The organism is Streptomyces sp. NPDC005752, assembly GCF_040630715.1.
Classification (GTDB): domain Bacteria; phylum Actinomycetota; class Actinomycetes; order Streptomycetales; family Streptomycetaceae; genus Streptomyces.
On record NZ_JBEXYB010000046.1, the window covers coordinates 1 to 54,658 of the forward strand.

General features: G+C 68.3%; 50 protein-coding genes, 3 tRNA genes and 1 pseudogene. 30 read left to right on the forward strand and 24 right to left on the reverse strand.

Translation table 11 applies throughout. From position 1 onward, the window contains the following. Positions 1-112: 112 nt before the first annotated feature. The 8 genes from ABZ441_RS29560 to rpmH all read right to left on the reverse strand — a co-directional run bounded on the left by ABZ441_RS29560 (position 113) and on the right by rpmH (position 6,091). A complete protein-coding gene (locus tag ABZ441_RS29560; protein WP_358979735.1) occupies positions 113-1,213 on the reverse strand; it encodes a ParB/RepB/Spo0J family partition protein in 1,101 nt (366 codons plus the stop codon). Next, a complete protein-coding gene (locus ABZ441_RS29565; protein ID WP_358979818.1) occupies positions 1,210-2,304 on the reverse strand; it encodes a ParA family protein in 1,095 nt (364 codons plus the stop codon). The genes ABZ441_RS29560 and ABZ441_RS29565 overlap by 4 nt, the downstream gene beginning before the upstream one ends. 303 nt (positions 2,305-2,607) lie before the next feature. Then, positions 2,608-3,324 carry a 16S rRNA (guanine(527)-N(7))-methyltransferase RsmG gene (gene rsmG / locus ABZ441_RS29570; protein WP_358979737.1) on the reverse strand — a complete coding sequence of 239 codons (717 nt, stop codon included), beginning with the start codon at positions 3,322-3,324 and terminating at the stop codon, positions 2,608-2,610. A gap of 99 nt (positions 3,325-3,423) precedes the next feature. Beyond that, positions 3,424-3,933, reverse strand: coding sequence for a R3H domain-containing nucleic acid-binding protein (locus ABZ441_RS29575; protein WP_205019125.1), 510 nt, complete (start codon positions 3,931-3,933; stop codon positions 3,424-3,426). Between the two features lie 14 nt (positions 3,934-3,947). Next, positions 3,948-5,204, reverse strand: coding sequence for a membrane protein insertase YidC (gene yidC, locus ABZ441_RS29580; RefSeq protein WP_358979740.1), 1,257 nt, complete (start codon positions 5,202-5,204; stop codon positions 3,948-3,950). Between the two features lie 3 nt (positions 5,205-5,207). Continuing rightward, positions 5,208-5,567, reverse strand: coding sequence for a membrane protein insertion efficiency factor YidD (yidD, locus tag ABZ441_RS29585; protein WP_099173275.1), 360 nt, complete (start codon positions 5,565-5,567; stop codon positions 5,208-5,210). Further along, complete coding sequence (rnpA, locus tag ABZ441_RS29590; protein ID WP_205019123.1) at positions 5,564-5,935, reverse strand: ribonuclease P protein component; 372 nt, start codon at positions 5,933-5,935, stop codon at positions 5,564-5,566. The genes yidD and rnpA overlap by 4 nt, the downstream gene beginning before the upstream one ends. 18 nt (positions 5,936-5,953) lie before the next feature. Beyond that, positions 5,954-6,091, reverse strand: coding sequence for a 50S ribosomal protein L34 (gene rpmH / locus ABZ441_RS29595; protein WP_014047156.1), 138 nt, complete (start codon positions 6,089-6,091; stop codon positions 5,954-5,956). A gap of 381 nt (positions 6,092-6,472) precedes the next feature. On the opposite strand from rpmH, the gene dnaA reads away from it, so the two are divergent. The 10 genes from dnaA to ABZ441_RS29645 all read left to right on the forward strand — a co-directional run bounded on the left by dnaA (position 6,473) and on the right by ABZ441_RS29645 (position 19,429). Continuing rightward, positions 6,473-8,245 carry a chromosomal replication initiator protein DnaA gene (dnaA, locus tag ABZ441_RS29600; RefSeq protein WP_358979743.1) on the forward strand — a complete coding sequence of 591 codons (1,773 nt, stop codon included), beginning with the start codon at positions 6,473-6,475 and terminating at the stop codon, positions 8,243-8,245. Between the two features lie 1,002 nt (positions 8,246-9,247). Further along, positions 9,248-10,378: a DNA polymerase III subunit beta gene (dnaN, locus tag ABZ441_RS29605; RefSeq protein WP_358979745.1), complete on the forward strand. Its 1,131-nt coding sequence runs from the start codon at positions 9,248-9,250 to the stop codon at positions 10,376-10,378. Positions 10,379-10,523: 145 nt separating this feature from the next. Next, positions 10,524-11,402, forward strand: coding sequence for a phosphogluconate dehydrogenase (NAD(+)-dependent, decarboxylating) (gene gnd, locus ABZ441_RS29610; protein WP_124277886.1), 879 nt, complete (start codon positions 10,524-10,526; stop codon positions 11,400-11,402). A 56-nt stretch (positions 11,403-11,458) separates the two neighbouring features. After that, positions 11,459-12,589 (forward strand): DNA replication/repair protein RecF, encoded by a 1,131-nt coding sequence (recF, locus tag ABZ441_RS29615; protein ID WP_205019121.1) that lies wholly within the window; start codon positions 11,459-11,461, stop codon positions 12,587-12,589. Further along, on the forward strand, positions 12,586-13,146 hold the full coding sequence (locus tag ABZ441_RS29620) for a DciA family protein (RefSeq protein WP_358979748.1): 561 nt from the start codon (positions 12,586-12,588) through the stop codon (positions 13,144-13,146). Before recF ends, ABZ441_RS29620 begins: the two co-directional genes overlap by 4 nt. 401 nt (positions 13,147-13,547) lie before the next feature. Continuing rightward, a complete protein-coding gene (gene gyrB, locus ABZ441_RS29625) occupies positions 13,548-15,617 on the forward strand; it encodes a DNA topoisomerase (ATP-hydrolyzing) subunit B (RefSeq protein ID WP_358979750.1) in 2,070 nt (689 codons plus the stop codon). A 79-nt stretch (positions 15,618-15,696) separates the two neighbouring features. Next, entirely contained in the window at positions 15,697-18,324 is a 2,628-nt protein-coding gene (gyrA, locus tag ABZ441_RS29630; RefSeq protein ID WP_358979752.1) for a DNA gyrase subunit A, read from the forward strand. Positions 18,325-18,417: 93 nt separating this feature from the next. Then, entirely contained in the window at positions 18,418-19,014 is a 597-nt protein-coding gene (locus tag ABZ441_RS29635) for a DUF3566 domain-containing protein (RefSeq protein WP_358979754.1), read from the forward strand. 71 nt (positions 19,015-19,085) lie between these two features. Beyond that, a tRNA-Ile gene (locus ABZ441_RS29640) sits at positions 19,086-19,162 on the forward strand. A gap of 129 nt (positions 19,163-19,291) precedes the next feature. After that, a complete protein-coding gene (locus tag ABZ441_RS29645) occupies positions 19,292-19,429 on the forward strand; it encodes a hypothetical protein (protein ID WP_358979756.1) in 138 nt (45 codons plus the stop codon). A gap of 333 nt (positions 19,430-19,762) precedes the next feature. Here ABZ441_RS29645 and ABZ441_RS29650 read toward each other — a convergent pair whose 3' ends face one another. Continuing rightward, a complete protein-coding gene (locus tag ABZ441_RS29650; protein ID WP_358979758.1) occupies positions 19,763-20,122 on the reverse strand; it encodes a DUF6344 domain-containing protein in 360 nt (119 codons plus the stop codon). A gap of 282 nt (positions 20,123-20,404) precedes the next feature. On the opposite strand from ABZ441_RS29650, the gene ABZ441_RS29655 reads away from it, so the two are divergent. From ABZ441_RS29655 to ABZ441_RS29665, 3 genes are all read left to right on the forward strand, one after another. After that, complete coding sequence (locus ABZ441_RS29655; protein WP_003958712.1) at positions 20,405-20,539, forward strand: DLW-39 family protein; 135 nt, start codon at positions 20,405-20,407, stop codon at positions 20,537-20,539. A gap of 166 nt (positions 20,540-20,705) precedes the next feature. Then, positions 20,706-22,652 (forward strand): VWA domain-containing protein, encoded by a 1,947-nt coding sequence (locus ABZ441_RS29660; protein ID WP_358979760.1) that lies wholly within the window; start codon positions 20,706-20,708, stop codon positions 22,650-22,652. Continuing rightward, entirely contained in the window at positions 22,649-23,980 is a 1,332-nt protein-coding gene (locus tag ABZ441_RS29665; protein WP_358979762.1) for a hypothetical protein, read from the forward strand. Before ABZ441_RS29660 ends, ABZ441_RS29665 begins: the two co-directional genes overlap by 4 nt. A 5-nt stretch (positions 23,981-23,985) precedes the next feature. Here the strand turns inward: ABZ441_RS29665 and ABZ441_RS29670 are convergent, their stop codons facing one another. Both ABZ441_RS29670 and ABZ441_RS29675 read right to left on the reverse strand, forming a co-directional pair. Next, a complete protein-coding gene (locus ABZ441_RS29670) occupies positions 23,986-25,362 on the reverse strand; it encodes a protein kinase (RefSeq protein WP_358979764.1) in 1,377 nt (458 codons plus the stop codon). Between the two features lie 104 nt (positions 25,363-25,466). Beyond that, on the reverse strand, positions 25,467-26,015 hold the full coding sequence (locus tag ABZ441_RS29675) for a DNA-binding protein (protein ID WP_358979766.1): 549 nt from the start codon (positions 26,013-26,015) through the stop codon (positions 25,467-25,469). A 170-nt stretch (positions 26,016-26,185) separates the two neighbouring features. On the opposite strand from ABZ441_RS29675, the gene ABZ441_RS29680 reads away from it, so the two are divergent. Continuing rightward, positions 26,186-26,258, forward strand: a tRNA-Ala gene (locus tag ABZ441_RS29680). Between the two features lie 114 nt (positions 26,259-26,372). Here the strand turns inward: ABZ441_RS29680 and ABZ441_RS29685 are convergent. Together ABZ441_RS29685 and ABZ441_RS29690 are read right to left on the reverse strand one after the other, a co-directional pair. Then, entirely contained in the window at positions 26,373-27,287 is a 915-nt protein-coding gene (locus tag ABZ441_RS29685; protein ID WP_358979768.1) for a serine hydrolase, read from the reverse strand. Then, entirely contained in the window at positions 27,284-28,156 is an 873-nt protein-coding gene (locus ABZ441_RS29690) for a LysR family transcriptional regulator (RefSeq protein WP_358979770.1), read from the reverse strand. The genes ABZ441_RS29685 and ABZ441_RS29690 overlap by 4 nt, the downstream gene beginning before the upstream one ends. Positions 28,157-28,376: 220 nt before the next feature. On the opposite strand from ABZ441_RS29690, the gene ABZ441_RS29695 reads away from it, so the two are divergent. Together ABZ441_RS29695 and bla are read left to right on the forward strand one after the other, a co-directional pair. Beyond that, complete coding sequence (locus ABZ441_RS29695; RefSeq protein WP_358979772.1) at positions 28,377-30,032, forward strand: penicillin-binding transpeptidase domain-containing protein; 1,656 nt, start codon at positions 28,377-28,379, stop codon at positions 30,030-30,032. A gap of 53 nt (positions 30,033-30,085) precedes the next feature. Then, positions 30,086-31,030 carry a class A beta-lactamase gene (bla, locus tag ABZ441_RS29700; protein ID WP_358979774.1) on the forward strand — a complete coding sequence of 315 codons (945 nt, stop codon included), beginning with the start codon at positions 30,086-30,088 and terminating at the stop codon, positions 31,028-31,030. A 145-nt stretch (positions 31,031-31,175) separates the two neighbouring features. On the opposite strand, the gene ABZ441_RS29705 is transcribed toward bla, so the two are convergent. Beyond that, on the reverse strand, positions 31,176-31,898 hold the full coding sequence (locus ABZ441_RS29705; RefSeq protein WP_358979776.1) for a DUF5324 family protein: 723 nt from the start codon (positions 31,896-31,898) through the stop codon (positions 31,176-31,178). A 348-nt stretch (positions 31,899-32,246) separates the two neighbouring features. Between ABZ441_RS29705 and ABZ441_RS29710 the strand changes: the two genes are divergently transcribed. Together ABZ441_RS29710 and ABZ441_RS29715 are read left to right on the forward strand one after the other, a co-directional pair. Continuing rightward, positions 32,247-32,774, forward strand: coding sequence for a peptidylprolyl isomerase (locus tag ABZ441_RS29710; RefSeq protein WP_358979778.1), 528 nt, complete (start codon positions 32,247-32,249; stop codon positions 32,772-32,774). Between the two features lie 234 nt (positions 32,775-33,008). Continuing rightward, on the forward strand, positions 33,009-33,923 hold the full coding sequence (locus tag ABZ441_RS29715; protein ID WP_358979780.1) for a rhomboid family intramembrane serine protease: 915 nt from the start codon (positions 33,009-33,011) through the stop codon (positions 33,921-33,923). A 243-nt stretch (positions 33,924-34,166) separates the two neighbouring features. Here the strand turns inward: ABZ441_RS29715 and crgA are convergent, their stop codons facing one another. Next, positions 34,167-34,421 (reverse strand): cell division protein CrgA, encoded by a 255-nt coding sequence (gene crgA / locus ABZ441_RS29720; RefSeq protein ID WP_031090433.1) that lies wholly within the window; start codon positions 34,419-34,421, stop codon positions 34,167-34,169. A 178-nt stretch (positions 34,422-34,599) separates the two neighbouring features. Between crgA and ABZ441_RS29725 the strand changes: the two genes are divergently transcribed. The 6 genes and pseudogenes from ABZ441_RS29725 to ABZ441_RS29750 form a co-directional block, all read left to right on the forward strand. Next, on the forward strand, positions 34,600-35,325 hold the full coding sequence (locus ABZ441_RS29725; RefSeq protein ID WP_358979783.1) for a DUF881 domain-containing protein: 726 nt from the start codon (positions 34,600-34,602) through the stop codon (positions 35,323-35,325). A 141-nt stretch (positions 35,326-35,466) separates the two neighbouring features. Continuing rightward, positions 35,467-35,655 (forward strand): hypothetical protein, encoded by a 189-nt coding sequence (locus ABZ441_RS29730; RefSeq protein ID WP_205019106.1) that lies wholly within the window; start codon positions 35,467-35,469, stop codon positions 35,653-35,655. Then, positions 35,652-36,290, forward strand: coding sequence for an aminodeoxychorismate/anthranilate synthase component II (locus ABZ441_RS29735; protein WP_358979785.1), 639 nt, complete (start codon positions 35,652-35,654; stop codon positions 36,288-36,290). Before ABZ441_RS29730 ends, ABZ441_RS29735 begins: the two co-directional genes overlap by 4 nt. Then, the gene (locus ABZ441_RS29740; protein WP_358979787.1) at positions 36,287-37,642 is read left to right on the forward strand and encodes a class E sortase; all 1,356 of its coding nucleotides are present in this window, start codon (positions 36,287-36,289) and stop codon (positions 37,640-37,642) included. Before ABZ441_RS29735 ends, ABZ441_RS29740 begins: the two co-directional genes overlap by 4 nt. Before the next feature lie 27 nt (positions 37,643-37,669). Continuing rightward, positions 37,670-38,398: a class E sortase gene (locus tag ABZ441_RS29745; protein ID WP_358979789.1), complete on the forward strand. Its 729-nt coding sequence runs from the start codon at positions 37,670-37,672 to the stop codon at positions 38,396-38,398. Between the two features lie 219 nt (positions 38,399-38,617). Beyond that, positions 38,618-38,725: pseudogene (locus tag ABZ441_RS29750) on the forward strand (transposase); the annotation flags it as partial. Positions 38,726-38,761: 36 nt separating this feature from the next. Here the strand turns inward: ABZ441_RS29750 and ABZ441_RS29755 are convergent. From ABZ441_RS29755 to ABZ441_RS29785, 7 genes are all read right to left on the reverse strand, one after another. Further along, entirely contained in the window at positions 38,762-39,274 is a 513-nt protein-coding gene (locus tag ABZ441_RS29755) for a DinB family protein (RefSeq protein WP_358979791.1), read from the reverse strand. A 163-nt stretch (positions 39,275-39,437) separates the two neighbouring features. Then, positions 39,438-41,420, reverse strand: coding sequence for a Stk1 family PASTA domain-containing Ser/Thr kinase (gene pknB, locus ABZ441_RS29760; RefSeq protein WP_358979793.1), 1,983 nt, complete (start codon positions 41,418-41,420; stop codon positions 39,438-39,440). Positions 41,421-41,591: 171 nt separating this feature from the next. Next, positions 41,592-43,046 carry a penicillin-binding transpeptidase domain-containing protein gene (locus ABZ441_RS29765; protein ID WP_358979795.1) on the reverse strand — a complete coding sequence of 485 codons (1,455 nt, stop codon included), beginning with the start codon at positions 43,044-43,046 and terminating at the stop codon, positions 41,592-41,594. Next, positions 43,043-44,443 (reverse strand): FtsW/RodA/SpoVE family cell cycle protein, encoded by a 1,401-nt coding sequence (locus tag ABZ441_RS29770; RefSeq protein ID WP_358979797.1) that lies wholly within the window; start codon positions 44,441-44,443, stop codon positions 43,043-43,045. The genes ABZ441_RS29765 and ABZ441_RS29770 overlap by 4 nt, the downstream gene beginning before the upstream one ends. A 21-nt stretch (positions 44,444-44,464) precedes the next feature. Next, a complete protein-coding gene (locus ABZ441_RS29775; protein ID WP_358979799.1) occupies positions 44,465-45,964 on the reverse strand; it encodes a Stp1/IreP family PP2C-type Ser/Thr phosphatase in 1,500 nt (499 codons plus the stop codon). A gap of 129 nt (positions 45,965-46,093) precedes the next feature. Then, positions 46,094-46,609, reverse strand: coding sequence for an FHA domain-containing protein (locus tag ABZ441_RS29780; RefSeq protein WP_099173299.1), 516 nt, complete (start codon positions 46,607-46,609; stop codon positions 46,094-46,096). A gap of 10 nt (positions 46,610-46,619) precedes the next feature. Then, on the reverse strand, positions 46,620-47,474 hold the full coding sequence (locus ABZ441_RS29785; protein WP_358979802.1) for a DUF3662 and FHA domain-containing protein: 855 nt from the start codon (positions 47,472-47,474) through the stop codon (positions 46,620-46,622). A gap of 315 nt (positions 47,475-47,789) precedes the next feature. Between ABZ441_RS29785 and ABZ441_RS29790 the strand changes: the two genes are divergently transcribed. Beyond that, positions 47,790-47,872 (forward strand) — tRNA-Leu (locus tag ABZ441_RS29790). Between the two features lie 334 nt (positions 47,873-48,206). Here the strand turns inward: ABZ441_RS29790 and ABZ441_RS29795 are convergent. After that, positions 48,207-48,818, reverse strand: a complete 612-nt coding sequence (locus tag ABZ441_RS29795; RefSeq protein WP_358979804.1) for an NAD(P)H-dependent oxidoreductase — start codon at positions 48,816-48,818, stop codon at positions 48,207-48,209. A gap of 157 nt (positions 48,819-48,975) precedes the next feature. Here ABZ441_RS29795 and ABZ441_RS29800 point away from each other — a divergent pair, with 157 nt between their 5' ends. Then, entirely contained in the window at positions 48,976-49,320 is a 345-nt protein-coding gene (locus tag ABZ441_RS29800) for a helix-turn-helix domain-containing protein (protein WP_358979806.1), read from the forward strand. A gap of 81 nt (positions 49,321-49,401) precedes the next feature. Here the strand turns inward: ABZ441_RS29800 and ABZ441_RS29805 are convergent, their stop codons facing one another. Then, complete coding sequence (locus ABZ441_RS29805; protein WP_358979808.1) at positions 49,402-49,854, reverse strand: MarR family winged helix-turn-helix transcriptional regulator; 453 nt, start codon at positions 49,852-49,854, stop codon at positions 49,402-49,404. A gap of 81 nt (positions 49,855-49,935) precedes the next feature. On the opposite strand from ABZ441_RS29805, the gene ABZ441_RS29810 reads away from it, so the two are divergent. The 4 genes from ABZ441_RS29810 to ABZ441_RS29825 all read left to right on the forward strand — a co-directional run bounded on the left by ABZ441_RS29810 (position 49,936) and on the right by ABZ441_RS29825 (position 54,289). Then, positions 49,936-51,009, forward strand: a complete 1,074-nt coding sequence (locus ABZ441_RS29810; protein ID WP_358979810.1) for a hypothetical protein — start codon at positions 49,936-49,938, stop codon at positions 51,007-51,009. Positions 51,010-51,365: 356 nt separating this feature from the next. Next, complete coding sequence (locus ABZ441_RS29815; RefSeq protein WP_358979812.1) at positions 51,366-52,832, forward strand: DUF2252 domain-containing protein; 1,467 nt, start codon at positions 51,366-51,368, stop codon at positions 52,830-52,832. Positions 52,833-52,891: 59 nt separating this feature from the next. After that, the gene (locus ABZ441_RS29820) at positions 52,892-53,899 is read left to right on the forward strand and encodes a J domain-containing protein (RefSeq protein ID WP_358979814.1); all 1,008 of its coding nucleotides are present in this window, start codon (positions 52,892-52,894) and stop codon (positions 53,897-53,899) included. 45 nt (positions 53,900-53,944) lie between these two features. After that, the gene (locus tag ABZ441_RS29825; protein ID WP_358979816.1) at positions 53,945-54,289 is read left to right on the forward strand and encodes a rhodanese-like domain-containing protein; all 345 of its coding nucleotides are present in this window, start codon (positions 53,945-53,947) and stop codon (positions 54,287-54,289) included. The last annotated feature ends 369 nt before the right edge of the window (positions 54,290-54,658 follow it).

Sequence of the window (54,658 nt, forward strand, 5' to 3'; positions counted from 1 at the left end):
ACGTGCGTAACGCAGACTTCGTTCCCCCCACACCGCGCCCGGACACGCGCCGGAGGCCCATGTCCGTGGTCGCGGCTCCGGAACTCGTCCCGCCCTTTGCCGTCTCGCTGGCTCAGGCTTCGTCGCTGTCAGCCTGGTCCTCTTCGCTGTGCCGTTCCAGGACGCGTCCCTCACCTGGAGCAAGGCTTCCGAGAATGCGGTCCAGATCCTCCATCGAGGCGAACTCGACGACGATCTTTCCCTTCTTCTGCCCGAGATCGACCTTCACCCGCGTCTCGAATCGATCGGAAAGGCGCGAAGCGAGATCGGTCAGAGCCGGTGCGACGCGGCCACCGGCCCTAGGGCCCCTGGGCTTGGCGGAACTCGTGGGCTCGGATCCAAGCAGATTCACAATCTCCTCGACCGCACGTACCGACAGCCCTTCGGCCACGATGCGGTGAGCCAGCCGGTCCTGTTCATCGGAGTCGTCCACCGACAGCAAGGCCCTCGCATGCCCGGCCGACAGGACTCCTGCCGCGACCCGTCGCTGTACCGGCGGAGAGAGCCGCAGCAGACGGAGCGTGTTCGACACCTGCGGGCGGGACCGGCCGATCCGGTCCGCGAGCTGATCGTGGGTGCACTTGAAGTCCTTCAGCAACTGGTCGTACGCCGCCGCCTCCTCCAGGGGATTCAGCTGCGCCCTGTGAAGGTTCTCCAGGAGCGCGTCGAGAAGGAGCTTCTCGTCGTCCGTCGCACGGACGATGGCCGGGATGCGATCCAGACCGGCCTCGCCGCATGCCCTCCAGCGGCGCTCACCCATGATGAGCTCGTAACGGTCCTCGGCGACCTTGCGCACGACGACGGGCTGGAGGAGACCTACCTCCTTGATGGAGGTGACCAGCTCTGCCAGAGCATCTTCGTCGAAGACCTCACGGGGCTGCCGGGGGTTGGGCGTGATCGACGCGAGGGGAATCTCAGCGAAGTAGGCCCCTACAGAGTCGGTCTCCTCGGCAATGTGCTCCCGCTCTCCCAATGGAGAACTCGGCTCCGGCACCGAAGCGCCGGAGGGGAGCGCTGCCAACTTCGCCGCGGCCACCCCACGCTCGGCGGTCATTACGGGTGATACGCCCACCGCACTCGTCCCGGACGCTGGACTCGGGACCTGCTTCTCCTGCGGAGCTGCAGGGATCAGTGCACCGAGTCCACGCCCCAGCCCTCTACGACGCTCGCTCACTGCATGCCCTCCGAATGACTCTGCTGACTGTTCTGAACGCCCGGACGGGCAACCTCGCTCGAGGGGGCGTGCTGGCCCTCGTAGTGCACTCCGACGCCTCTCAGCGCGATCTCACGCGCCGCCTCGAGGTAGGAGAGGGAACCACTGGAGCCCGGATCGTACGTCAGGACGGTCTGCCCGTAGCTCGGCGCCTCCGAGATGCGCACAGACCGCGGAATGCTGGTCCGCAACACCTCCTTACCGAAGTGAGTGCGCACCTCCTCGGCGACCTGTGAGGCGAGCCTGGTCCTGCCGTCGTACATGGTGAGCAGGATCGTCGACACGTGAAGATCCGGATTCAGATGCCCCCGGACCAGGTCGACGTTCCGAAGCAGCTGACCGAGGCCTTCCAGTGCGTAGTACTCACACTGAATCGGGATGAGCACCTCTGCACCGGCCACAAGCGCGTTGACCGTCAGCAGGCCGAGCGAAGGCGGGCAGTCGATAAGGATGTAGTCCAGCGGCTGGTCATATGCCTGGATGGCCCGCTGCAACCGGCTCTCCCGCGCGACCAGCGACACCAGCTCGATCTCCGCACCGGCAAGATCGATGGTCGCCGGCGCGCAGAAAAGACCTTCGACGTCCGGGACGGGCTGAACCACTTCGGAGAGCGGCATGCTCTCCACCAGAACGTCGTAGATCGAGGGGACCTCTGCGTGATGGTCGATCCCCAGAGCCGTGGAGGCGTTCCCCTGCGGATCGAGGTCCACCACCAGCACGCGTGCACCATGCAGTGCGAGCGACGCGGCGAGATTCACCGTCGACGTCGTCTTGCCCACGCCGCCCTTCTGGTTGGCCACGACCATGACGCGTGTCCGGTCTGGTCGCGGCAACCCCTCGCCGGCACGGCCAAGGGCCTCAACCGCCAGCTGAGCGGCACGACCGATAGGTGTGTCGTCCATCGGTGGTGGTGTTTCACGTGAAACACCATCCCCCATGGACTCAGTACGGGGACCGGGGACCGGATCGGTCATCGGTCCCGCGATGTTGGCGTCGGACCGCAAGGATTCACTCTCCTCGACTTCAGGCTCGCAATGAACAGAGCCTGCCATGCTTTCGGGGTCGCGAACCAGCGAGGCCGACTGTTCTGTGGATGAATCCGGTTCTGTGGGCAACTTCGTAGCCCGCACGGGCTTGCGGTCGCGCGGCGTGGCAGCCACACGACCGCGGCCGATGATTCCCTGCAGCAGAGAGCGACGTTTCACGTGAAACACGATGCCTTCGCAGCCCAGCAGGGTGCTCCCGACACTCCGCAGGCGGCGCATATGGCTGCATGTGAGGAGCATCGGCTTAGACGCCCACAACTGCACCTCTGTGCGACAAAAGGGCAGCCGAGGCCCTCACATCGCCGACGACTATCGCCGCCTGCGCGCCCGGCCCACCCTGGCGGCCTTCGCCCGCTTTGCGGCGAACCTCACACCGCCCGGGCTCTCTCCGACCACCACACGCACCACAGTGGACGCAGGATCGACCAGCCCCTCACCGACGTGCAGCACCTCAGTTTCGACCACTCCGAGCTTGCTCAGGGCGGCACGAGCTCCCTGAATCTCTTCCTCAGCGGTGCCACCCTTGAGAGCGAGCATCTCGCCGTACGGGCGGAGCAGAGGCACCCCCCATCCGGCGAGCCGGTCGAGCGGGGCAACTGCTCGGGCTGTCACCACATGAACGGGCTGAAGTGTCCCGAGCACCTCTTCGGCCCGTCCGCGGACGACGGTCACATGGTCCAGTCCCAGCAGTTCGACGACTTCCTGGAGAAAGTTCGTGCGCCGCAGCAGCGGCTCGAGCAACGTGATCTTCAAGTCGGGCCGTACCAACGCCAGGGGAATACCGGGAAGCCCCGCCCCCGACCCCACATCGCACACGGTCACGCCTTCGGGAACCACCTCGGAGAGCACCGCGCAGTTCAGCAGGTGTCGTTCCCACAGGCGGGGCACCTCGCGAGGACCGATCAGTCCACGCTTGACGCCCGCGTCCGCGAGCAGCTCCGCATACCTGACAGCCTCCGGAAAGAACTCACCGAATACCGCCTGCGCCTCCTGGGGCGCCTGAGGGAGCTCTGCTTCCTCCGTCACGGGGACCGTCCTTCCGTACCGCATTAGCACGCTGACTATCAGGCTGACAAAGATCGGCCCCGCCTGCGAACAGACGGGGCCGACAGTACAAGGATCAGGTCAGGCCGGGAGTACGACGACGAAGCGCTGCGGCTCCTCGCCCTCGGACTCACTGCGCAGACCCGCTGCCGCGATCGCGTCGTGCACGACCTTGCGCTCGAAGGGCGTCATCGGCTCCAGCTTCACCGGCTCGCCGGAGCTCTTGACCTCGTCGGCGGCCTTGGCCCCAAGAGCCGCGAGAACCTCACGCTTCTTGGCACGGAACCCGCCGATGTCCAGCATCAGACGGCTACGGTCACCGGTCTCACGGTTGACTGCCAGACGCGTCAGTTCCTGGAGCGCCTCCAGCACCTCACCGTCGCGTCCCACGAGCTTCTGCAGGTCACGCGCCGACTCGCTGATGATCGAGACCGCGGCCCGGTCCGCCTCCACGTCCATGTCGATGTCGCCGTCGAGGTCGGCGATGTCGAGCAGGCCTTCGAGGTAGTCAGCCGCGATCTCCCCCTCCTGCTCGAGGCGGGTCAGAGTGTCGCTGCCCTCAGCGGCCGTGGTGGTGGTGCCTTCCGTCACGGATGGACTCCTTCTTACTTCTTGGACGGGTGCTTGGGCCGCTGCGGGCCCTTGCGCTGTCCGGACTTGGCTTGGCGTGAGGAGCCGGATGCGGCGGGCTTGTCCGCCGGCTTCGGCGTATCGTCCTGCTTTTCCAGCGAGGTCTTGGATTCCGAGCCGGTGGAGTCGGAACCCTTCGACGTCCCGGGATGCGTAGCAGCGGTGTGGCGCTTCGACTTGGTCTGGCGCTTGGGCTGCTGCCGCTTGGCCGCAGCACCGCCCTCGGCCTCCAGGACGGCGGCTTCGCTCTTCGCGACGGTCCCGTCCTCCTGAGCCGCGAGACCCAGCTTGCTCAGACCGGTGATGAACTTGCGCTCGATGTCGTTGCGGTCGGTTCCCTTGGCAACGATTCGCTTGACGGTGTTACGCCGCGTCCTGCCACGAACCTCGCCGTGCGAGGTGACGCTCTTGAGGACACGGCCCAGGTACTGGTCCTGCGCCTTGCTGCCGGGCGTCGGGTTCTGGTTGATCACATACATCTGCTGACCCATGGTCCAGACGTTCGTGGTCAGCCAGTACACGAGGACACCGACGGGGAAGTTGATACCCATGACGGCGAAGATGACCGGGAAGATGTACATCAGCATCTTCTGCTGCTGCATGTACGGGGTCTTGACCGTCAGGTCGACGTTCTTCGTCATCAGCTGGCGCTGCGTGAAGAACTGGGACGCGGACATCATCACGATCATGATCGCGGTCACGACACGGACGTCGGTCAGCGAGGCGCCGAGCGCCTGGACCTTCTCTTCGCTGTCCATGAACTTCGCGGCCAGCGGGGCACCGAAGATGTGTGCCTGACGAGCGCTGTCCAGCAGAGGCTGGTCGATGACACCGATCGTCTTGCCCGAGGCGATGGCCGAGAGCACGTGGTACAGGGCGAAGAAGAACGGGGACTGCGCCAGGATGGGGAGGCACGAGGAGAGCGGGTTGGTGCCCGTCTCCTTGTACAGCTTCATCATCTCTTCGGACTGACGCTGTTTGTCGTTCTTGTAGCGCTCCTGGATCGCCTTCATCTTCGGCTGGAGCACCTGCATGTTCCGGGTGGACTTGATCTGCTTCACGAAAAGCGGGATCAGGCAGATCCGGATCAGGACCACCAGGGACACGATGGACAGGCCCCAGGCCCACCCCGTGTCATCGCCGAAGAGCGCTCCGTACAGCTTGTGGAACTGAACGATGACCCACGAAACGGGCGTGGTGATAAAGCTGAACAGACTGGCAATCGTGTCCACTAATCAGGCTCCTTGAGCTTTGGGCGAGGTCTCTGTGGCCGGGCTCAGGGGTTCGGAGACCGACCCCCCGGAAGGCACATCGGCGGCGGAGTCCCCGCCCTTGCCGCCACGCACACAGTTGCGCAGCATTTCGTGCCAACGCGGACGTTTGCGTGGCGGTACGTAATCCACGCCGCCGGGTGACCACGGATTGCAACGCAGGATGCGCCATGCGGTCAGCGCTGTTCCCTTGATCGCACCGTGCCGGTCGATCGCCGTATATCCATAGTGGGAACACGACGGGTAGTAACGGCAGACAGGCCCGAGGAGCGGGCTGATCGTCCACTGATACAGCTTGATCAGAGCCAGCAGCGGGTACTTCATCGCGCGCCCCCTCCCAGCAGCCGCTGTAGAGCGGCGTCCAGGTCTCGGGCCAGCTGTGCATGGTCGGCGTCACCCGATCCGGGCAGCGCTCGTACGACAACAAGGCTACCGGGGGGCAGCTGAGCAAGCCGATCGCGGACCAGATGGCGAAGCTTCCGCTTCACCGAGGTGCGAACGACCGCTCCACCCACTGCTTTGCTGACAACGAAACCCGCACGTGGCGGGGGAGTACTCTCCCCTGTCACGTGCGGGTCCGTAACACCGCTGCGTAGATGAACGACGAGTAGCGGGCGTCCGGCCCGGCGTCCCCGGCGTACAGCGGCCGCGAAGTCCTCGCGCCGCCTCAGCCGATTCTCGGTAGGCAGCACGTCATGACCTGACCGCGATCAGGCGGACAGGTTGGCGCGACCCTTGCCACGGCGGTTCGCGAGAATCGCGCGGCCGGCACGGGTACGCATACGCAGTCGGAAGCCATGGGTCTTGGCGCGACGACGATTGTTCGGCTGGAAGGTGCGCTTGCTCACTCGGGGGCTCCAGAAATGATTCGTGTGTTGGCGGGACATCGCCTGGCTGTCACCGTGCGCCCACGAGGAACTCGCGTAAACGCCTTAGTGCACCGCTTCACAATCACTGATCGTGATCTTTGCCCATCGGAGGCAGGCGGCAGCAGCCATCGACAACTCGACCTGGTCACGGTACGCGCGGCTGCGCCATCCGGTCAAACCAGCTTCGCACGACCCGCTTCTGTACACAGCCTGTGGACAACGACTTGAACCGTGTGGGTCCGCCTGACTACCGTGGCTGAACTCCGGTTCCTTTCCTTCCCACCTGCCGGGCCTCACCCGACCCGACCCATCCCGTCCCGAGAAGCACACATTCGTGGGACATGCGAGAGAGCGTGCCTTGTGGCTGACGTACCTGCCGATCTTGCCGCAGTGTGGCCACGAGTGCTGGAACAACTCCTCGGGGAGGGCCAGCAGGGCATCGAGCCGAAGGACAAGCAGTGGATCGAGCGCTGCCAGCCCCTCGCGCTCGTCGCTGACACAGCGCTGCTGGCCGTACCCAACGAGTGGGGCAAGCGGGTCCTCGAGGGTCGGCTCGCACCGCTGATCAGCGAGACGCTCACCCGCGTGTGCGGTCGTCCGATCCGGATCGCGATCACCGTCGACGACTCCGCGGGGGAGCCACCCGCTCCTCCCGCACCCCCGATGCACCAGCCCCACCAAGGGCAGCAGTCCCATCGCTACCAGGGTCCGCAGCACGACGAACCCTCGCGCGGCGACGGGTACGACGACTACGGCTCCAGGCCCTCCGACGACGGCATGCCCACCGCTCGACCGGCGTACCCGGGCTACCAGCAGCACCGCCCCGAGCCCGGCGCCTGGCCGCGCACCCAGGAGGACCTCTCCTGGCAGCCCCGCCACGGCGGGTACCAGGACCGTGATCCGTACGCGAGCCCCCGCCCCCAGCAGCCGCAGCACGACTACCGCGCGCAGCCGCCGGAGCACCAGGGTTACGAACAGCAACGGGACCGCCACGATCTGCAGGACCAGCCTCCCCAGCACCGCCAAGGCGGCCACGGGACCGGCCGGGCCGGCGGCCCCATGGGCACGCAGTCCGCGCCTCCGCCGGGAACCGGTGAGCCGCACGCCCGGCTGAACCCGAAGTACCTCTTCGACACGTTCGTGATCGGGGCGTCCAACCGCTTCGCACACGCGGCGGCGGTCGCCGTCGCCGAGGCCCCCGCGAAGGCGTACAACCCCCTCTTCATCTATGGGGAGTCGGGGCTCGGCAAGACCCATTTGCTGCACGCCATCGGGCATTACGCGCGAAGCCTCTATCCGGGCACCCGGGTGCGTTACGTGAGCTCCGAGGAGTTCACCAACGAGTTCATCAACTCGATCCGCGACGGCAAGGGCGACACCTTCCGCAAGCGCTACCGGGACGTGGACATCCTGCTGGTCGACGACATCCAGTTCCTGGCGAGCAAGGAGTCGACGCAGGAGGAGTTCTTCCACACCTTCAACACGCTCCACAACGCCAACAAGCAGATCGTGCTGTCCTCGGACCGCCCTCCCAAGCAGCTGGTGACCCTCGAGGACCGGCTGCGGAACCGGTTCGAGTGGGGGCTCACCACAGACGTGCAGCCCCCGGAGCTGGAGACGCGTATCGCTATCCTGCGCAAGAAGGCCGTGCAGGAGCAGCTCAACGCCCCGCCGGAGGTGCTGGAGTTCATCGCGTCCCGCATCTCGCGCAACATCCGCGAGCTGGAGGGCGCTCTCATCCGCGTGACCGCCTTCGCGAGCCTGAACCGCCAGCCGGTGGATCTGGGTCTGACCGAGATCGTGCTCAAGGACCTGATCCCCGGCGGCGAGGACTCGGCCCCGGAGATCACCGCGCCGGCCATCATGGCGGCGACCGCGGACTACTTCGGTCTCACCGTGGAGGATCTCTGCGGGTCCTCCCGCAGCCGAGTCCTCGTGACCGCTCGCCAGATCGCGATGTATCTGTGCCGCGAACTGACGGATCTGTCCCTGCCCAAGATCGGCGCCCAGTTCGGCGGGCGCGACCACACCACGGTGATGCACGCCGACCGGAAGATCCGTGCCCTCATGGCGGAGCGGCGCTCGATCTACAACCAGGTCACCGAGCTCACCAACCGCATCAAGAACGGCTGACAGGCCGGAACACCCGGCCACACCGCGCACCCAGGGGCGCCCCGCGAGGACCGCACGACGTCCTCCCGGGGCGCCTTTGGCGTGCCAGGGGACCTCGCGGCTGTCGTCAGAAGACATCCGTGGGGCTCCGAGAGTGCTTCTGCCGCCACCACGGGTGGTCCGGGAAGGCCGCCAAGGCCGCTTCGAGGACCCGTTCATGCCCGGGCCCGCGGCCTGAGCGACGGCTGCGCACCTATGAAGTGTTCGAATACGGTCCGCAGGGGGCTCTTCTCCACAGAAGAGCGGGAAATCCGGCGTCCACAGCCTGGGGACTGGGAAGTTGTCCAGATTGCGTCCACAGGGCCTGCAGCCGATACTCCATCAGGCCAGGTCAGGAGCCTGGGGATTTGTGGTCAACCGTGATCCACAGCCTGTGGACAGAAATTTCGTCCACAGGACCTCGATGATGTTGTCCACCGACGGCCCACAGGCGAGCCCTCGTTGTCCCCAGCTTCTCCACACCCCTGTCCACTGTTCGGCAACCCAACACCCGCTTTCACTGCCGAGAGTGAAAGGCGTCACACGAGGAAGCCCGGTTGGGCTGTGGGGAACGTGGGTAAAGCTGGGGACAGCCCTGGGGAGAAGTCACCCCGCCCTGTGCATCGGGTGTGCAGAACTTTCGTGTGTCCACAGAAACGCCTGGTTTTCCACCGGTGTCACCCACAGGGTCGGTGGACAAAAAACAGCCTCTGAGCTGCGAAAATGGCGTTATCCACGGTTTCCACAGGGCCTACTACTACTACCACTCAGAGTTAGCCAGGAATCCGCTTCGAAGTGGGGCCTGTGCACAACTCGAGCGGCGACCTCGGCGAACCTCTCGGCGCGACTTGACCCCGAGCAGCAACGAGTGTCGGTGCCGTACGTCAGACTGGACCCCGGTGGTTCCCCAGCCCCTCGGCAGGGAGCCCCGGTCAACCGACGAAGGCCAGTAGGGCGAGCGAGCAAAAGCAGGAGGCGGTTCCGGTGAAGATCCGGGTGGAGCGCGATGTACTCGCGGAGGCGGTGGCCTGGGTGGCCCGCAGCCTCCCGGCCCGTCCGCCGGCGCCCGTTCTTGCGGGCCTTCTGCTGAAGGCTGAGGACGGCGCCCTCAGCTTCTCGAGCTTCGACTACGAGGTCTCGGCCAAGGTCTCGGTGGACGCGGAGATCGAGGAGGACGGCACGGTGCTCGTCTCCGGCCGACTGCTCGCAGACATCTGCCGTGCCCTGCCGAACCGTCCGGTGGAGATCTCCACAGACGGTGTGCGGGCCACGGTGGTCTGCGGCTCCTCGCGGTTCACACTCCACACCCTGCCTGTGGAGGAGTACCCGGCACTTCCGCAGATGCCGACGGCCACGGGCACCGTCCCCGGTGAGATCTTCGCCTCCGCGGCGGCCCAGGTCGCCATCGCGGCCGGCCGCGACGACACCCTGCCCGTCCTGACCGGCGTCCGGATCGAGATCGAGGGCGACACCGTCACCCTCGCCTCGACCGACCGCTACCGCTTCGCGGTCCGTGAGTTCCTCTGGAAGCCGGAGAACCCCGATGCGTCGGCCGTGGCCCTGGTGCCCGCCAAGACGCTCCTGGACACCGCCAAGGCACTGACCAGCGGCGACACCGTGACGCTGGCGCTGTCCGGGTCGGGGGCCGGCGAAGGACTGATCGGATTCGAGGGCGCGGGCCGGCGTACGACCACGCGGCTGCTCGAGGGCGATCTGCCGAAGTACCGGACGCTCTTCCCCACCGAGTTCAACTCGGTGGCGGTCATCGAGACCGCCCCGTTCGTCGAGGCCGTCAAGCGTGTGGCCCTCGTCGCCGAGCGCAACACCCCGGTGCGGCTCAGCTTCGAGCAGGGCGTGCTGATCCTGGAGGCCGGTTCCAGCGACGACGCACAGGCTGTGGAGCGTGTCGACGCCGTGCTGGAGGGCGACGACATCTCGATCGCCTTCAACCCGACCTTCCTGCTGGACGGGCTCAGCGCGATCGACTCCCCGGTCGCCCAGCTCTCCTTCACGACGTCGACCAAGCCGGCGCTGCTCAGCGGCCGCCCGGCTGTCGACGCCGAGGCGAACGACGCGTACAAGTACCTGATCATGCCGGTCCGCCTCTCCGGCTGATCCGGCGGTCGTTCCTGTCATGGCAGTCTCCGGCGGGCAGGCTCAGCGCAGAGCGGGCCCACCGTGCTGCACCCCGCCGTGCTGTCCCGGCCGGGCGTAGGCTCGGTCCTGGGTACGAATCGGCACAACGCTTAAGGAATCTCTGATGGAGCTCGGTCTCGTCGGCCTCGGCAAGATGGGCGGCAACATGCGCGAGCGCATCCGCCGCGCAGGGCACACGGTCATCGGTTACGACCGCAACCCGGACGTCGCCGATGTCCACAGCCTCGAAGAGCTTGTGGGCAAGCTCAAGGGCCCGCGCGTCGTGTGGGTGATGGTCCCGGCCGGTGCCGCGACCCAGTCGACCATCGACGAGCTGGCCGACCTGCTCTCTCCGGGCGACGTCGTCGTGGACGGCGGCAACTCGCGCTGGACCGACGACGAGAAGCACGCCGTCGAGCTGGGGATCAAGGACATCGGCTTCGTCGACTGCGGCGTCTCCGGTGGTGTCTGGGGCCTGGAGAACGGCTACGCCCTGATGTACGGCGGTACGGAGGAGAACGTCGCCAAGGTCCAGCCGGTCTTCGACGCACTGAAGCCCGAGGGCGACTTCGGTTCCGTCCACGCGGGCAAGGTCGGTGCCGGCCACTTCGCCAAGATGGTCCACAACGGCATCGAGTACGCCATGATGCAGGCCTACGCCGAGGGCTGGGAGCTCCTGGAGAAGGTCGACTCGGTCACGGACGTGCGCGAGGTCTTCCGCTCCTGGCAGGAGGGCACGGTCATCCGTTCCTGGCTGCTCGACCTGGCGGTCAACGCGCTGGACGACGACGAGCACCTGGACCAGCTCCGTGGCTTCGCCGCGGACTCCGGCGAGGGCCGGTGGACGGTCGAGGCCGCCATCGACAACGCGGTGCCGCTGCCCGCGATCACCGCGTCCCTGTTCGCGCGCTTCGCCTCGCGTCAGGACGACTCGCCGCAGATGAAGATGATCGCCGCGCTGCGCAACCAGTTCGGCGGCCACGCGGTGGAGAACAAGAAGTAGCCGTCGGCAGCAGGCGGCAGCAGCACACAGCAGAGCAGTCGGAAAGGTCCGCGACCATGCACGTCACGCATCTCTCGCTGGCCGACTTCCGTTCGTACGCCCGGGTCGAGGTGCCTCTCGATCCGGGCGTCACCGCGTTCGTGGGGCCCAACGGCCAGGGCAAGACCAACCTGGTGGAGGCTGTCGGTTATCTCGCCACGCTCGGCAGCCACCGGGTGTCCTCCGACGCGCCCCTGGTCCGGATGGGTGCGGAGCGCGCCGTCGTGCGTGCCGCGGTCACCCAGGGCGAGCGCTCCCAGCTGATCGAGCTCGAACTCAATCCGGGCCGTGCCAATCGAGCACGGATCAACAGGTCCTCGCAGGTCAGACCGCGTGACGTCCTGGGGATAGTTCGGACGGTGCTTTTCGCTCCCGAGGACCTGGCCCTGGTGAAGGGCGATCCCGGCGAGCGGCGGCGCTTTCTGGACGAGCTGATCACGGCCCGCTCCCCCCGGATGGCCGGAGTCCGCTCCGACTACGAACGGGTGCTGAAGCAGCGCAACACCCTGCTGAAGTCCGCGGCCATGGCCCGCAGGCACGGAGGCAGGTCGATGGACCTGTCCACGCTCGACGTCTGGGACCAGCACCTGGGCCGGGTGGGGGCGGAACTGCTGGCCCAGCGGCTGGACCTGATCGCGACCCTGCAGCCGCTGGCGGACAAGGCGTACGGTGACGTAGCCCCTGGCGGTGGACCCGTGACGCTGGAGTACCGCAGCTCGGTCGGCGCCGACGTGGAGCCCGCGCGAACCCGCGAGGAGCTGTACGAGCAGGTGATGGCGGCCCTGGCCGAGGCGCGCAAGCAGGAGATCGAGCGTGGTGTGACCCTGGTCGGCCCGCACCGTGACGACCTGGTGCTGGGACTGCGCGGAATGCCGGCGAAGGGGTACGCGAGCCACGGCGAGTCCTGGTCGTACGCCCTGGCGCTGCGGCTGGCCTCGTACGATCTGCTCCGCACCGAGGGCAACGAGCCGGTGCTGGTGCTCGACGACGTGTTCGCCGAGCTGGACGCGCGCCGTCGTGAGCGTCTGGCGGAGCTCGTGGCACCCGGGGAACAGGTACTGGTGACTGCCGCTGTGGACGACGACGTACCGGGAGTGCTGGCCGGGGCGCGGTACGCGGTGTCCGCGGGGGCGGTGGAGCGGCTGTGAGCGGTCCGGACGAGCAGGGCGAACCCACGCAGGGCACGGCGAAGCAGCCCGAGGTGTCGGGCGTCGATCTGGCGCGCGTGGCCCTTCGCGCGGCGAAGGAGCAGGCCCGTGCCCGGGGCGCGGCGGCGCAGCAGAAGAATCAGGCGAGGCGGGGCGGCGGCCTGCGGTCCGGCGCCCGGTCCGACGGCCGTGATCCGCTGGCTCTGGGATCGGCGATCAACCGGCTCATCACGGAGCGGGGCTGGGAGACTCCGGCGGCAGTCGGCGGCGTGATGGGGCGCTGGCCGCAGATCGTCGGGGGCGATCTCGCCAATCACTGCGTGCCGGTGCGCTACGACGAGGATCCGGCCGAGCGGGTTCTGACCGTGCAGTGCGATTCGACGGCGTGGGCGACGCAGCTCCGGCTGCTGGCGCCGCAGCTGGTGGCCCGGCTGAACACGGACCTGGGCCAGGGCACCGTGCGGATGATCAGAGTGCTCGGTCCGGGGGGTCCGCAGCGCAGATTCGGCCCACTCCGTGCTCCGGGGAGCAAGGGGCCCGGCGACACCTACGGCTGAGCTGGGATCTCGGTTTCCGGAGCCTTTGGTTCCCGGCCCGCGACGAGACGGCCCGAGGGGTGGATGATCCGCTTCTGTGCCGGTTCATCCGCAGCCCGGTGTTTCCGGTATGTGCTGCTGTGTGCTGATTCAGGTCGCCCGAAGAGCGTGGGGCGTCCCTCACCGTAGCGGGAGGTTGACAGCCCGAAGCGCGCAATGCCCTCGTGAGCCTCCCGGGGCCCCTTCCTGAATATGGGGAGTCGTCAGCCGCTCATTCAGGGCGGCACATGCGTACTCAGGCACCGGCAAACCCCCATTCATGTCAGCGCTACCGGTAGACTGATGGACAATCCCGCTTCCTCGCGGGAGTCGTCGATACAAGCCGAACGACGCAGCCGCTCCCGCCTGCCGGAGAACGGCCTGTGCTGTGCCAGAAAGGGCGCTTCGTGGCCGATTCCGGCAACCCCAACGAGAACATCCCGTCCACAGCCGGTGAGCCCGGCGAGGTCACCGCGTCGTACGACGCCAGCGCGATCACCGTGCTGGAAGGCCTGGACGCGGTCCGCAAGCGACCCGGTATGTACATCGGGTCGACCGGTGAGCGCGGTCTCCACCACCTCGTGCAAGAGGTTGTCGACAACTCGGTCGACGAGGCCATGGCCGGGCACGCGGACACCATCGACGTCACGATCCTCGCGGACGGCGGGGTGCGCGTCGTGGACAACGGCCGCGGCATCCCGGTCGGCATCGTGCCGTCCGAGGGCAAGCCGGCCGTCGAGGTCGTCCTCACCGTGCTGCACGCCGGCGGCAAGTTCGGCGGCGGCGGCTACGCCGTATCCGGTGGTCTGCACGGCGTCGGCGTGTCCGTCGTCAATGCCCTGTCCACGCGGGTCGCCGTGGAGGTCAAGACGGACGGCTACCGCTGGACCCAGGACTACAAACTCGGTGTCCCGACCGCTCCACTGGCCCGTCACGAGGCCACGGAGGAGTCAGGGACGACCGTCACCTTCTGGGCCGACGGAGACGTCTTCGAGACCACCGAGTACTCCTTCGAGACCCTCTCGCGCCGCTTCCAGGAGATGGCGTTCCTCAACAAGGGACTCACCCTCAAGCTGACCGACGAGCGCGAGGCGGCGAAGGCCACGGCCGGCGCGGACAGCGCCGAGGCCGTCGACGTCCCCGAGGAAGAGGCGACCCGGACGGTCACGTACCACTACGAGGACGGCATCGTCGACTTCGTCAAGTACCTCAACTCCCGCAAGGGCGACCTCATTCACCAGTCGGTGATCGACATCGAGGCCGAGGACAAGGATCGACTCCTCTCGGCCGAGATCGCCATGCAGTGGAACACGCAGTACACCGAGGGTGTCTACTCCTTCGCCAACGCGATCCACACGCACGAGGGCGGTACGCACGAGGAGGGTTTCCGCGCGGCGCTGACCTCGCTGGTCAACCGCTATGCGCGCGACAAGAAGCTGCTGCGCGAGAAGGACGACAACCTCACGGGTGAGGACGTCCGCGAGGGCCTCACGGCGATCATCTCGGTCAAGCTGGGCGAGCCGCAGTTCGAGGGTCAGACGAAGACCAAGCTGGGCAACACCGAGGCGAAGACCTTCGTCCAGAAGGTCGTCCACGAGCAGTTGACGGACTGGTTCGACCGGAACCCCAACGAGGCCGCCGACATCATCCGCAAGGGCATCGCGGCCTCCACGGCCCGGGTCGCGGCGCGCAAGGCCCGTGACCTGACCCGGCGCAAGGGGCTCCTGGAGAGCGCCTCGCTGCCCGGCAAGCTCAGCGACTGCCAGTCGAACGACCCGACGAAGTGCGAGATCTTCATCGTCGAGGGTGACTCCGCCGGTGGTTCGGCGAAGTCCGGCCGTAACCCGATGTACCAGGCCATCCTGCCGATCCGAGGCAAGATCCTGAACGTCGAGAAGGCCCGCATCGACAAGATCCTGCAGAACACCGAGGTCCAGGCGCTGATCTCGGCCTTCGGTACCGGGGTCCACGAGGACTTCGACATCGAGAAGCTCCGCTATCACAAGATCATTCTGATGGCGGACGCCGACGTCGACGGCCAGCACATCAACACCCTGCTGCTCACCTTCCTGTTCCGCTTCATGCGTCCGCTGGTCGAGTCCGGGCACGTCTACCTCTCGCGCCCGCCGCTCTACAAGATCAAGTGGGGCCGGGACGACTTCGAGTACGCGTACTCGGATCGTGAGCGCGACGCACTGGTGGCGCTCGGCAAGCAGAACGGCAAGCGGATCAAGGAAGACTCGATCCAGCGATTCAAGGGTCTCGGTGAGATGAACGCCGAGGAGCTGCGCGTCACCACGATGGACATCGACCACCGTGTGCTGGGCCAGGTCACGCTGGACGACGCGGCTCAGGCCGACGACCTGTTCTCCGTGCTGATGGGCGAGGACGTCGAGGCGCGGCGCTCGTTCATCCAGCGCAACGCCAAGGACGTCCGCTTCCTCGACATCTGAGTCGGCCGTACAAGAAGGAGGGTCCGGCGATTGGGAGACGGACCCTCCAAGCCGCAGCTCGAAAGGACTTTGACCAGCAATGGCCGACGAGAACACCCCTGTGATGCCCGAAGAGGAGCCCGCCGTCCCGGGCGTGGGCATGCGTGTCGAGCCCGTCGGGCTCGAGACGGAGATGCAGCGCTCCTACCTCGACTACGCGATGTCCGTCATCGTGTCGCGTGCGCTGCCCGACGTTCGGGACGGTCTGAAGCCCGTCCACCGCCGCGTGCTGTACGCGATGTACGACGGTGGCTACCGGCCCGAGAAGGGCTTCTACAAGTGCGCCCGCGTCGTCGGTGACGTCATGGGTACGTACCACCCGCACGGCGACTCCTCGATCTACGACGCGCTCGTGCGACTGGCGCAGCACTGGTCGATGCGCATGCCGCTCGTGGACTCCAACGGCAACTTCGGTTCCCCGGGCAACGACCCGGCCGCCGCCATGCGGTACACCGAGTGCAAGATGATGCCGCTGTCCATGGAGATGGTCCGGGACATCGACGAGGAGACCGTCGACTTCAAGGACAACTACGACGGCCGCAACCAGGAGCCGGTCGTCCTGCCGGCCCGCTTCCCGAACCTGCTGATCAACGGCTCGGCGGGCATCGCGGTGGGCATGGCCACCAACATTCCGCCGCACAACCTGCGCGAGGTCGCCGCAGGTGCGCAGTGGTACCTGGAGAACCCGCAGGCCTCGCCCGAGGAGCTCCTGGACGCCCTGCTGGAGCGGATCAAGGGCCCGGACTTCCCGACGGGCGCGCTCGTCGTCGGCCGTAAGGGCATCGAGGAGGCGTACCGCACCGGACGTGGCTCCATCACGATGCGCGCGGTGGTGGCGGTCGAGGAGATCCAGGGCCGTCAGTGCCTGGTCGTCACGGAACTTCCGTACCAGACGAACCCTGACAACCTCGCGCAGAAGATCGCCGACCTGGTGAAGGACGGCAAGGTCGGCGGCATCGCGGACGTTCGGGACGAGACGTCCTCGCGCACGGGCCAGCGACTGGTCGTCGTGCTGAAGCGTGACGCGGTTGCCAAGGTCGTGCTGAACAACCTCTACAAGCACACCGATCTGCAGTCGAACTTCGGCGCGAACATGCTGGCGCTCGTCGACGGGGTGCCGCGCACGCTGTCGATCGACGCGTTTATCCGCCACTGGGTGACGCACCAGATCGAGGTCATCGTCCGGCGCACGAAGTTCCGGCTGCGCAAGGCCGAGGAGCGGGCGCACATCCTGCGCGGCCTGCTCAAGGCGCTGAACGCGATCGAAGAGGTCATCGCGCTCATCCGCCGCAGCAACACGGTCGAGATCGCGCGCGAGGGCCTGATGGGCCTGCTGGAGATCGACGAGATCCAGGCGAACGCGATCCTGGAGATGCAGCTGCGCCGCCTGGCCGCGCTTGAGCACCAGAAGATCACCGCAGAGCACGACGAGCTCCAGGCGAAGATCAACGAGTACAACGAGATCCTGGCCTCCCCCGCGAAGCAGCGGGAGATCGTCAGCGAGGAACTGGCCGCGATCGTCGACAAGTTCGGCGACGACCGGCGCTCCAAGCTGGTGCCCTTCGACGGTGACATGTCCATCGAGGACCTCATCGCCGAGGAGGACATCGTCGTCACCATCTCCCGTGGCGGCTACGTCAAGCGCACCAAGACGGACGACTACCGTTCGCAGAAGCGCGGCGGCAAGGGCGTGCGTGGCACGAAGCTCAGGGAAGACGACATCGTCGACCACTTCTTCGTGTCGACGACGCACCACTGGCTGCTGTTCTTCACCAACAAGGGCCGGGTCTACCGGGCCAAGGCGTACGAGCTGCCGGACGCCGGCCGGGACGCGCGTGGCCAGCATGTCGCGAACCTCCTGGCGTTCCAGCCGGACGAGCAGATCGCGCGGATCCTGGCGATCCGCGACTACGAGGCCGCGCCCTACCTGGTCCTGGCGACCAAGGGCGGTCTGGTGAAGAAGACCTCGCTCAAGGACTACGACTCGCCTCGCTCCGGAGGCGTCATCGCGATCAACCTCCGGGAGACGGAGAGCGGCGCGGACGACGAGCTGATCGGTGCGGAGCTGGTGTCGGCCGAGGACGATCTGCTGCTCATCAGCAGGAAGGCCCAGTCGATCAGGTTCACCGCGACGGACGACGCGCTGCGCCCCATGGGCCGTGCCACCTCCGGTGTGAAGGGCATGAGTTTCCGGGCGGGAGACGAACTGCTCTCGATGAATGTTGTCCGGCCCGGTACGTTCGTGTTCACTGCCACCGACGGCGGGTACGCGAAGCGGACCGCTGTCGACGAGTACCGCGTCCAGGGCCGCGGCGGTCTGGGCATCAAGGCGGCAAAGATCGTCGAGGACCGCGGGTCCCTCGTCGGCGCGCTGGTGGTGGAGGAGGCGGACGAGATCCTCGCCATCACGCTCGGCGGCGGCGTGATCCGAACGCGAGTCAATGAAGTCAGGGAGACGGGCCGTGACACCATGGGCGTCCAACTGATCAATCTGGGCAAGCGCGATGCCGTCGTCGGTATCGCACGCAACGCCGAGGCCGGTCGCGAGGCCGAAGAGGTCGACGGGACCGATGAGGCCGAAGGCGCCACGATCGAGGCCCATGCCGAGACCGTGGTCGAGGGCACAGCCGAGGGCACGGCGCCCTCGGCCGGGGAGCACGAGGAGTAGAACGTGAGTGGAGCCACGGGCGCCGGTTCGGCCGCTTCCGGAGCAGGCGCGAACGGCGTCCGTGGCTCTGCCACGGACTCCCAAGGGGGCACTGTGACGGACACTCGGGGACCTCAGCCGCAGTACGAGGGGTACGCGACCGGGCCGTTGCCCGGCGAGCGGGAGCCCGCATCGGGTCAGGCGGGGCCCTACCACCCGCCCCAGGCGTACCAGTCGCCTGCGGGCGGTACGCAGGGCGGAGGCACACAGGGCGGTGTACAGGGCGTCGGCGGCACGCAGGCGACCCGGCTGCCCCGTACAGGGGCGCGGACCACTCCGCGTACCCGCAAGGCGCGTCTGCGGGTGGCGAAGGCCGACCCGTGGTCGGTGATGAAGGTCAGCTTCCTGCTCTCCATCGCCCTCGGCATCTGCACGGTGGTCGCGGCCGCTGTCCTGTGGATGGTGATGGACGCGATGGGGGTCTTCTCCACCGTGGGCGGCACGATCAGTGAGGCCACCGGTTCCAACGAGAGCAACGGCTTCGATCTGCAGTCGTTCCTTTCGCTGCCCCGTGTACTCATCTTCACCTCGGTCATCGCGGTGATCGATGTGGTGCTGGCCACTGCGCTGGCCACGCTGGGCGCGTTCATCTACAACCTGTCGGCCGGCTTCGTGGGTGGCGTGGAGCTCACGCTCGCCGAGGACGAGTAGGACGCCGGGTATCGATTTTGGGACTGGCCCCGACGTGCGCTAATCTTCAGAAGTCAGCGCAGCAGCGCGGCGGGGCTATAGCTCAGTTGGTTAGAGCGCATCCCTGATAAGGATGAGGCCACAGGTTCAAATCCTGTTAGCCCCACCAGCACGAAGGCCCCCCACCGGTAACGGTGGGGGGCCTTCGGCGTGTACGGCTGACATCAATGACGGTCACGGAACCAGCCCCTGTGCCTTAAGCGTCGTGCGTGGTGCGCATGCTTCGTGAGGGAGGACTGTGGAAGGCGATCCGCCGTGGTGGGGAATCCTGGTGATCTCGGCCGGGGTGACAGTGGTCCTCGGGGCGATCTTTCTGACCGTGGTCGCCGCGGTGGCTTTCGGCGTGATCTGGGTGCGGGGCAGGCGTAGCCGCTGACCATCCGCTGGAAGGATCGGCCGGCGCCTGGATCTTCCAGGAGTTCGGCGAGCCTGCCCACCGCTTCCCGCTCGCTGTCTCCGACGGCGCGCGTGCAGACGTCCATGGGCGTGCTGATCCGGCTGACTTCCGGCTCGAGCCGGGAGATGCCGCCGGATCGGGGCGAGGCGAGCACCGATCGGCGTGAGGCCGGGCCTTGCACCGACCCCACGGGCCGATGCACGTCGGTCCGCCGGTACGGAACGGTGGGGTCCGCCCGGACAGGGGAGCGCACGGAAAAGGCCCCCGCCGGTGTGAACCGGACCAGGGGCCTGGGTGGCGTGCGCGACGCCCTCAGGGTGGCAGCGGGGCCGAGTCCCCGGCAGGTGTGGCGCTGTGAGCGGTGCGGGAACTGCTCGAGGCCTGAGCGGCGTCCGTGGTGTCTGCGGACAGCTGGCGGGTGGCCGGGGAGGAGCCGTGTGCCTCGGCGCGGATGCGCTGCTTCATCGTCGGTGGCAGTGCCCTGTCACGCGGAAGGGTCCATCGGACGGAGGGGGAGGGTGCGGTTGCCGGATTGGCGCCCGTGTGCTCGTGGCTCGTGACGGCCGGCTCCGCGGCCGAGGCCTGGGCGGTGGCGAGGCCCAGCGAAGCGAGAAGTGCGAAGAAGGCGGTGATGAAGGCGGTCCAGATGCTCTTGACCCTGAAGGTGCTCATGGCCCCTCGCTTTCAGGTGGTCCGGTTTGCTTACCTTTCCGATGATGTGGATCTGGCCCGTGGAAACCGGGACCGACGCCCCCGGTGCGCCGATCTTCTGATGAACACCACTCTTATGGTTCAACCGGCTCGGGGGAGCTGTTCCAGGGGTGACGGAAGGTCCCGGCGGGGGTGCGGAACGGGTGGCGGCAGGGTTCCGGGCAGGTCACCGATCGGTATCGGCCGGTGTGTATAGTCGGGCGCCAGAAGTCCCCTTACGTCAAGGAAAGACGAGGTCGCGCGGTGAAGAAGCTTCTCCTGGTCGCACTGGCCGCCATCGGCGGGCTCCTCGTGTACCGCCAGATCCAGGCGGATCGCGCCGAGCAGGATCTGTGGACGGAGGCGACCGACTCCGTGCCCGCAGGTTCAGGTGTGTGAGACGGAACAGTCTGCTAGAAGCCCCGACCGCCGAGCGGTCGGGGCTTTCTGCTATCCGGGCCCGTTGTTGCCGGACCGTGACGTGCGCCCCCTTGAGTTCACCCAAGCAAATCATTAGCTTGCAGAAGCAAAGTGTTCGTGATCTGCGGGTGACCGAGGGGGATGCGTGAGCGCAGGGTCGAGGGCGGGGACACGCAGTCGTAGGGCGAGGGCGGCGGTCTGCGTCGGCGGAGCGCTGTTCGCGCTGCTGGCCGGGGTGTTGCCCGCAGTGGCGTCCGTGCCGGCGGCGCCCGGGGCCGCCGGTAGGGACGCCCCGGGCGGCGGCAGCCTCGTCATGGTGCTCGACTCCTCGGGTTCCATGAGTGACGACGACGGCACGGGCAGAACCCGGATGGAGACCGCCCGTACGGCCGTGGGAACCGTGGTCGACGCGCTGCCGGACGGGCATCCGACGGGTCTGCGGGTGTACGGGGCCGACCGGGCGCGGGGCTGCACGGACACCCGTCTCGTGCGTCCGGTGGGTTCGCTGGACCGGGCAGCGATGAAACAGGCGGTCGCGGGCGTGCAGCCGCGGGGGGACACCCCGATCGGGCTGTCCCTGCGGAAGGCAGCCGAGGACCTTCCCGCGCCCTCGGACGGCGCCGTCGGGACGCGCACGATCCTTCTGATCTCCGACGGCGAGGCCAACTGCGGTACGCCGAACCCCTGTGAGGTCGCTGAGCGGCTCGGCAGGCAAGGTGACGGGCTGCGTATCGACACCGTGGGCTTCCAGGTCGAGGGCGCGGCGCGGGAGCAGCTCGAGTGCGTCGCGGAGGCGGGTAACGGGCGTTACTACGACGCACCGGACGCGGACGCACTGGCCCGCCAGCTGCAGAGGTCCGCGCAACTCTCCGTCGACGGGTACCGGTTGAAGGGCGAAAGGGTCGAGGGAGCTGCCACCGCGGCCAAGGCTCCCGCCATGGCCCCCGGGCAGTACCTGGACACCATCGGGCCCGGCGAGAAGCGGTACTACGCCGTGAATCTCGACGCGGCCTCGGCGGCGGACTTCGCGGCCACCGCGGTCCCGCAGCCGGGTGCGGCAGTGGACAGCCTCGACGCCCTGAGCACGGGTCTGGCGTACGGCGACGGCGGTACCACCTGTGAGTCGGACACCGCGCGTTTCCTCCAGCAGGAGGGTGCGGCTCCGTTGACCTCGGCCGTGTCCCGTATCCGTTCGGAGGGCGGGAACCGTAGCTGCGACGAGGCGGGCCGTTACTGGCTGGTGGTCGAGCGACAGAGCAAGGCGGGCTCCGACAGCGCCCGCTGGCCCCTGGAGCTGCTGTACGGCGTGGAGACGCCGCTGTCCGACAAAGTCACCCCCGCGCAGTCCCGGCCCGAGTACGGGAGGGGTGGGAAGGACGCCGCGCTGCCGACGGGGGATCCACATGATGTGCGCGGCGGCACGGGTTTCAACGACGCCACAGAACTCGGCGGGGGTGTGTGGCGGGACAGGATCCTGCCGTCGCAGACCCTCTGGTACAAGGTGCCGACCGGGTGGGGCCAGCAGGTGCGCTACGACGTGGAGTTCGCCAACGAGCCCACGGTGGACGGCTTGGCCGCCTACTCGTACGGGGGGACGCAGCTGTTCACTCCGGCGCGCTGTCCGGTCGGCGGCGGGGGCGAGTTCCGTTCGGTCACGAAGTACAGCGGGCGGCCCGCGGCGCTGCGGATGGGCTCCGTCCCGGTCGCGTGGACCAACCGCTACGAGTCCCCTTCCGCTGTCCGGCCGGTGCGTGCGGGCGGCGACTTCTACATCGCGGTGACCCTGGGGGCCAAGGCGGCGGAGATCGCCGAGAACCCGCGTATCGGCGTGGTGCTGAGGGTGGCGGTCCTGGGTGAAGAGCTGTCGGGCCCCGAGCACGGGGCCCCCGCACTGGAGGAAGGGCCCAGCGGTACCGAGGCGGGCAAGGACGGCGATACGGAGGGGGCCGCAGACAGCGGTGGTCCGGGCGGGGCAGGATGGACCGGCATCGCGGCCGCAGGAGCGGGCGCCGTAGCCGTTCTGACCGCCGGCATCCTGCTCGTACGCAGACGGCGCAGGACGGGCACGCAGACGACGAGGGGAAGCGCGTGAACAGGCAGCGCAACAGGGGCCGCGTGGCGCTGGCGGCGATCGCGGCGGGGTGCGCGGTCGCGGCGCTGCCGGGCCAGGCGCACGCGGCCGACGGCTCCGCGGCGTACACCTTCGACCCTGCCGCGGCATGGGTCCAGGGCGCGGAGTCGAACGCCGACGCGGCGGAGCTGAAGGCCGGTTCGGTCTACAGGAGTTCCATCAGGAACGGACAGAAGCTCTACTACCGTCTGGAACTCGACGACACGACCGATGCGTACGTCTCGGCCGTGGCCGTGCCGAAGACGGGCGGAAAGGTCGCCTACGGGGACGGCATCACGATCAGCGTCAGGGACCTCGACGACACCCGGTGCAGCTCCGAGGACGCGGACTTCGGGTCGGCCGAGTTCCCGCATCCGATCGCCGCGTACGCCTGGCGGACCGTGGAGAAGGGCAGCACCACCTGTTCGGCGGGCGACACCTACAACGTCCTGATCGAGCGTGAGAGCAAGGCGACTTCGTCCCCCGAGGCCTGGGACCTGGAGCTGCGCTACGAGGCCGAGCCGGTGCCCGAGGACAAGAAGACGCTGCCGACCGAGGCGCCGGAGAACTGGCCCTCCGCCTCCCCCACGCCGCCCACCGGGAAGCAGAAGCGTTCGGGTGGCAGCGGTTTCCACGATGCCACCGGTCTGGAGCCCGGTGAGTGGGGGGACGCCATCGCGCCGGGACAGACCCGCTTCTACCGGGTGCCCGTGGACTGGGGCCAGCAGATCTTCGCCACGGCCGCGCTGAGCAACAGCGGCAAGTCGACGGAGTACCTCGGCAACGCCCTTGCGCTGGCGCTGCACAACCCGGCACACGGCCATGTGGACGACGCGACGCTGTCGTACTCCGGGGCACCCAGTTCGGTGGCCCTGGACCCGCTGCCCCCGGTGGCCTACGAGAACCGCTACGACCCGGCGGCGGACATCAGTGCCATGCGCTTCGCGGGCTGGTACTACCTGTCGGTGACGCTTTCGCCGGAGGTCGCCGAGCATTACGGCGACGAGGCACTCGGGCTGACCCTCAAGATCAACGTCACCAACGACAGCAAGGCCTCGCCCTACCGGGGGGACGCCGGGGTCTTCGGAGTCACGGACGACGACAGGGACATGGCCAGGAGCGGCCTGAGCGCTCCCGACGCCGGTGTGAGCGGCACGATGAGGACGGTGGCCGCGGCGGGCATCGGTACGGGTTCCGTCCTGGTCCTGGGGCTCGGGGCGTGGACCCTGCTGGCCAGGCGCCGAGCCGTTCCCGCCACCGCGCCGCCGGGCGGCCGGCCGCCCCTCGGTGGCCCGCCGCAGGCCTGGTAGGACGCTCAGGACTGGGTGAGTGCCCAGATCCCCACCGCGAAGCAGATCAGCGCCACCACCAGTACCGGGACCGCCACCTTCGGGGGCGGCCCCGGCCGCCTCGCCCGGGACGGCTGCCGGGCGGGTGCCGCGACGTTCTGGGGAGCCTGCCCGTCGTGAGCGGTGTACGGGCGGGTGGGTGCCGCCCCGTACGACACGGGGCCCGGGACGGCCCGGGCGGCGTCAGCGGTGTAGGGGGACGGAACCGGTTGCGGCTGCGCGGGGTTCGGCAGGGGCGCCGGACGCTGTGGGGGCGGAGCAAGGTGGAAGCTGCCCGTTTCCGACATCGATGAGGGCGCCGCGTGCGGCTGTTGTCCTGGCGCGCTCTGCTGCGCCGCGTACGGCTGCTGGGCCGCGCTCTGCGGCCCGTACGGCTGCTGGGGTGGCTGCGGAGCGGACGGCGCGCCGCCGACGGGTTGTGCGGGCGTCTGCGGCCCGTTGCCGGGTGTCGCGGGGCCGGAGCCCACGGGGCCCTCGGGGCCGTACCCCGTGGGCAGAGGGCCGATCTGGTCGAACACCTCCACCGGCTCGTCGTCCGGGCCGGCTTCCGGCAGCATCTCGACTGCGGCCGTCAGCGCCTTGCGCGCACCCGTGGCTGTACGGAAACGTGCGTGCGGATCCGGCTGCAGCAAGCCGGCGAGGACCTGCCACAAGGGCTCCGGGACGCCCTGGGGGGCGCCCGGGATGCCGTGCGCGGCGAAGTGCTCGATCAAGGCCTTGGAGTCCGGCTTCCTCCCCTGGAGCAGGTAGAGCGCGACGAGACCGACGGCGAACAGGTCCGCCGGGAAGTCGGGTTCGGCTCCCATCATCTGCTCGGGCGCGAAGTAACCGGGCGTGCCCACGACGTAGTTGGTCTCCGTGAGCCGGGGCTCGCCCTTACGCATCGAGATGCCGAAGTCGGAGAGCCGCAGGTGCGGCCGGCCCGCGCCGGTGGCCTCCATCAGGATGTTGGCCGGTTTGATGTCACGGTGCACGACCCCCTCGGCGTGCACCGTGGAGAGCCCGGAGAGCAGCTGATCGAGAAGGAGACAGACGAACCGCGGGGGCAGCGGGCCGTAGTCGCCGATGACGTGCGCCAGCGAACCGCCGCTGACCAGATCCATGGTGAACAGGACCTTGTCGTCGTCGGCGGCCCAGCTGGCCGGGGCGAGAACATGCGGATGCTCGATCCGCAGGGCCTGTTCACGGACGAAGCGCAGCAGCGTGTGCGCATCGCTCTGCTGCAGGACCTTCGCCGCCACATACCGGCGGCGCCGGTGGTCCCACGCGCGCCAGACGGCGCCGACCCCACCGCGTCCGATCGGATCGACCAGCTCGTACCGACCAGCGAAGACCTCACCCATTGCGCTGCGCCCGCTCCCGTTCCCGTTTCGGTTCGTGCCCCCGGCCGCCGGGATGCTGCCACGGCTCTGCCGCCCCGGGGCAGCCCCGGGGCCTGGGACTCGCCCTAGCTCTGGTGACCTTCGTAGTGCGCGACCGCGTCCGCGGTGCGTCCCGCTCCGTACACCCGGAGGAACTCTGCCAGCTCGGGGTGGGCGGGGGCGAGGGAGTCAGCCGCATCAATGATGTCGCCGGCCGCCGAGACCGACCGCAACAGCGACTGGATCTCGCGGACCACGCGCCGCACGGTAGGGGCCCCACCGGTGGTGGAGGTCTGACCGCTGTTCGTCAGCACCGAGCCGCCCTGTGACTTCTTGATCTCTTCCATCCGGTCGGTGGCCTCTCCCGCGCTGCTACTGCCGTCCGCCACCTGGCCGGCGAGCTCCTGGAGTGCCTGGACGCGCTGGACGACCGCCGGATTGCCGATCTTGGCCCGCTGGCCGCTCATCAGTTGGGAGAGCATGGGGGCGGACAGCCCGAGCACCGCCGCGAGACGTGCCTGATTGAGGCCCAGGTCATCTATCAGCCTGCGAAAGAGCGCCCCCAGCGGCTCTCCGTACCAGCTGCGCTGGAGCTCCCGCGCTCTAGCCGTCGCCTCTTGCTGAGCTGCGTCCATTTGCGTCTCCCCTTCGCTGCGGCTTCGCTGCTGCGAACCTTGTCGTGCATCTTACGGAGAGCCGTTGCGGGCCGGGAGCCCCAATCCTTTTGCAGGATTCGGGGGGTCACCCGGTACTCTGTTCTGCGACGGACGTCGAGGCATGGTTATGCCCGAGGTGTCCGCTTTTCGGGGCCTTAGCTCAGTTGGTAGAGCGCTGCCTTTGCAAGGCAGATGTCAGGAGTTCGAATCTCCTAGGCTCCACTTCCAGTGCTCTCCGAACCGCAGCATGCGGGGCGGAGGGCATTTTTTCGTGTCCACGTGGGATTCGCGCCTACGGGTTCCGGGCCGTGCGGTCCCGGGGGACCTCAACCGGGGTCAGGTGTCCTGGCGACTCCGCAGTTCCTCCACGGCGGTCCGGGCCGCTGCGCCGATCACCGCGTCGGCGCGCGGCAGCTTGGCGTCGGACCTGGCGGCCTGGGTGAAGACCACGGCGGTGTAGGTGCTGCCGTCCGCGAGTTCGATGACGCCCGCCTCGTGGCGCATGGAACCGAAGCTGCCGGTCTTCCCGTAGACGGTGACGCCGTCGTAGGGGAAGCCTGAGGCGAGCCGGTGCGTCCACGGCTGCCTGCGCATCACGTCGCGCATGAAGGCGCAGTGCTCGTCGGACGCGGCCTGTCCGGTCCAGATCGCCCGCAGGAGCAGGGCCATGTCCGCCGGTGTGGTGGAGGCCTTGAACGCCGGGTCGTACACCCCCGAGGGCACGACGCTGTCGTTGTCCGCCACGTGTGCCAGGGCGGCGTCCAGGGAGGCGGCGCCCGTTTCGGCGACCAGCCGGCTGAACGTGGTGACGACTCCCCCGTGGACGTGTGTGTCGGGCATGCCCAGGTCCCTGCACATGGCGTCGACCACGTCCGGGCCGACGACTCGGAGAACGGCGTCGGCCGAGGTGTTGTCGGAGATCGTCATCATCAGTACCACCATGTCGCGCAGCGACATGGTGACGGGATCGCGCAGGACCGAGATGCCGGTCGGTCCTGGCACACGCTCGTCGGGTGTAAGCGTCAGCCTGCGACTCGGGTCGATCAGCCCCGCGTCCACGAGGCGGCAGAAAGCGACCATCACAGGCACCTTGTAGACCGACGCCATGGGCACACGTTCGTCGGGATCGATGGTCACCCGGACCGACGGACGGTCCAGTTCCGCCACGTGCAGCCAGCCTCGGACACCCGCGTCGTCGAACATGCCCCGGATGACCCGCTCCGCACTTCCGCCGTTCCTGTTCTCGTTCACTTCGCCACCATCCGGGTCAGGGCGTCCTCGATCAGTCGCACAGTCTCAGCGGTCTCATTCGAACCGGGACGCCGGGGGTCCCAGGCCACTCGGAGGCGCAGGGGGAGCGGGGGGTCCGTCGGCGTCCGCCGCTCGACCTCCGTCGCCGTCAGTGTGGAATCCGCCGTGATCAGCACCGCCTGGCCTGCCGCCACCAGAGCGAGTCCGGCGCGTTCGTCGGCCACCGTCACGGTCTCCACCCTGCGGCCTCGGCCGGCCAGGGTGTCGACGAGGAGGTCGTGGGCCGCAGGCGCTTCGGCGCGGGGCCGCACGGCAATGGGCAGACGTGACGTGAGGGCGTCCCCGGCGTTGCTACGCCCGGCGGGGGCGAGGATCCAGGTCGGCAGCAGGATCACCCGACCTGCGGAAAGACCGTGCAGCAGGGAGGGATGGCGGATCACGGCGATGTCGAGCCGACCGGCCACGAGATCCTTGAGAAGCGCCGCGGACGACGCCGTCACGACGTCGATCCGTGCGTGTCCGCCGGCGCGGACCGGCGAGGCCGCCACGTCGGCTGCGAAGTTCGTCGGGACCTCGGGAGTCAGCCCGAGCCGCAGACGTCTGCCGTCCGCGTGCTCGCGGGCGCCGGTCTCGCGCAGTTCCGCGAGTGCGGCCAGCGCTCTGCGGGCGTGCGGAAGGAGCAGCGTCCCCTCCACGGTGAGGGAGACGCCCCTCTCGCGGTCGAACAGACGGACTCCGAGCAGGGCTTCCAGCCGACGCAGGCCCTGCGACAGCGGCGGCTGGGTGATGCCCACCCGCTGAGCTGCGGTCCCGAAGTGCTCCTCCTCCGCCAGCGCGACAAAGATTTCCAGATGCCGTTCCGTCAGCACTCTTCCTCCTGTAGTGCGGCGATACAGCCTGCGAATCAGCGTGATGCCGAGAGCGTATTCGACATGAGGAGGGCGTGAGGGCTTGACTCCCAACGGGGTGGGAAACCGGGTCGGCTTCGTGAGGCCGTAGCCAGGTACACGTCGAGCGTATGCACCCCAGATGACGCCGGGGGACCGCTTCCGGCGAGCTGACCGGGCCCGGCCCGGAACGGAGAACACTGTGGCGCGTACCTACAACCGGAACAGTTCCACCTCGTCGCGGGCGCGGCCGCGACGCGTGCGGCGACCGCTCGGCATCGCGGTGGCCCTCCTCCTGCTGGCGGGAGGAGGCTATGCCGCCTTCGGCCTCGTGGGCGGCGACGGCAATGAGGAAGACGCGGAAGTCGCCGCGGCCCGGGAGCCGTTGACGGCGTTCCTCGCCGCGTGGGCGAAGCACGACGCGCGGACTGCGGCCGGCTACACCGACACGCCTGACGGGGCGGCATCGCTTCTGACGTCCGTACTGACCAACCTCAAGCCGTCCAGGACCACCATCGACGACGGTGAGGGCCGGAGACAGGGGGAGGGGAAAGCGCGCTTTCCCTTCAGCGTGACCATGCAGATACCGGGTGCGGGCGCCGTCACCTGGCGCTCCCACGCACAGGTGAGCGAAACCTCGGGGACGTGGAAGGTCGAGTTCACTTCTCCGATGATCCATCCGGAACTGTCGTCGGGGCAGACGCTCGCACTCAAGAGCGCCGGCAGCAGGGCACAGGTCCTCGACGCCGAGGGAGACCCGCTCCGAGCGGAAAGTCTCGTCGGAACCGTCGACCCGGTCAGCGGCAAGGGCGCGTCAGGCCTGGAGGCTCGCTACGACGACGTCCTGTCCGGGGGCAGGAAGGCGAGCAGATCCCTGGTGGTCGCCGACCGGCAGAGCGGTCGCGCGGTCAAGGATCTCGCCGAGACAGCAGCCGCCGAGGCCCGACCGGTGCACACCACCATCGACCCCCGTGTCCAGAAGGCCGCTGCGGATGCTCTGACGGGGGCCGACGTACACGCCGCCGTCGTCGCCATCGATCCGCGGAACGGCCACGTTCTAGCCGCGGCCAATCGGCCCGGCGGATTCAACCGAGCCCTCGAGGGACGCTATCCGCCCGGCTCCGTCTTCAAGGTCGTCACCGCGGCGGCGCTCCTGAAAGGTGGCATGACCGCGGGTACCCCCGCGCCCTGCCCGAAGTTCGCACGGGTCGACGGACAGCGTTTCGAGAACCAGAAGCAGTTCGAGCTGCCGGCCGGCTCGACCTTCGCCGACGCCTTCACGCAGTCCTGCAACACCTACTTCGTCGACGTCCGGGACCGGCTCTCCGACACCGACCTGCGTGACACCGCCCAGGCCTTCGGGATCGGAGGCAAATGGGACGTGGGCACGACCACGTACGACGGCAGCGTCCCCGTCACGACGAGCGACAACGACAAAGCCGCCGCCACCATCGGCCAGGCACGTGTCCAGGCGTCCCCGCTCGTGATGGCGTCTGTCGCGGCCACCGTCAAAAGCGGGACGTTCAAACAGCCCGTGCTGGTGCCGGACGCTGTGAAGGAGAGGTACCGGGCCCCGTCGGAACTGGATGCCGGTGTCGCCCGTGAGCTTCGTGAGCTGATGCGCGCCACCGTTACCTCCGGGTCCGCGCACGCGCTCAAGAACCTGTCCGGTCAACCTCACGCGAAGACCGGGACCGCCGAGTTCGGCAGCGGTACACCGCCTCGTACCCACGCCTGGATGATCGGGTTCCAGGGTGACTCCGACCTCGCTTGGGCGGTTCTCCTCGAGGACGGTGGTTCCGGTGGCGCCGACGCCGGTCCGGTCGCCCAGCGGTTTCTCAGCAACCTGGCCCGCTGAATATGGGCGGCCGGGCCAGCACGTCGACGTCAGAAGGGAAAACCCGCACCTCCATGAGCACCCGAACCCCTGTCTCCCGCCGTGCCACATTCCTCACGCTGGCGGGGATCGCCACCCTGCTCCCCGGGTGCGGCAACTCCCCGGCTTCCTCCGGCCCGCCGCCGTCCACTTCCACGCCCTCCGGCCCGACGCCTGCCGAGTCCCGTGCCGAGCGCGCGTTCGTGGCGTTGGAGCGGCAGTACGACGCGAGGCTCGGCGTCTACGCGCTCGACACCGGCAGTGGCCGGAGCGTCACCCACCGGCCCGACGAACGCTTCGCCTATGCCTCCACGTGCAAGGCGCTGCTCGCCGGCGTCATGCTGGACAAGAACTCGCTCCGCCAGCTGGACCGGCTCGTGCGCTACAGCCATGACGACCTCATCAGCAACTCGCCGATCGCCGAGCGGCATGTCGCCACCGGACTGAGCCTGCTCGACCTGTGCGACGCTGCCGTCCGCTACAGCGACAACGCTGCGGCCAACCTCCTCTTCCGTGAGATCGGAGGCCCTCGAGGGTTGCAGGAGGCCCTGCGCGGGCTCGGTGACGATGTCACCCGCTGCGACCGCTACGAGGTCGCGCTCAGCGACGCGGTGCCCGGTGACCTCCGCGACACCAGCACACCGCGCGCCCTTGTCGACAACCTTCGCGCCTACGTCCTCGGCAGCACGCTTCCCGCGGACAAGCGCGCCGTGCTGACCGATTGGCTCAAGCGCAACACGACGGGCGACCACACCATTCGCGCCGGTACCCCCGACGGCTGGCAGGTCGGGGACAAGACCGGCACGGGCGGCTACGGCACCCGCAACGACATCGCGATTGTCTGGCCGCCCGGCGCCGCTCCCCTTGCCCTCGCCGTGCTCTCCCGCCGCGACAGCAAGGACGCCGAACACGATGACGCACTGATCGCCCGCGCGGCCGAGGTCGTTTTCGACACGCTGTCCGAGCGAAACACGCGGTGATGCGGCTGCCGGGCCACGGTGCCGGTGTTTCCGCGGGCCCCTTCTCTGTTTCACGTGAAACAGAGAAGGGGCGCCGGAGAGACCGTGAGGTCTTCCGGCGCCCCTTCCTGCCGTCCCCGTCGGGAACGGGACGGCAAAGGTTCTCTCAGGCGCGGCCGTCGTTGTCGCCCTGTGCCTGGTCCGATTGGCCTTCGGCCTCGTCCTGCTTGGCGCGGACCTCCGGATCGAGCGCGTCCCGGCCGCTGCCGTCGACCGACGTCAGGGGAGCACGGTCGTCCCCCACCTCGGTGGGTGCCGGCGGCTCGACCAGCCAGTCCGGGTTGGCCTGCTTGTCCCACCACTTCCAGGCGGCGAGGGCCCCACCTGCCACGAGGCCCAGTACGAGGAACCCCTTGGCCGCTCGCCCGGCCTTGGCCCGCCGTTCGTGCTTTCTGACGAGCTTCTGGATCTCCTTGGCCGTCACCTGGCCACGGAGCGCAGCCAGTGCGGCAGTGCTGCGGGCCGTGGCCTCCTCGGCGACGGGCCGACTCGCCGCCACCGCGTACTCGACACGCGGCACGGTGTAGTCCGCCGCCGTACGGGCGGCGCTGCGAGTCCGAGTGGCGGCCTTGTGCGCGGCCTCGTCGACCTTGGGAGGCACATGGGTCAGCGCCTGTTCGATACGTGGGGCGAGATGCGCGCCGTACTGGACGCGGGCCTGCGCGGCTGCCTTCGACATCTTGGGCGCGAGCAGTGCGCGGGCCTCCTGCGCGTAGTGCGCGGCCTGTTCCTTGGCCGTGTCGGCGTATGGCGCCACCACTTCCGCGGCGTGCTGCGCGCTGTCCTTCGCCGAGTAGGTTGCGGCGCGCACGCTGTCGATGCGGGTCACGGGATCCTCCTCCTTGGTGGCGGGTAGGTACTCCGCCTATCCACCCAATTCGAAATCATGCCCGCTGAGGCCATGAGTGCCATGCGGGACGGGCATCCGGGTCATGAACGTCATTCTCGGGCAATGTTGTGCAAGGGGAGCGTGTCGACGACGATGCCACGCTTCGTGTCGGGGCGCTCCGTGCCGTCGGTCACCCGGCTGCATTTGTCCCGAAGGAAGTGTGGGGAAGGTGCAGGAAAGCGGGCAACAAGGTGAGCGCGGCACGTGACCGGGCGATGGCCGGGCGGAGGAGGGGGTGCTGCGTGCAAGGATCGGTGGTCATCAGCGAAGACTTACGGAAGGCAGATCGTGGCCGAGCAGCTTTACGCCACTTTGAGGACCAACCAGGGCGACATCGAGATCCGGCTTCTGCCGAACCACGCGCCCAGGACGGTCAAGAACTTCGTGGAGCTCGCCAAGGGCGAGCGTGAGTGGACCAACCCCGAGACCGGCAGGAAGTCCACGGGCAAGCTGTACGACGGAACCGTCTTCCACCGCGTCATCGAGGGTTTCATGATCCAGGGAGGCGACCCGCTGGGTAACGGCACGGGCGGCCCCGGATACGAGTTCGCTGATGAGTTCCACCCCGACCTCGCGTTCAACAAGCCGTACCTGCTTGCCATGGCCAACGCCGGCCCCGGCACCAACGGATCGCAGTTCTTCGTCACCGTGTCGCCCACCGCCTGGCTGACCGGGAAGCACACGATCTTCGGCGAGGTCGTCGACGAGGCGGGCAAGAAGGTCGTGGACGCCATCGCCGGCGCCCCGGCCAACCCGCGCACCGACCGTCCTCTGCAGGACGTGGTGATCGAGTCGGTCGTCATCGAGACCCGCTGACCCGCTGCCCCTCTCGGCGGCCGGGCTCCGGGCCGTCGACGTCCGAGGCCGGTCACCCGGCCGGGCGCCGGACCGGACGGGCTGCTGCCGCTGCCGCGAACAGCCCGCAGTCCCCGGCAGCCCGCTGTCCTACGGGAACCAACCGCCCTGCTCGTCCGTACTGTTACATAACGGGCGAGCGGGGCGGTCGCATGTGTGCTGCCTCCACGGACGAGGACCGAAGGGCCGTGACCGATGGACCAGCAGCCTCCGGAAGAGCAGGAAAGGTCCGCGGCCGCGGACGGTTCGCTCACGTGTTACCGGCATCCGGGCAGGGAGACGGGTATCCGCTGCACGCGGTGCGAGCGGCCGATCTGCACGGACTGCATGATCGAGGCCTCGGTGGGCTTCCACTGCCCGGAATGCGTCCGTGAGGGTTCCGGCACGGGCCACCACCGGGCGGTGAACCGGCCGCGGACCCTGGCGGGCGGCAGTGTCGCCGCCGACCCCAGGCTGGTCACCAAGATCCTGCTCGGCATCAATCTCGCCGTCTTCGTCGCTGTCCTGATCGCCAAGCAGTCCGGGTATCCGCTGCTCGACGACCTGCTGCTGTTCGGCCGTGCCTACTCGGGCGATCCGTCGGGCGGTCCCGAAGGAGTTGCGGAGGGCCAGTGGTACCGGCTGGTGACATCGATGTTCCTGCACCAGGAGGTGTGGCACATCGCTTTCAACATGCTGGGGCTGTGGTGGCTCGGCGGGCCCTTGGAGGCTGCGCTGGGCCGGGGCCGCTACCTGGCGCTCTATCTGCTCTCCGGTTTGGCGGGCAGTGCGCTCACCTACTGGATCGCCGACCCCGCGCAGGGCTCGCTCGGTGCCTCGGGCGCCGTCTTCGGCCTGCTGGGTGCCACGGCCGTGCTGATGCGCCGGATGAACTACGACATGCGGCCGGTGATCGCGCTCCTCGTGGTGAACCTGATCTTCACGTTCAACCCCTGGGGTGCGATCGCCTGGCAGGCGCATGTCGGTGGGTTGGTCGCCGGTGCGCTGATCGCGATCGCCATGGTCCACGCGCCGCGCGGGCACCGGAATCTCGTGCAGTACGGCGCCTGTGCGCTGGTCCTCGTGGTGGTCGTCCTGGCCGTCATTCTCAGGACGGCTGCGCTCACCTGAGCGGACTTCATCGCTCAAGGCGGCCGGTTGTCCACAGAGTGTGCCGGATCTTGTGCATGACGTGGGGAACAGGTGTGCCCCTTGTCGCTGAACCGGGTTTTACCAGCCAGGACAAGGGGCGTACCTTCTCGCGATGCGTAAGTGTGTAGTCACACCGGCGTCAACTCCGAGAGAGGTTATCCACAGATCGTCTGACCTTTTCCCCTACCTGTGGATAACTCTGTGGGTAACTTCAGGGCAGAGCTACTTCCACTGCGTGGAGACGCCGAAGCCGCCGGCGATGAAGCCGAAGCCCACCACGATGTTCCAGTTGCCGAGGGCGTCGATCGGCAGGTCGCCTTCGGTGACGTAGAAGACCACGATCCAGGCCAGGCCGATGAGGAAGAGCGCCAGCATCACCGGCGCCACCCAACTGCGGTTGGTCAGCTTTATGCTCGTCGACTGCTTCGCCGGCGGAGGCGTGAAGTCTGCCTTCTTGCGGATACGTGACTTCGGCACGAGGGACTCTCCTGTCGATGCGCTGCGTGACCGCGCAGGGATCTGTGGCTGGCGCCGGGGCGCGAGGGGGAATGCTGCCTCCCCGGGGCGTCCGTTAGCGTAGTGCTTCCGTGGCGCCTAAGGAGATAAGGGTACGTTGAGCAATTCTGCCGACTCTCCCCGAGGCCAGGCCGGGCGCATGTCCCGATGGCCGGTCCAAGGCCTCACCGCTGCCGTTTTCGCGCTGGCCGGGCTGATCTTCGTCACCAGTGCCAACACGGCCAAGGGGACCGATATCCGTACCGACTCCTCTCTGCTGAAGCTCTCCGACCTCATTCAGCAGCGCAGCGAGAACAACGCGGAGCTGGACGAATCGACCGCCGCCGTCCGCGCGGACATCGACACCCTCGCCCGGCGTGACGACGGGAGCACCCGCGCCGAGGACGCCGAGCTGGACGCGCTGGAGGATGCCGCGGGCACCACGAAGGTCACCGGTGAGGCGCTCTCCGTCACGCTGAACGACGCGCCGCCGAACGCCACGGCCAACCCGGGATACCCCGAGCCGCAGCCCAACGACCTGGTCATCCACCAGCAGGATCTGCAGGCCGTCGTCAACGCCCTCTGGGAGGGCGGTGCCCGCGGCATCCGGGTCATGGACCAGCGGCTGATCTCCACGAGCGCGGTGCGCTGCGTGGGCAACACGCTGATCCTTCAGGGCCGCGTCTACTCCCCTCCGTACAAGGTCACCGCCGTCGGCGACCGGGGGCGGCTGAGGCAGGCGCTCGACGACTCCACGGCGATCCAGAACTACCAGCTGTACGTGAAGGCGTACGGGCTCGGATGGAAGGTCGAAGAGGACGACGAGCTGACGCTTCCGGGGTATTCGGGCACCGTGGACCTCCACTACGCACAGCCTGTGGAGTAGCTCGCGCGATGCCCCGGGCCGTGCGCCCTCGTGGGGCACGCGCAGGGCGGTGAGAGCCACCCGGCGGGCGGCTTTCCACAGCTGACACACGTCTGTGCCCCGGCCGTTTAGTCTGGTGCCGTACCGAATGGAGGCGACAGCATGTACGGCTGGATCTGGCGGCATCTGCCGGGCAACGTGTGGGTGCGGGGCTTCATCTCGCTCGTGCTGGCCCTGGCCGTTGTCTACGCGCTCTTCCAGTACGTCTTCCCCTGGGCGGAGCCCCTGCTCCCGTTCGGTGACGTGACGGTGGACGGCGAGAGCACCAGCGGAGCGGGAGCCGGTCAGTGAGCGCACGCATTCTCGTCGTCGACAACTACGACAGCTTTGTGTTCAACCTCGTCCAGTACCTCTATCAACTCGGCGCCGAGTGTGAAGTGGTGCGGAACGACGCGGTGACCACGGCACACGCCGACGACGGCTTCGACGGGGTCCTGCTGTCGCCCGGACCGGGCACACCCGAACAGGCCGGTGTGTGCATCGAGATGGTGCACCACTGCGCGCGGAGCGGAGTTCCGGTCTTCGGCGTCTGTCTGGGGATGCAGTCGATGGCCGTGGCGTACGGCGGTGTCGTGGACAGGGCGCCGGAGCTGCTGCACGGCAAGACCTCCCCCGTGCTGCACGAGGGCAAGGGCGTGTTCGCCGGTCTGCCCTCCCCGTTCACGGCGACGCGTTACCACTCGCTCGCCGCCGAGCCGACGACGGTCCCGCCCGAGCTCGAGGTCACCGCACGTACGGCCGACGGCATCATCATGGGACTCCGCCACCGCGAACACGCCGTGGAGGGTGTGCAGTTCCACCCGGAGTCGGTGCTCACGGAGCACGGTCACCTGATGCTCGCCAACTGGCTCGAGCACTGCGGTGACCAGGGCGCCGTCGGGAGATCGGCGGGGCTCGCCCCGGTGGTGGGCAAGGCCGCCGCGTGACCTCACTCCGCCCCCACTCCGGGCAGGACGGCTCGTACGCGCAGGGAGCGTACGAGCCCGACGGCACGTTCGAGGCGGCGGTGGAGCAGCTCGCGGATCCGTTGAACGATCCGCTGCCGGGGCAGCACACCTCGCCCTGGTTCCGGGCGGAGCATCCGCAGGAAGCCGACGGCGAGGTGTCGCAGACGCCCCAGGTGGCGGCTCAGGGGCCCGTGGAGGCCCCGGGCGAGTGGTACGACCCGGAGGGGTACCAGAGGGACTGGTACGGGCACCAGGGGCCGGAGTCGGCTCCCGCCGCGAACACCGTTCAGGGGACCGCGGTGACACCCGGTCCGGCCACGCCCGCCCCGGTGTCGACCGTGCCCGGGCCCGCGCCGGTTCCCACGGCACCTGACCCGGTCCCCGTGCGGCACGCCGATGAGGTCGGTCCGGTGCCGCACGACGAGACCGTGGCACTGCGGACCGCCGATACGCGGCGTGCCGCGCAGCCTTCCGGAACCGGCTCCTCCGATCCTGCCGCCGAACCGGCTCCGACAGGAGGCCGGGCCGAGCGCAGACGGGCGGCCAGAGGACGCGGAGGGCGGAGGGGTGAGCCCCGGCGCACAGGCGGGGCCGAGCCGGCGGGACCGGCGGTGCCGATGTCACGTCTGGAGGCCCGGCGTGCGGCCCGTGCCGCAAAGGACAGCCCCGCCGTCGTGGCCAGCCGGGTCGTCGGTGAAGTGTTCATCACCTTCGGCGTGTTGATGCTCCTGTTCGTCACGTACCAGCTGTGGTGGACCAACGTCCGTGCCGACCAGATCGCCGGCCGGGAGACGAGCAAGATCCAGGACGACTGGGCGAACGGAGAGCGCAGCCCCGGTGTCTTCGAGCCAGGTCAGGGATTCGCCATCATGCACATCCCCAAGCTGGACGTGGTCGCGCCGATCGCCGAGGGCATCAGCAAGGAGAAGGTCCTCGACCGAGGCATGATCGGGCACTACGGCGAGGGCAAACTGAAGACCGCGATGCCTTCGGCGGAGCAGGGGAACTTCGCGGTGGCCGGGCACCGCAACACCCACGGCGAGCCCTTCCGCTACGTCAACAAGCTGAAGCCGGGCGATCCGATCGTCGTCGAGACGCAGGATGCCTACTACACGTACGAGATGGCCAGCATCCTTCCGCAGACGTCACCGTCCAATGTGGCGGTGATCGACGAGGTCCCGCCCGGTTCCGGTTTCACCGGCCCGGGCCGGTACATCACGCTGACCACGTGCACCCCGGAGTTCACGAGTACGTACCGAATGATCGTGTGGGGCAAAATGGTCGACGAACGGCCGCGCAGCGAGGGAAAGCCCGACGCGCTCGTCGGCTGAACCATCATCAGGACAGGGACGGGTGCGGTGGCAGCGAGGACCGAGCACGATGAGCGCACCGACGAGCCGGTTGCCCCGGTGCGACGCAGGAGCCGTCATCCCGTCGCGACGGCGGTGAGCCTCTTCGGTGAACTGCTCATCACCGCGGGGCTGGTGCTGGGCCTGTTCGTCGTCTACTCGCTGTGGTGGACCAACGTGCTCGCCGACCGTGAGTCGGACAGGCAGGGCAACACCGTCCGCGACCGCTGGGCGGGTGGCCCGGGAGCCCTGGACACCAGGGACGGCATCGGTTTCCTCCACGTCCCCGCCATGAAGAACGGCGAGGTGCTCGTCAAGAAGGGCACCGACACCGGGACGCTCAACAACGGTATCGCCGGCTACTACACGGACCCCGTCAAGTCGGCCCTCCCCTCGGACGCGCAGGGCAACTTCGCGCTCGCCGCGCACCGGGACGGACACGGTGCCAAGTTCCACAACATCGACAAGGTGAAGAAGGGCGACGCGGTCGTCTTCGAGACCAAGGACACCTGGTACGTCTACAAGGTCTACGCGGAACTGCCTGAGACGTCGAAGTTCAACGTCGACGCGATCGCTCCGGTCCCCGAGGAGTCGGGCGTGAAGAAGGCCGGCCGGTACATCACGCTGACCACGTGCACCCCGGTGTACACGTCGAAGTACCGCTACATCGTGTGGGGTGAGCTGGTGCGGACCGAGAAGGTGGACAGGGACCGCACGAAGCCGGCTGAGCTTCGCTAGTGCCGTATCAGGCAACGTTCGCCCTGCTGTGACGCGCCGTTCCGGTGCAGTGCCGGGCGGCGCCCGGCACTGCACCGGAGTGCCGGGCGGCGCCCGGCGGTCACTCCGGCCGGGAGGTGGAACGAGTACGCGAGATCGGCGATGACGAAGGGGACGGCTGCTTCGGATCATCCGCCGGGGAACCGGTTCGGTGGTGACCTGGCGGCGTGCGCAGATGGGTTCTGCCGCCACCTGCGAACTCTCTATCCGCCCGAGATCCGTATCGCGATCGTCTGTGCCGACTTCTTCCCGCACCTGACCACGAAGGAGCGCCGGCGGGTCGGCACGTCGTCGCCAGGGCCGGCCACCGCTGCCTGATCGGCGCTAAACGCCGGTAGTGCCATCGATGCGTTCCCGGATCAGGTCGGCGTGGCCGTTGTGGCGGGCGTACTCCTCGATCATGTGGATGTAGATCCAGCGGAGGCTGACGTCCTGCTCCATGAAGCGGCCCGTATCGGTCGGAGCACGGTCGGTGCAGTGCTCGCGGGCGATGGCGATCTCGGCGTGCCAGGTGGCGAGGGCGTCACTCAGGGTGGCACTCGCAGCCACGTCGAAGCCGCCGTCGGGGCCGTCCGGGTCTGCCTGCGGGTCGTAGATGGGCGGGGCCTGTTCTCCGGCGAACACGCGGCGGAACCAGTTCCGCTCCACCTCCGCCATGTGCTGCACGAGGCCGGTCAACGTGAAGCCGGACGGTGGCACGGACGCGACGGCAGCCTGCTCATCGTCCAGGCCCTCACACTTCATGGCGAGCGTGATGCGATGAAAGTCGAGCCAGCTTTCGAGCGTGATCCGCTCATCGGCGTCCAGGGGCGGCATGGGGCGTTCGATGGCGCTCATCGGTCGATTATCGCCAGCAGCCGAAGCCGTCGACAGCCAGGGCCTCACAACAGGGCGAAGGTGGCCTGCTACGGCTGGACACGGATGACGGAAAGGCGCAGGGCCCCGGTCACCGCTGAGGTGACTGGGGCCCTGCGCCTTTTTTTCTGCGGTGTCGCGCGGGTCAGCCGTCCGAGCCGTCACGGCCGCCGAAGATGTTGCCCTCCGGGCCGAGAGTGGTGAGAGTGACCGTGCTCCCCTTGGCGACCTGGGAGTTGGCCCCGGGGTCGGCCTGCATCACCAGGGCGTTCGGCTTGTCCGACGAGTTCGGCGCGAGTGCGACCACGAGACCCATGCCTTCGAGCGCGGCCTTCGCCTCCTGGTACCGCTTTCCGATGATGTCACCGGGGACGGTGACCTGCTCCGGCTCGGCCGGGCCCTTGGAGACCTTCAGGACGATCTGGGTGTCCTTGGACTGCTTGCTGTTCGGTGCCGGGGTCTGTTCGACCACGGTGTCGGCGGGTTGATCCGAGTCGACGTCCGTCCTGGAGACGTTCTCGAAGCCGACGCCCTTCAGCTGGGCTTCGGCGTCCGTGAAGGACCTGCCGACCACACCCGGCACGTTCTGGGTCGCTTCCTTGGCCACGGTGATCGTGACCTCGGAGTCCTTCTCGACCTTCGAGCCGCCCTCGGGATCCTGCTTGGTGACTGTGCCCGCGGTCGCGTCGGATTCCACTGCCGTGACCTTGACCGTGAAGCCCTCGTCCTCCAGCTTCTTGCGGGCACTGTCCTCGGACTTCTCCAGGACGTCCGGGACCTCGACCTTGGGGGCGCCGGTGGAGACGACGACGGTCACGGTCTCGCCCTTCTCCATCTGGGCGTCCGCGGAGGGCTCCTGGCTGCAGATCTGGCCCTTCTCCTGCGCCTCGCAGGGCTCCTTGGAACCGACCTTCAGGACGACTTCGGAGTTGTCCGCGAGTTTCTGCGCCTGGTCGACCGTCGAGCCGATCATGTTCGGTACGTCGAACTTGCCGCCGCCGCTCTCGGTGTCGGTGAAGACCGCACGTCCGATCAGGATCGCGCCGATGAGCACCAGGACGCCCGCGACGACCAGAAGGATCGTCGAGGTGTTGTTCTTCTTCTGACGCCGGCGGCCGGGGCGGTCGTCGTAGCCGTAGCCGCCGTCGTCCGGGTTGACCGGGGGCAGCATCGACGTCTGGGCGCCGTTCGAGTCGGCCGCGCGCAGTGCCGTCGTGGGCTGGTCGTTGTTGTACGCGTTGTAGCCGCCGTAGCCCGCCGCGCCCATGGCCGCCGTGGCTGCGACCGGCTGGCCGTCGAGGCAGGCCTCGATGTCGGCGCGCATCTCGTCGGCCGACTGATAGCGGTAGTCGGGGTCCTTGGTCAGTGCCTTCAGGACGATGGCGTCCATCTCGGGCGTGATCTCGGAGTCGAAGTTGCTCGGAGGCTGCGGCTCCTCCCGCACGTGCTGGTACGCGACGGCGACGGGCGAGTCACCCACGAACGGCGGGCGGACCGCGAGCAGCTCGTAGAGCAGGCAGCCGGTGGAGTACAGGTCGGAGCGCGCGTCGACCTGCTCGCCCTTGGCCTGCTCAGGGGAGAGGTACTGGGCGGTGCCGATGACCGCGGCGGTCTGCGTCATCGTCATGCCCGAGTCACCCATGGCGCGGGCGATACCGAAGTCCATGACCTTGACCTGGCCGGTGCGCGTCAGCATGACGTTCGCCGGCTTGATGTCTCGGTGGACGATCTGGGCGCGGTGCGAGTACTCCAGGGCCTGGAGAATCCCGACCGTCATCTCGAGGGTCCGCTCCGGCAGCAGCTTGCGGCCCGAGTGCAGGAGTTCCCTGAGGGTCGACCCGTCGACGTACTCCATCACGATGTACGGGATGGAGACCCCGTCGACGTAGTCCTCGCCGGTGTCGTAGACGGCGACGATCGCGGGGTGGTTGAGCGAGGCGGCCGACTGGGCTTCACGGCGGAACCGTGCCTGGAAGGACGGATCGCGGGCGAGGTCGGCCCGCAGCGTCTTCACAGCGACGGTGCGGCCGAGCCGGGTGTCATGCGCGAGGTAGACCTCGGCCATGCCACCACGGCCGAGCACCGAGCCCAGCTCGTACCGGCCGCCGAGGCGACGCGGCTCTTCCATAACTGATCCAGCCCTCTCCGTCAGTCCCGACCGCACCCGTGTGTGGTCCGGCGGTGCGCTGTTCGCGCATACGCTACCGGGCACGCCCGGCGTGATCGGCCCGCACCCGTCAGCCGATATCCGACCGGTATCCCAATGTGCTGGTGTGGACAGAAGTTGTGAAGGGTGTCACTACTTTCCGTCGAGTACCGCCTTCATCACGCTCTTGGCGATCGGGGCGGCCAGGCCGCCACCGGAGATGTCGTCCCTGTTGGCGTTGCCGTCCTCGACCACCACGGCGACGGCGACCGGGGAGCCGCTGTCGGTCTTGGCGTACGAGATGAACCAGGCGTACGGCTTCTCACTGTTGTTGAGGCCGTGCTGGGCGGTACCGGTCTTACCTCCGACAGTGACGCCGTCGATCTGCGCGTTGGTTCCCGTGCCGTCCTCGACCACGGTCTCCATCATCTGCTGCACCTTCTGGGCGTTCTCCGCCGAGAGCGGCCGGCTGAGCTGCTCCTTCTCGTGCGTGTAGATGACGTCCAGATTGGGCGCCTGGCGCTGGGCGACCATGTACGGCTGCATGAGCTTGCCGTCGTTGGCGATCGCGGAAGCCACCATGGCCATCTGGAGCGGAGTGGCGCGGTTGGAGGCCTGGCCGATGCCCGCCATGGCGTTCTGCGGCTGGTTGTCCTTCGGGTAGATGCTGGCGTCGGCCCGGACCGGCGTGAAGACTTCCTCGTTGAAGCCGAACTTGTCGGACTGCTCGATCATCTTCTCGTTGCCGAGGTCGTTGCTCATCTTGCCGAAGACGGTGTTGCAGGAGTAGCGCAGGGCGTCCCGGAGCGATGCGTTCTCGCAGGGAATGTCACCCTCGTTCTGCAGCAGGTTGGTCGACAGGGGGAGCCGCCAGGGCAGCGGGGAGTCCGTCTCCTCGTCGATGTCCGAGTACAGGCCGTTCTCCAGCGCCGCGGCGGCCGTCACGACCTTGAACGTCGAGCCGGGCGGGTAGGTCTCCCGCAGGGCCCGGTTCAGCATCGGCTTGTCCTTGTCGGCCAGGAGCTTCTGCCGGGCGTCGGAGTCCTTCATGGAGTTCCCCGCGAAGACCGAGGGGTCGTACGAGGGAGTGCTGGCCAGTGCCAGGACGGCGCCGGTCCGGGGGTCGATGGCGGCGACGGCGCCCTTCTTGGCACCCAGTCCCTTGAAGGCGGCCTTCTGGGCGGCGCCGTTGAGGGTGGTCACGATGTCGCCGCCGGTCTTCTTCTCGCCGGTGAACATCGACAGGGTGCGGTCGAAGAACAGCTGGTCGCTGTTGCCGGTGAGGATGCCGTCCTCGATGCTCTCCAGCTGCGAGGAGTCGAAGGCCTGGGAGGAGTAGCCGGTGACGGGCGCCCACATGGGGCCGTCCTTCCAGACGCGCTTGTACTTGAAGTCGCCGTCCGTGGTCTCGACGGAGCCCGTGACGGGCTCGCCGTCGACGATGATGTTGCCGCGCTCGTGGGCGTAGCGCTCGATCTGGACGCGGCGGTTGTGCTCGTTCGCGTTGAGCTCGTCGGCCCGCACGTACTGGACGTAGTTGGTGCGGATCAGCAGGGCCAGAACGAGGATCCCGCAGAACATCGCGATCCGGCGCAGAGGCTTGTTCATGGTCGGACCACCTGGGTCATCTCTGCGTCCGGGGACGGTGCGGGAGCCGGGGCGGGTCGTCGGGCCGTGTCACTGATCCTGATCAGGATGCCGATCAGTGCCCAGTTGGCGATGACGGACGAACCGCCGGCCGCCATGAACGGCATGGTCATACCCGTCAGCGGGATGAGCCCCATGACGCCGCCGGCGACGACGAAGACCTGGATGGCGAAGGAGCCGGAGAGGCCGATCGCGAGGAGCTTGCCGAAGGGGTCCCGGGCGGCCAGCGCCGTACGGACGCCGCGCTCGACGATCAGACCGTAGATGAGCAGGACGGCCATCATGCCGGCCAGCCCGAGCTCCTCGCCGACGGTGGCGAGGATGAAGTCGGAGTTGGCGGCGAAGCCGATCAGGTCGGAGTTGCCCTGGCCCAGGCCGGTGCCGAGGGTGCCTCCGGAGCCGAACGCCATGAGCGACTTGGCCATCTGCTCGCTGGCCATCTCCTTGCCCCAGCCCGCGAAGGGGTCGAGCCAGGCGGTGACGCGGTCCTGCACGTGCGGCTCGAACGTCGCGACGCCTACAGCGCCGGCTCCGGACATCAAAAGGCCGAAGACGATCCAGCTGGTGCGCTCGGTGGCGACGTACAGCATGACGACGAACATGCCGAAGAACAGCAGCGAGGATCCGAGGTCGGTCTCGAAGACGAGGATCAGGATCGAGAAGGCCCAGACCATGAGGATCGGGCCCAGGTCACGGCCGCGGGGCAGGTACAGACCCATGAAGCGGCGGCTGGCCAGGGCCAGCGCATCGCGTTTGACCATGAGGTAGCCGGCGAAGAACACCGCGATGATGATCTTCGCGAACTCCCCGGGCTGGATTGTTCCGACGCCAGGGATCTTGATCCAGATCTTGGCGCCGTTCACAGCCGGGAAGAACATCGGAAGGATCAGGAGGACCAGCGCCACCAGCATGGAGATGTAGGTGTAGCGCTGCAGGATGCGGTGGTCCTTGAGGGCGATCAGGACGACGACCATCAGGGCCACGCCGACCGCCGAGAACATCAGCTGCTTTGAGGCGGCAGGGGCGAACGTCTTGATCGACTGGAACCGTTCCGACTGGTCGAGCCGCCAGATGAGGGCCAGTCCCAGTCCGTTCAGCAGGGTCGCCAGCGGAAGGAGCAGCGGGTCCGCGTACGGAGCGAATCTCCGCACCGCGATATGTGCCACTCCGCCGAGCAGCGCGAGGCCCAGGCCGTAGCCGAGCATGCCGGCGGGCAGTTCGCCGTTGAGGGCGAGGCCCACGTTGGCGTACGCGAACACCGAGATGAGTACGGCGAAGGCGACCAGCGCCAACTCGGTGTTGCGGCGGCTCGGCGCGTCGATCGCGCCGATGGTGGTCGTGTTGGTGACAACGCTCATGTGCTGAAGGCCCCCTACGGCTTACTGCTTACCGCACTGCAGGGCCAGCTTCTTCTCTTCCTCCGAGAGGCTGGGGCCGGGAGTGGGAGTCGCGGTCTTGGTCCCCTTGGCGGGAGTCGTGGCGGTGTCGGAAGCGGTGCCGGCCTCGCCCTGGTCCTTGGCGGCGTTGCTGTCCGCGGCGGCGTTGGTGTCCGCCTTGGCCGCGCGGCGCTGCGCGTCCTTCTCGCAGGCGGAGGCCTGCGCATCGAGCTCGCTGATCTTCTTGCGGGCGTCGGCGAGGTTGCCCTGGGAGATGGTCGCTTCGACCTGCTTGCGCCAGTAAGGCGGGAGGTACTTGAGTTCGATCTTGGTGTCCTCCTCGACCTTCGAGAGGGACACCCAGGCGAGATCCTGGCTGATCCCGCGGTACAGCGCGACGTTGTCGTCCTTCGTGCCCACGTAGAACTGGGTCTGGGTCCAGCGGTATCCGCCGTAGACGCCACCGCCGATCACGGCCAGGGCGAGCACGATGTAGAACGACCGCTTCAGCCACCTGCGGCGACCGCGGGGCTTGACGAAGTCCTCGTCGGAGTACGAGTCGAAGGCGCCGTCCGGACCGGAGGCGTATCCCACGTCGTCGCCGCTGCCGGGGGGGCCGAAGCCGCCGGCCGGCGGCGGCACGGACCGGCCGAGGCCGGCAGCACGTCCCGCCGGCGTCTCCATGGCCCGGCCGTCGCTCGCTTGGGCGGCCTGGTTCTCGGCGACCGCGCCGACGATGACCGGGGTGTCGTTGAGCTGCCCGGCCAGGGTGTCGTTGCTGTCGACGTCCAGGACGTCGGCGACGATGCAGGTGATGTTGTCCGGGCCACCACCGCGCAGCGCGAGCTGGATGAGGTCCTGGATGGTCTCCTGCGGGCCCTGGTAGCTGGCCAGGGTCTCCTCCATCGTCTGGTGGGAGACGACGCCCGAGAGTCCGTCCGAGCAGATCAGATAGCGGTCACCTGCGCGGACCTCCCGTACGGAGAGATCGGGCTCCACGTGGTCGCCGCTGCCCAGAGCCCGCATCAGCAGAGAGCGCTGCGGGTGAGTGGTGGCTTCTTCCTCGGTGATCCTGCCCTCGTCGACGAGACGCTGCACCCAGGTGTGGTCCTGCGTGATCTGCGTCAGGACGCCGTCACGCAGGAGGTAGGCGCGGGAGTCCCCGACGTGGACGAGCCCGAGGCGCTGACCGGTCCAGAGCAGCGCGGTGAGCGTGGTGCCCATGCCCTCCAGCTGAGGGTCCTCCTCGACCATGACGCGCAGCTGGTCGTTGGCCCGCTGCACCGCCGTACCGAGCGAGGTGAGGATGTCGGAGCCCGGGACGTCGTCATCGAGCTGGACGAGGGTGGAGATCACCTCGGAGCTGGCGACCTCGCCGGCCGCCTGGCCGCCCATGCCGTCGGCGATGGCGAGCAGGCGGGGACCGGCGTAGCCGGAGTCCTCGTTGCCTTCCCGGATCATGCCCTTGTGCGATCCGGCGGCGAAGCGCAGGGACAAGCTCATGCGCACCTCGCCCGTCGGTTCGGGGTACAGCCGGTCTCGAGCCACACTGCCCACCCTCCGGTCGGGAGCCGGGCCGGGTCCGTCGTAAGGACCGCCGCGGCTCGCTCGCTCCGCTCGCTCATTGTCGTACTACTTCCGCAGCTCGATGACGGTCTTGCCGATGCGGATCGGCGCGCCCAGCGGAACAGGTGTCGGGGTGGTGAGCCGGGTCCGGTCGAGATAGGTGCCGTTGGTGGACCCGAGATCCTCGACGATCCACTGGCCGTCACGGTCCGGATAGATCCTGGCATGCCTGCTGGACGCGTAGTCGTCATCCAGCACGATCGTTGAATCGTGTGCCCGGCCCAGGGTGATGGTCTGGCCCTGGAGGGCGACGGTGGTGCCGGTGAGCGTGCCTTCGGAGACGACCAGCTTTGTGGGAGCCCCACGGCGCTGGCGCCCGGACTGCTGGCGCTGCTGAGGCGGCGCTGCTTGCTGTTGGCGCCCCTGCTGCGGGCGCGTGTCAGCGGCAGTGCGGCGTGAGCCGCGCTGCGTGACGCGCGTACCGAACAGGTCGCTGCGAATGACCTGTACGGCCACGATTACGAATAGCCACAGAACAGCCAGGAAACCTAGCCGCATGACCGTCAGGGTCAGCTCTGACATTGCCCCCGCTTCACCCTTCGGCTTGCCGGTAAACGATGGTGGTGCTGCCCACGACGATCCGCGAGCCGTCGCGGAGCGTAGCGCGGGTGGTGTGCTGCCCGTCTACCACGATGCCGTTGGTAGACCCGAGATCCTGGATCGTCGAGGGCGTTCCGGTCCGGATCTCACAGTGCCGGCGCGATACGCCGGGGTCGTCGATCCGCACGTCGGCGTCGGTGCTTCGTCCCATCACCAACGTCGGGCGGGAGATCTGATGGCGGGTGCCGTTGATCTCGATCCAGCGCCTCACCTGGGCGTCGGGCGCGGGGCCGGACGCGGCCGGCGGACGCCAGTCGCTGGAGGGGCCTCCGGAGCGCCCGGCACCCGGCGGCGGGGCCGCGGGCATGGGCGGGGCGGAAGCAGGCGGGTAGCCGTAACCACCCTGCCCCTGGGGGGCGGGCCGGTTCGGCTGGGCGTGGGAAGCGGGGCTCTGCTGGCCCTGCTGTGACGAACTCGACGCCAAGGTCCTGCTGCGTACTCGGTAGAGACCGGTGTCGAGGTCGTCCGCCTTCTCCAGGTGGACCTTGATCGGTCCCATGAAGGTGTACCGCTGCTGCTTGGCGTAGTCGCGTACGAGGCCGGACAGCTCGTCGCCGAGCTGGCCGGAGTACGGGCTGAGCCGTTCGTAGTCCGGTGTGCTGAGCTCGACGATGAAGTCGTTGGGCACGACCGTCCGCTCGCGGTTCCAGATCGAGGCGTTGTTGTCGCACTCACGCTGGAGTGCTCCCGCGATCTCGACCGGCTGCACCTCGGACTTGAACACCTTGGCGAAGGTGCCGTTGACCAGGCCTTCGAGACGCTGCTCGAAACGCTTCATGACTCCCATGGGGCACCTCCTCCGTTGTCGTCATCCCTGTACTGCCTACTGATCGTATCCACGCGTAGGGAAATCGGCTGGTTCCCCTTGTCTGCACAGTGGATGAGTGTCACCTCTCACACGGATCGTAGAGGTGGCCTCCTCATAGTGTCCCGCACTCCGGGTGCACTCAGGAGGAGCGGGGCCGAGCTTTCCGCGTTCCCGGTTCCCCCCGTGGGTCCGGGGAAACAACGGATGTGAATCCACCCTGTCCAGCGTGCTAATCTTCCGGATGTCGCCAGGCGCTCACACCACACGGTGAGAGAGTCTGAAAACACCACTCATGCGCGAGTGGCGGAACGGCAGACGCGCTGGCTTCAGGTGCCAGTGTCCTTAGGGACGTGGGGGTTCAAATCCCCCCTCGCGCACAACGGGCAGTCGCTTGCGATTGCCGGGTTGGTTCGACAGAACCCCCGCACCGGAGAGATTCGGTGCGGGGGTTCTTCGTGTTTGGGCCCCTGTGCGTGGGCGGCGTGGCTCTTCCGGTCCCGCCCGGCCTTCGGGAACGGGCCAGGGCCGGCCGGCTCGGGCCCGTTCCCGAAAGGCGCCGCCGGACGAGTCGGGCGTGCGTGGCGGGCGTTGTGATGCAGGACGCACTGATGCAGAACTGTGGCCGGAGCGGGGCCGCTGTTTCACGTGAAACGTCGGATCCATACCGAAGGGGTGTTTCGTACCGGCCCCTGCCGGTGGCCGCTCCGTCGCTCAGGCAGCGAGGCGCGCCGCCAGGGCCTTGGCCTTCACCGCCGCGTCGGTGAGCGCCTGAGCGCGGGACGCGTCCGCGAGTGGAATCAGGTCGGCCATTTCGGGCTTCGAGTGGGCCAGGGTCAACTCCGGGACTATGAAATCGACTTCCGCCCCGAGCATGCCCGTCAGCACCTTTTCCAGGTAGTTCTGGACGAACTCGAAGCCCTCGCGTGGCGTGCCGGGGGCGTACGAACCGCCGCGACTGGCCACGACGGTGATGGGGGTGCCGGAGACGGGGCCGTCGGGGCCGGCGTTGTGGCCGACGATGATCACTTGGTCCAGCCATGCCTTCAGCGTGGACGGGATGGAGAAGTTGTACATCGGAGCGCCGATGAGTACGGCGTCCGCTGCGGCCAGTTCGGCGGCCAGGTGCCCGCGCAGGGTGTCCTCCGCGCCGGCGGCTGCAGCCGAGGCGTCCAGGTGGGGCAGAGGGTCGGCGGCGAGGTCGCGGTAGATGACTTCGCCGTCGGGGTGCTGCTCGCGCCAAGCGGCGACGAAGGTGGCGGTGACAGTGCGGGATGTGGAGTTCTGGGGAAAGACGGCGGAGTCGAGGTGGAGGAGCGTGGCCATGGGGATCTCCGTGAGGGGTGAGGGCGGCTCGGCTCGGGCCCATAAAAGTAGCGGGCGTGGAGGCCGGATCCGCAGGATGTTTTTCCGTACGTAGCTATTACTAACATAGTCGCTTACTTTTAATAAGTACCCAACGTCGACGCAGTACTCTGGGGCCATGGCGGATCACGGTGAGCAGGCCTGTCGGCGGGTGGATGCGAGTATCAGCCGCGTCTTCGAGCTGCTCGGGAAGCGCTGGACGGGCCCGATCGTCTCTGTGCTGATGCGCCAGCCGGTGCACTTCGCGGATCTGCGCCGGGCGATTCCGGGGATCAGTGAGCGAATGCTCTCGGACCGGCTTTCCGAGCTGGGGGCGGCTGGGCTCGTGGTGCGTGAGGTCGACGAGGGTCCCCCGCTGCGGGTGGCGTACCGGCTGACGGCGGCCGGCGCCGCCATGGAGCCCGCACTCAAGGAACTCGGGCAGTGGGCGGATACCTACCTGGCGGGCCCGGGGAGCTGCTGACGGGCGGTCGCTCGGAGCGGTTACCTCGGGGGAGCCTCCCCGGCGCCGGTGTGCGGCCGGCCGCCGGTGCGCGGTGGGTGCCTAGAGGGGCGGGTTTCCTTCGCCTGCCGAGTTGTAGCGCAGGAGGTACTCCGCGAACTGCTCGAGATCGTTCGACGTCCAGGTGCCGAGGCGTTCCCGGTAGGCGGCTCGTCGACTGGCCTGCGTCGAGGCGAGAGCCTGGGTGCCGGCGGCTGTGGGATGCAGTACCTGGATGCGCTGGTCGTCCGGGTCCGGATGGCGCTCGACCAGGCCCAGTTTCTCCAGCGTTGCGATCTGCCGGCTGACCGTCGACTTGTCCAGCATGTAGTGAGCCGCCAGATCGGTCGCGCGGCAGCCGTGCCGGTGGTCGATGTGGGCGAGCAGTGTGTAGGAGACCAGCGGCAGATCCGGATGGAGCCGAGCCGCGGCCGAGCGTGCGCGGCGTGCGAAAGCGGTGAGCTCTCGCTGGATGACGTCCAGCGACTCCTCGCGTTCCCGGGGGGCGTCTGCCACGTGATTCACCTTCTCGAACGTTAGTTGTACGCTACAACGAGAGTGAAAGTTGTAAAAGCCAACCACTGGAGGAGCGGCCGAATGTCCGCAGGTCCGATCTCCGCCCCCGGCTCGACCGCCGGCGCGCTGCGTCATGTGCTCAGTCATCTCGTCACGCCGTTGCTGATGTGTATCGGTATGGGGCTCGCCTATCTGGGGGCCTTCCACGCCCCTGAGCCGCATGACCTGAGGGTGGACGTCGTGGGCTCGGGAGCGAGCGCGCAGGTGCTTGCACAGTCCTTGCAGGACAAGGGGGACGGTGCATTGAGTGTGCGTACGGTAGCGGACCGGGACATCGCGGTGAACCACCTGCGGACGCAGCAGAGTTACGGCGCCTACGTGCCGGGCAGCGGCCCCGAGCTCATCGTGGCCAAGGCCTCGTCGGACACCAGCGCGACGGTCGTCCAGAAGGTCTTCACCGAGGTCGCCGCCGAGCAGGGCGCACCCCTGCAGGTGACGGACGTGGCACCCACCGCGGACGGTGATCCGACCGGACAGGGGATCTTCTTCCTGCTGGTGGCGGTCAGTATCGGGTCCTACGCGTCGGTCGCGGTGATCGGTGGTGCGGGTGCGGTGCTGGCACTGCGGATCAGGGCCGGACTCGCGATCGGCATGTCGTTGGTGGTGAGCGTGATCGGCGCCGCCTTCGCCGGTCCGGTGTTCGGGCTGGTGGACCATGGGCTCGGCGGGCTCTGGGCGATGGCCTGGCTCTATTCGGCGGGCATTCTGCTGATCGGGGTGGGCCTGCACACCTTCCTCAAGCGGTGGACCACGCTCGGTGTGATGCTGCTCTTCGTGATGCTCAACTTCACGAGTTCCGGCGGCATCTTCCGGCCTGAACTCCAGCCGGGCTTCTTCGGATCGCTGCACTCCTTCTGGAACGGCGCGGGCTTCGTCGAAGGCGTTCGCAGCCACGTGTACTTCGGCGGACATTCCCTGAGCGGGCACCTTCTGGTGCTGGCTCTGTGGTTCGTGGCCGGACTGGTCGTCGTGGGTGTGGCGGGCCTGGCCGAGGCGAATCGGCGTCGGGCGTCCGAGGGGAAGGCGCGGGAGGTGGCGGCCGCGCGGGCGGCGGCCGGCGCTGAGGAGGAGATGGAAGAGGCCGTCGGGATCTGACCTCGGACAGGTGCCCGGGTTCGTGGTGCCGGGCGTGGGCACCTCTCCGCTTCGAGGAGGGCCGGAGGGGATGTCGGCGCGCGCGGTTCCTGGGGCGTGCGACTCCGGTTCGTGCGGTGCCTGTACGTGCGGGTCGGGCCGGGGCGCTGTGCCGGGGCTTGGCCTTGTGGTGTGCTCCGGCCGGTGGCTCGTCCGGGCCGGGCCGGTGGCACGGGATTCCCGACCCGGCAGGGGGTTGTCCACAGGGCGGCTTCCGGGCTGTCCACAGGGGCAGACGGCTGTCACCCGACGGTTGTACCGTCGTCCGCAGTTGATGTTGGTCGGACGGACCGGTTGAGCGAGGACGGGGCGGCTCCATGGGCGAAGTCGAGGCGACCGAGGCTGCGGTGCCGGTACAGCGGTCTGCGGGTGACGCGCGCATTCCGGTTGTTCCCGGGTTCGCGCGTCGGAGGGCAGACGGGGCGCGGCCGTCCGGATCAGGGACCGTGTCCCCGAAGGCGGCCGGCAAGGCGCTGCGGCTCGACGTGCCCCGGTCCGCGCACAGTTCCTTGGTGCTGCCCGCCGGACGGCCGGATGCGATACAGGCGGTCGAGGAGTCGAACCGGGGCCGAGTGCCTGGCCTGACGCCCATACGGGTCGGGCGGATGTCGGCAACACCGTTCGCGTTTCTCCGCGGCTCGGCCGGACTGATGGCACACGACCTGACGGGCACGCCGGTCACAGGCGTCGGTGCCCAGCTCTGTGGGGACGCGCACGCGGCCAACTTCGGCTTGTACGGCGATGCGCGGGGGAACCTGGTCATCGATCTCAACGACTTCGACGAGACGGTGTTCGGGCCGTGGGAGTGGGATCTCAAGCGGCTCGCCACTTCGCTGGTGCTCGCGGGCCGGGAAGCTGGGGCGGACGAGGACACCTGCCGGCAGGGTGCGTTCGACACAGTGGGCGCGTACCGGCGCACGATGCGTCTTCTGGCGCGGTTGCCCGCACTCGACGCGTGGAACGCCATCGCCGACGAGGAGCTCGTCTCGCACACCGACGCCAGGGATCTGCTCGGGACGCTGGAGCGGGTCTCCGCCAAGGCCCGTAAGAACACGAGTGCCCGATTCGCCGCCAGGTCCACGGAGGAGTGCGAGGACGGAGGGCGTCGCTTCGTCGACGCACCGCCTGTGCTCCGCCGGGTGCCCGACGCGGAGGCGGCGGCTGTGGCGGCCGGGCTCGAGGGCTATCTTGCGACCATCTCGGAGGACAGGGTTCCGCTGCTGGCCCGCTACGCCATCCACGACGTGGCGTTCCGGGTGGTCGGCACGGGAAGCGTGGGGACCCGGTCGTACGTGGTGCTCCTGCTCGACCACCGTGGCGAGCCGCTGGTCCTGCAGGTGAAGGAGGCCCGTCCCTCCGTGCTCTCCCCCTACCTCCGGCAGGCCGGCTTCGAGGTACCGGGCGTGGAGCACGAGGGGCGACGGGTGGTTCTCGGGCAGAAGCGGATGCAGGTCGTCAGCGACATCCTGCTCGGTTGGGCCGAGGTCGACGGCAGGTCCTACCAGGTGCGTCAGTTCAGGAATCGCAAGGGCAGCGTGGATCCGGCCGCGCTCGCGGCGGATCAGGTGGACGACTACGGGCGGATGACCGGGGCCCTGCTGGCCCGGGCCCATGCACACAGCACGGATCCCCGGCTGCTCGCGGGTTACTGCGGGAAGAACGCCGAGCTCGACGATGCTGTGGCCGATTTCGCCGTGATGTACGCGGACCGCACGGAGGCGGATCACGCTGAACTCGTGCGGGCTGTCCGGGCCGGGCGAATAGCCGCCGAGCAAGGCGTCTGAGCGGGGCCTGCGCACACCGTGTGTATTCGGGGCACGGGCCGTGGCCATACGCTGGACGGGTGACCCACGAAGCCGCCGGGGTGCCGACCACCCGGAACGACGAAGACCGGCAGAACCAGGACCGGCAGGACGAGCCGCAGCACGCGCAGGACGCGTCGCAGGGTGACGATCCGCGAGCCGATCCGGACGTGTCGCCGGCGGCGGGCCCCGCCACCGGCGACGTGGCTGGTGATCCTGCCGTCAGTGCGGGCGGTGAGGCGGGTGACGACGCGGCGGCGGGTGAGGGCGGCGCTCCCCGGCCCGAGGAGCGGCTCGCGAAGGCTGTCAGGGTGGCTGAGCAGGCGCTGATCGAGTTCGAGATCGCGGTGGAGACCTTCCGGGTCGAGGTGGAGAATTTCTCCCGGCTCCACCACCAGAAGCTCGGCCCCATGTATGCGCGCCTTGACGAGCTCGACGCGCAGATCGCGGAGGCCCGGGCCGCGAAGACGGGCGATCCGGAGGATCTGCGCAAGGCCCAGGAGGCACGGGCCATTGTGATGCCGATGCCTGGGGTCGACGAGCTCTTCCACGACTGGATGGACTCGGACGGGCTCTCGCCGGAGGCCTCGGCGATGCTGACCGAGCAGCCCGTCCGGCCGCCGAAGCGGGTCAGGCCGGGCGAGGAGGCGCGCAAGCTCTACCGGGAGCTGGCCCGAAAGGCTCATCCGGATCTGGCACCGGACGAGCAGGAGCGGGCACGACGCGATGAATTCATCGCTCGGGTCAATGCTGCCTACGGACGCGGCGACGTGGCGTTGCTGAAGGAGCTGGCCGCCGAGTGGGCGGCGGGGCCTGTGGCGCCGGAGCTGCGACTCAGCGAGAGCGAGGAGCTCTATGCGCGGCTGGAGTGGCTCAGCCGCCGTAAGGAACTGCTGACGGTTCTTGCCCAGGAGCTCGAGGAGAGTGCGATCGGCTCGATGCTGAGGATGGCACCGGAGGACCCCGACCGGCTGCTCGACGACATCGGCGAGAAGCTCCTGGCGGAGGTGTCCCAGCGTGAGGACGAGCTGGCTGGGCTGGTGCAGTAGCGTTCCGGATGACCCTGGCGCTTACGTACGAGAGAAGGCATACCCATGAATTTCGCTCCGCTGCCCTCGGTGGACGCCGTCGCGGTTCCCTCGGACGGATTCGTGCTGGACGTCCGAGAGGACGACGAGTGGGCAGCCGGGCACGTCGAGGGTGCGCTGCACATTCCCATGAGTGACTTCGTGGGCCGCTTCGGCGAACTGACCGAAGCAGCTGACGACGGTCGGCGCGTGCATGTGATGTGCCGCGTCGGGGGCCGGTCCGCTCAGGTCACCCAGTACCTGGTGCAGCAGGGCATCGACGCTGTGAACATCGACGGCGGCATGCTCGCCTGGGACGGCGCCGAGCGTCCTATGGTCACGGACAACGGGAGCGCGGCCTTCGTCCTCTGACGGGCCTCTTCGGAGCCGTCCTCGCCGCTGCTGCGCAGAGCGGCTCCATCGCGACCTGCCGCCGCACGAACCCGTCGGGATGTTCCCGGGAGGGGGCTTCGGCTGCGGGCCTTGCCCCGTAGTTGCCTCAGGGCTGTCTCCACAGCTGCCATGTGCCTCTACCAGCGCCTCCGGGACCGGTGGAGGCAGCCGCCTCTGGGACCGGCTTGAGCCGGCGGGCTGCTGCGCGGTGCGATCCTCCTGTCCGTTCGCTTACGCGGACAGGCGTGGTGGCCCCCGCTCGTCGGCGCCTCGTCAGGCGCGCCGCTCAGGGACGTCACGCGGACGCCGGAGCCTTGTCGGCCCGTACGGTGTCGACGGCCTCCAGCC

Excerpts from the sequence above, each read along its gene's own strand:
- ABZ441_RS29565 (WP_358979818.1), bottom strand. The coding sequence starts at position 2,304 with ATGGCAGGCTCTGTTCATTGCGAGCCTGAAGTCGAGGAGAGTGAATCC.
- yidD (WP_099173275.1), bottom strand. The coding sequence starts at position 5,567 with ATGAAGTACCCGCTGCTGGCTCTGATCAAGCTGTATCAGTGGACGATC.
- gnd (WP_124277886.1), top strand. The coding sequence starts at position 10,524 with ATGGAGCTCGGTCTCGTCGGCCTCGGCAAGATGGGCGGCAACATGCGC.
- recF (WP_205019121.1), top strand. The coding sequence starts at position 11,459 with ATGCACGTCACGCATCTCTCGCTGGCCGACTTCCGTTCGTACGCCCGG.
- gyrA (WP_358979752.1), top strand. The coding sequence starts at position 15,697 with ATGGCCGACGAGAACACCCCTGTGATGCCCGAAGAGGAGCCCGCCGTC.
- ABZ441_RS29650 (WP_358979758.1), bottom strand. The coding sequence starts at position 20,122 with ATGAGCACCTTCAGGGTCAAGAGCATCTGGACCGCCTTCATCACCGCC.
- ABZ441_RS29670 (WP_358979764.1), bottom strand. The coding sequence starts at position 25,362 with ATGGGTGAGGTCTTCGCTGGTCGGTACGAGCTGGTCGATCCGATCGGA.
- ABZ441_RS29675 (WP_358979766.1), bottom strand. The coding sequence starts at position 26,015 with ATGGACGCAGCTCAGCAAGAGGCGACGGCTAGAGCGCGGGAGCTCCAG.
- bla (WP_358979774.1), top strand. The coding sequence starts at position 30,086 with ATGAGCACCCGAACCCCTGTCTCCCGCCGTGCCACATTCCTCACGCTG.
- ABZ441_RS29715 (WP_358979780.1), top strand. The coding sequence starts at position 33,009 with ATGGACCAGCAGCCTCCGGAAGAGCAGGAAAGGTCCGCGGCCGCGGAC.
- ABZ441_RS29725 (WP_358979783.1), top strand. The coding sequence starts at position 34,600 with ATGTCCCGATGGCCGGTCCAAGGCCTCACCGCTGCCGTTTTCGCGCTG.
- ABZ441_RS29730 (WP_205019106.1), top strand. The coding sequence starts at position 35,467 with ATGTACGGCTGGATCTGGCGGCATCTGCCGGGCAACGTGTGGGTGCGG.
- ABZ441_RS29755 (WP_358979791.1), bottom strand. The coding sequence starts at position 39,274 with ATGAGCGCCATCGAACGCCCCATGCCGCCCCTGGACGCCGATGAGCGG.
- pknB (WP_358979793.1), bottom strand. The coding sequence starts at position 41,420 with ATGGAAGAGCCGCGTCGCCTCGGCGGCCGGTACGAGCTGGGCTCGGTG.
- ABZ441_RS29765 (WP_358979795.1), bottom strand. The coding sequence starts at position 43,046 with ATGAACAAGCCTCTGCGCCGGATCGCGATGTTCTGCGGGATCCTCGTT.
- ABZ441_RS29770 (WP_358979797.1), bottom strand. The coding sequence starts at position 44,443 with ATGAGCGTTGTCACCAACACGACCACCATCGGCGCGATCGACGCGCCG.
- ABZ441_RS29775 (WP_358979799.1), bottom strand. The coding sequence starts at position 45,964 with ATGAGCTTGTCCCTGCGCTTCGCCGCCGGATCGCACAAGGGCATGATC.
- ABZ441_RS29780 (WP_099173299.1), bottom strand. The coding sequence starts at position 46,609 with ATGTCAGAGCTGACCCTGACGGTCATGCGGCTAGGTTTCCTGGCTGTT.
- ABZ441_RS29785 (WP_358979802.1), bottom strand. The coding sequence starts at position 47,474 with ATGGGAGTCATGAAGCGTTTCGAGCAGCGTCTCGAAGGCCTGGTCAAC.
- ABZ441_RS29795 (WP_358979804.1), bottom strand. The coding sequence starts at position 48,818 with ATGGCCACGCTCCTCCACCTCGACTCCGCCGTCTTTCCCCAGAACTCC.
- ABZ441_RS29800 (WP_358979806.1), top strand. The coding sequence starts at position 48,976 with ATGGCGGATCACGGTGAGCAGGCCTGTCGGCGGGTGGATGCGAGTATC.
- ABZ441_RS29810 (WP_358979810.1), top strand. The coding sequence starts at position 49,936 with ATGTCCGCAGGTCCGATCTCCGCCCCCGGCTCGACCGCCGGCGCGCTG.
- ABZ441_RS29815 (WP_358979812.1), top strand. The coding sequence starts at position 51,366 with ATGGGCGAAGTCGAGGCGACCGAGGCTGCGGTGCCGGTACAGCGGTCT.
- ABZ441_RS29825 (WP_358979816.1), top strand. The coding sequence starts at position 53,945 with ATGAATTTCGCTCCGCTGCCCTCGGTGGACGCCGTCGCGGTTCCCTCG.